Here is a 57,671-nt window from a genome sequence, read left to right as displayed (position 1 = left end):
CAGGCAGGTCTATTTTATCATCACAAAATCGATAAACATCTATTAGACCAAAAATTAACGGGAATATACGTTCATGATGTGTTGGCCCCGACTTGGAGTATTTTAAAAGGGTTTGACGATGTATTTTTCGCACCTCATTCCCGATATACAGGTATTGAAAGAAAAGATATTGATGCGACAGAGGAGCTAGAAGTTTTAGTTGAGTCCAAGGAAGCAGGTCTTTTTTTAGTTGGAAATAAAAATAACCGTGCATTTTATGCGATGGGACATTTAGAGTATGATAGAGAAACCTTGCAACAAGAGTTTAAACGTGATCAAATAAAAGGGCTACATCCTAAAATACCTCAAAACTATTTCCCTAATAATAATGTCGATGAATCTCCACAATTACTTTGGCATATGGCAGCATCGTTGTTATTTTCTAATTGGATAAACTATGCAGTGTATCAAAATACCCCTTATAATTTATCAGACTTGTTGAAAATGAATAAATAGTAAATCTAAATAAGCTAAAGCAAACGTAAACTTCGTTTTGTTTTAGCTTATTTTTTACAAATACCTTGGATATTGAAATGCAAGCGCGAACAATCTTTTTATTTTTACAAATAAAAAGATGCTTTCTTGTTCCTTTTTTTGAAAAATAAACGTATTATAAGGAGAAGAAAGGAGAACAGTTAACGTTTAACTAATTCAAACGCATTGATTAGGATCAATAGTAGTTTGATATTATTCGTAAATAGGGTGGTTATTTATTAAAAACAATTAAGTCAATTATAATTGGAGGAATAATTATGAAAATACCTAAAAGGTTTTTGAGTGGGCTGTTGCTGTCAATTCTATTTCTGTTTTCATTTGTACCTGCTTTTGCACAAGAAATCGATGCAATTACGGCACCTACAGGAATAAAAGCGATCATTGTGATCATCCCGTTGATTTTAGTTTTAGTGTTGTTATTTATGAAGGTTGATATGATTATCGCTGGATTTGTCGGTGGGGTATTAGCGATGATCATCGGTGGGATTGGATTAGAGCAAGCGAATAAACAATTATTAGAAACAATTCCAATGATGCTTGGTATTACTGTACCGATCATCAATTCAGCTGTTGCAATGGCTGTTTTTAAATCAGGTGGGTACTCGGCAGCGTTAACGTTAGCCAAAAGAGGAACAAAGGGTAAAGTCGAATATGTTTCAGCATTTATTGTTATTTTGCTAGCCGCAGCAACATATATGTCTGGCATCGGCGGTGGAAGCGCAATGGTTATTGCTCCTTTGGCATTTGTAGCTGTTGGTGCGGTTCCTGAGCTGATTGCAGCGATGTCACTTGCTGCAGCAGTTTCATTTACAACATCACCAGCCTCATTAGAGTCTAGTATTGTTTCTAAATTGGGTGACTTTAGTGTAGCTAAATACGTTTCAGACATGCGTCCGATTTGGTTACTTTTTTGTGCATTAGCAATTATTTTAGCTTTTTGGGGAACCAAACGAAGAAATCTCGGTTTTAAAGAAAATAGTGACGATGAATATGCATCAATGAGTAATAAAGCATTATTTAAATTAACTTTACCTGCCATTTTTTTACTGTTTGCAGTAATATTTGGTCCAGTGGTAAATGATTTGGTTGGATTCCCATTGTTGACGCCTTTAGTCTATATGGTTTTGACATTAGCGTTGATTTTTATTTGTTCAGATTTTACTTTAAATCAATCAGTCGAAGCGATGGTGGATGGGTCAACTTATATTTTAACTCGATTATTCCAGGTTGGTATATTTCTTGCGTTTATTAATATCATCGCTCAAACAGGTACATTCGCTGTGATTGCTGGTATTGCTAGTTCCGCACCAATTATGATCATGGTTCCAGTTGCGATTTTGACAGGAATTTTGATTGGAGTTCCAGCAGGAGCTTATGTAGGTTCTGTGTTAACCTTGGTATTGCCTGTTGCTGTATCATTAGGCTTTTCTTCGATCGAGCTTGGATTAGTAGCGGTTGGAGTGGGATTAGGTAGTCAAATGAGTTTTGTTAACATTACCATGCAAGCGTTATCTTCAGGGTTCCAAATTCCAATTTTGGAGGTCGTAAAAGGGAATGTAAAATGGATCAGTCTAGCTTCTGTTGTATTGATTGCAATTGGATTCTTTATTTAAATAAAATAGATGGGGTGTTTAAAGAATGGATATTTTAATTAAAAAGGCAAGATTAAGTGATAGTGAAGATTTACAAGATGTAGGAATCAAAGATGGGAAAATCATCGCAATTTCAGAAAATTTAACTGATAATGCAGTGACGGTGATTGAAGCGAATGGGCGCGTGTTGATTCCTGGATTAGTGGAAAGCCATATACATTTGGATAAAGCATTAATTGCTGATAGAAAACCAAATAAATCTGGTACTTTGCAAGAAGCAATTAAAGTTACAGCTGAATTGAAACCAACATTTACAGAGGAGGATATTTATCAACGTGCAAAAAAAGCACTAGAAATGATTATTTCTCATGGTGTTACAGCGGTTAGAACGCATGCAGAATTTGACCCAGCTCAAGGTTTTTCTGGATTTAAAACGATTATGAAACTGAAAGATGAGTATCGAGATTTGATCGATATGCAAGTTGTAGCTTTTCCACAAGAAGGAATCTTTAAAGCGCCTGGCACCGAAAAAATGATGTATGAAGCAATGGAAATGGGCGCAGATATTGTTGGAGGCATTCCTTATAACGATGCACCTGCAGACAAACATATCGATCTAGTCTTTGAAATTGCTAAAAAGTTTAATAAAGATATCGATCTACATCAAGATTTCAGCGATGAAGCTACCGATATTTCAATAGAATACTTATGTAAAAAGACGATTGCTGAAAATTATCAGGGAAGAGTTTCTGTTGGACATTTAACAGCACTTCATGCGCTTGAACCTGAGCGCCTAAAAAAAATCATAACACTCATGTCAGAAGCTCAAATCAGTGTTATGGCATTACCGGCAACTGATTTACATTTAGGAGCCAGAAATGATAAATACAATGTAAGAAGAGCGGTAACGCCTATTAGAAAACTGCGTGATGCAGGGGTCAATGTATGTTTAGCGACCAATAATATCCGTAACGCATTTACCCCATACGGAAATGGAGATTTGATGCAAATTGCGATGCTGGCAATTCCTGTTGGTCACCTTGGCGGAGCGGATGATTTACCAACGGTTTTACCGATGATCACCGATAACCCTGCAAAAGCATTAGGTCTTTCAGATTATGGGCTACAAGTCGGGAATAAAGCTGACTTAGTATTATTAGACACAAAAGTTAAAGCAGATGCGATCATTGATATACCTGAAAGAAATTATGTTATTAAAAATGGAAAAATTACCGTTGAAGTAAAAAAAGAAGTAAAAATATTTAAATAATCTATCTAATAACCATCTATAAACAATTTTTATTGTCGTTTATAGATGGTTATTTTAGTTTGGATAGAAAAATAGTATTAGTTACTATAATAATATTATGTAAACTTATTGAAGTGATTAATTATTGTTTGAAGGAATAGAATGAATGAGAAAATATTTTCAACACTTAATTGAGAACACATAATGTAAGGATTACATATGGCAATAAATGACGATATTCTCAATTAAAATAATTAATTGAGAATAAAAAGCTTAAACACTTGTTATTGTATGCGATTATATGATACTCTTTATTATATAATAAATAATATTGGAGGTACATGAAATGAAAGTTATTGTTTTAGGTTCATCGCACGGAGGCTACGAAGCAGTTGAGGAATTATTAAATCTTCATCCGGATGCAGAAATCCAATGGTACGAAAAAGGCGATTTTATTTCTTTTCTATCCTGCGGTATGCAGCTTTATTTAGAAGGAAAAGTAAAAGACGTTAACTCAGTTCGGTATATGACTGGCGAAAAAATGGAGAGCAGAGGAGTCAATGTCTTTTCAAATACAGAAATCACTGCAATCAAACCTGAAGATCATCAAGTAGTTGTGAAAGATCTGTTATCTGGAGATGAACGTGTTGAAGAGTACGATAAATTAATCATCAGCCCAGGAGCGGTTCCGTTTGAATTGAATGTTCCAGGAAAAGAATTAGAAAATATCTATTTGATGCGCGGTAGAAAATGGGCGATCAAATTAAAAGCAAAAACAGTTGATCCAGAAGTGAACAATGTTGTTGTGATTGGCAGCGGATATATTGGTATTGAAGCAGCAGAATCGTTTGCAAAAGCTGGAAAAAATGTGACAGTTATCGATATTTTAGATCGACCTTTAGGCGTTTATTTAGATAAAGAGTTCACTGATGTTTTAACAGAAGAAATGGAAGCTAACAATATTAAGGTCGTAACAAACGAAACGGTTCAAAGCTACAAAGGTGATGGACATGTTCAAAAAGTTGTAACAGACAAATCAGAATACGAAGCTGATCTTGTTGTTGTAGCAGTTGGAGTACGTCCAAATACTGGCTGGTTGAAAGACACATTAGAACTACACCCTAATGGCCTAATCAAAACAGATGAATACATGCAAACAAGTGTTGCTGATGTCTTTGCAGTGGGTGATGCTACATTGATCAAATACAATCCAGGTGAAACAGAAGTCAATATTGCTTTAGCAACTAATGCAAGAAAACAAGGCCGTTTTGCAGTGAAAAACTTAAATGGTCCAGTAAAACCATTTCCTGGTATTCAAGGTTCATCAGGTTTAGCTGTCTTCGATTACAAATTTGCTTCTACAGGTATCAATGAAGAAATGGCTAAGAAATTAAATAAAACAACTAAGTCTGCTTTAGTCGTTGAGGATTATTTAATGGACTTCAACCCTGATAAACAAAAAGCTTGGTTCAAACTTGTATATGATCCTGAAACAACACAAATTTTGGGCGCTCAATTGATGTCAAAAGCTGATTTAACAGCTAATATCAATGCAATCTCTTTAGCAATTAAAGCAAAAATGACGATTGAAGATTTAGCTTATGCTGACTTTTTCTTCCAACCATCGTTTGATAAACCTTGGAATATTATTAATACAGCTGCATTAGCGGCAATGAAAAACGAACAATAATCTTTAATTTAAAAAGACTTCAGAGAAGAAATTTTCTGTCGTCTTTTTTTAATAGGGCAAAAATGGTATTATTTAATTAAATAACTTGAAGTGGTGGAGATTTTGATGACAATTATACTAAAAGAAATGACTGCAACTGATTACGAAAAATATCTATCATTTGCAATTAAAGATTATGCGCAAGATAAAATTACAGCGGGAACTTGGAATCCAGAAGAGGCAATCAGCTTAGCGACGAAGAGCTTTAACGAACTTTTGCCTGAGGGGAAAGAAACTAGAAATGAATTTCTTTATGCTATAGAAGAGGATTCAATTGATCAAAAGGTTGGATTTCTTTGGGTGCATTTAAATAAAACTCCTTATGATTCCAAACTATTTATTTATGATTTTATCGTGTTTGAAGAATTTAGAAAACTAGGTTATGGAAAACGAACAATCTATGCTCTTGTTGAGAAAGCTAAAGAAATGGATGTATCACAAATTGATTTGCATGTATTTGCTCACAATAAAGGAGCGATTCATTTATATGAACAAACAGGTTTTATAGCGACAGATATTAGCATGTCAAAACAAATAAAGTAAAAAGTCTTAAACTAAAAAGAAGTGCATTATGTGCCAGCATCCAAGTACAGAAATCATGATGGAGTTAATTAGAAAACAATGTCAGATCATTCCATTCACGCTACAATTGTCAATGAAAAATCAGAGATTATTGCTATCGGTAAAACGACAGCTTCTCAAACAAATGACCCTGCAGCACAGGCGGAGATTAATGCAATCAGATCAGCATGTGAACTGTTAGAGACTGTTACGTTGCCAACTGGATATTGGCCTTACTTAACAGTCGAACCTTGCCCGTTGTGTTCATCAGCTATCATTTGGAGTGGCATTGATGGAGTTGTATACGCTAACGATTCCAGCTTTAGGGGTTATTAAGTGTAGAACCATGTTAGAAGAGGCGATGATATCCATCAAGTAGAGTTGATTGAGAATTTTATGTCAGATGAAATAAAAGACTATTTCATTAGATCCGAAAATGACTAGGAAAGCAAAAAGACTTTTAGAGTTGTGTGAGAAAAAACGAGTTTTAAAACGAACAGTTGTAAAGAAGTCACAATATGGAAATACAGATAACAAAAACTAATGTGTTGCTAACTGAAGTTGCCAAGGGTGAAAAAGACTTTTTGGTAAAGCGGGGTTATTGAAAGTTGAGAATTAGTCTTTATTAGACAACGCAAATTTGTGTTAGCGTCAAATATTTGATTGATTATTTGAAGTCCGCATGTCTCATGTCTATAATTCATAAAAAAATGCTAAAAAGTTCAAAGAAAATTAAGAGTATATGCGCGAAGAAGTGCGTTTCATGATTAAAAAACTAAAATAGGAAAATCCTGACGCTCTGGATAATGACTTACTGAATGATTTCTGGTATAGTCACGAGATTAAAAAAAGTCTACAACAAACAGGTATTCCTAAACGTAAACGAAAATACGAATTAAGGTCGAGGTTCAATTAAGGTTCATAACTACTTTGTATAATGTATATTATGTTAACTAGTATAAAATTATTTTTTTCATAACTGATTCTCCCTAATTATGACTCTTCCCTTATCTTCAAAAAAACTCAACCACGCGTCAATTCGCTTTGCGGTTGAGTTTTTTTAGATCCGTTAAACATAGAAATAAATACATAAACCATTAACACTATAATAAGAATCAATGCTATCAATAAAGGCTTAACATTCGCACCTTTTTTCTTTTCCCAGCTATAGGTAGCTTTTTTAGATTTGTTGCCGAAAATAGCAATGAATACTAAAATTAAAACACTGATTAACAGAATCTCCATTATAAGACCTTGCTGGATTCTTATATCATTAATAAATGTAAATCCTAAAACTTCCATTAAACGATCGCTCTCCTTAACCTTTTCTTTCATTTTAGCATATATAGATGTCAGAAAGAAGGATTAAAAGACATGTTATAGTATTGGAGATAATAAACGTGAAAAGTTTTGTTTAAAACGTAACCAATGGGACTGTTCTTGAACCATTTTATCAGTCAATAATTGACTCTCTGTCATGTCATTTTCAAAGATTTGTGTTAATTTCCAAGCAATACGTGTGTCGTAGATAAAAGTACTTACTTCAAAATTCAATGCGTAGCTTCTTATATCTTGATTTGTAGTGCCGACCATGCAAATCTCGTTATCGATGATCATTGTTTTCGCATGTAAAAAACCATTTTGATACATATAGATCTTAACGCCTCGTTTGTGCAGGTAGTTCGCATAATACTGAGTTGCACGATAGATAAATGGATGATCCGGCATGCATGGAATCATAATACGTACATCGATCCCTGAACGTACAGCAATCAATAAAGCGTTGATCATACTATCATCAGGAATTAAATAAGGAGTTTGGATCCAGACTGATTTTTCAGCAGAAAGGATCATTTTGATAAACCCGCTTTTCAAAATTTCCTCTTCAGAATCGGGTCCGTCAGAAACAACTTGTAACGCTAAGTTTCCGAGTTCACTGTCATCAGCAATTTGGAAATAGTTTTCTAAATAATCCATTTTATGTGAGTCGTGTTGTACAGAAGCGTTCCAGTCCATGATAAAAATCTCTTGTAGTGAGAAAACAGATGTTCCAACTAAACGGATATGCGTATCTCTCCAGTAACCGAATTTCTTACTTTCGCCTAAATATTGATCTCCTACGTTGAATCCACCAGTCCACCCTATTTTCCCATCGATCACGACAATTTTACGATGCAAATGATAATTTAAGCGTGTTTTACTGATCATATTTTTAGAAGTAATAAACGGCGCTACTTTTCCACCTAAGGCAACAAATTTGGCAAAAAACTTTTTGTTTGCTCCAGGAGAACCCCAAGGGTCATAAATCAAATGAACGGCTACACCCTCTTTGACTTTTTCTCCTAATAAATCTAAAAACTGATTCCCTATACGATCGTTAAAAAAAGAATAATATTCGACATGAACTGTTTCTTTAGCCTGTCGGATATCTTCGAATAAGGCATCAAACTTTTCTTTTCCATCAGTATAAATTTTTAGACTGTTCCTCTTGCTTAATGGTGAAGAATCCATATTTCTAAAGTATCTGTTTAACACACGTGCATCGGTTAGCAAATTAATATCTAATTTACCGTCTGATTTTAGATTATCTTCATCAACCTTTTTTTTGAGTTCGGTAATTTTTTCTTTATCATAAGACGTCAAATTAAAGACTTTTTGTCCATTGATGCCACGTCCGCAAAAAAGATAAATGATAAATCCGATACCTGGTAAAAATAGTAATGTCATGATCCATGCTAAAACACTCGAAATACTTCTTGGTTTTCTAAAAACAGTAATCAATGCTGCTGTCGTATTTAATAACAATAACCCCAAAAGTATGATGATAAAAATTCTCATCTGATTTCATTTCTCCCTTAAACTACATAATATACTGATTATAGCAAAAACTATTGGTTCATCCAACAAATAACAATTTATATCATAAAAAAACTGAAATATCGACCAGATTTTTGTTTTTAATTTAACATAAGACTTTGCTTTTCATTCCTTATAACTAAAATTCTATTTTATTTTATCTTTCGCTATTTTAATTCTCATAATGTTGTACTATAATATGCTGAACTGTTTAATGAAAAGAGGAATTATTAAAAATGGATATTAAAATGCTTGTCACAATTTTTGTGGTCAATTTTTCTTATATCACACTGAACACGATCCGCTTTATGCTTACAATGAAAGGTTATCGACTCATTGCTCCTCTAGTTAGCATGGCAGAGATCACGATTTATGTCTTAGGTTTGAGTATGGTGCTTAATCGTTTGGATAATCCGTTGAATCTGGTCGTTTATGCACTTGGTTATGCTGTAGGTATCAGTGTTGGAATCAAGATCGAAGATTATTTAGCTTTAGGCTATATTATGGTTACAGCCATTCTTCCTTCTTCTACAGAACAGCTGAATTTGCCTGAAATACTAAGAGAACATGGTTACGGAGTTACTCAGAGTTTTGGTGTAGGTCGCGAAGGTGAACGGATGATTTTAGAGATTCTTTCTCCTCGGAAAAATGAGCGTAGTTTATATAAACTAATCAACGAAAAAGAACCTAGAGCCTTTATCATATCTTATGAACCTAAGTTTATTTCTGGAGGATTTTGGACAAAAAAAGTGCGGAAAAGAAATAATTGATTAAACAACACTACTTGATTCATAAGCTTCAAGTAGCGTTGTTTTTAATTGCATAAATTAGTTAACATAATAAAATTATAGACAACCGATTAACGTTTGAAATAACTAAATGAGTTTATTTGTGTTAAACAATCATCAAATAAACTACAGTATAATTGCTTTTTGAAAAATAGACGTTGATTTCTATTTTCAATTGTTGCCCATAATGCACATAACTCTACTTTAAGTTGCTCTAATATTTCTTGAATAGCTTCTGATGGAGCATCTTTTTCGATCATTGGAACCGCAAGAATCAGCTTCCCCTCTTCACTTTTCTTTAAATCTTGGGTCAATAACAATGCTTCTTGGAAAATATTTATTTTCTTTGATACAGACTTGTTTCGTTTAACTGAGCGAAGCAATTTTTGAACTTGTGGGATAAAGTAATTGAGATCCACGTCGCCAATCAGCTTTTGTAAGGGTTCAAACTGTTTCGGTATCGCCTGACCTTTTGAAAGTAAACTAAAGTAGTTTGCTAAATCGAATGGCATTTGATTTTCTCGGAAAATTGAAACAAAGTGCAGTGTGCTGTCCCCTACTTCTACTTTATTTAAAAAGTTAGGTGAGTTGTTCAAAGAATGATCTACACCAAAAAAATAGTCTTCAGTTTCTTCATCGAAAAGCACTGCCCACAACCACTCGCCAAATATAAAATAACTTAGGTTAGCGTCTTCTTCTATGATTCTATGGATTGATGTTGTTATTGAATTAGGAACAGTTATTTGGAACGTACGTTCAGAATAGATTGGAAATGTTAACGTGTATCTTCTGTTTTTTCGTTCAAGTAGATTGTTCTTAATCAACTTGTCTAGATATAGCTCTATATTGCTATCTGTTGGAATATCTGTCTTTATTTGACGCAACATTACTTCTTGTTCTTTTCGTTCAAAAAAGTAAGTCACTAGTTGCTTAAGCAATGGATCAGAGACAAGCTTATTTAAGGGTTCTTGATGGCTAGTTGATCCAAAATAATAAGTTACATTTTCCAAAGTTCAGTCACTCTTTCTTGTTATAAATAATAGTAAAAACCACGGATGGCCTCTTAATTGCTCACCTGTGGTTTTTACTTAAAGATGTGTAATTAGCTGAACGCTTCAGTTAATTGAGGTACAACTTGTTTTTTACGAGAAACAACACCATTTAAGAATGCTCGGTTATTTTCTAAAGTCACATTAAATGCAGCTTCTACTTTATCTAATGAGTCTCCGATAACTAATAGTTCAGAATCGCTATTTAAAATATTAGTGACGATTAAAACGAATAAATCATAACCGTTCGTTGCGTTTTCAACCTTCATTGCAGCTTCTAATTCTGATTGACGGCTTAGGACTTCATTTAGATCTACTGTGTTTACTTGTGCGATGCGTACATTTTTTGTTCCCATTGGGAAGCTTTTAGCATCTAAATCTAATAATACTTCAGCAGATTTATCACTTAAATTTGTACCAGCTTTTAACATATCTAAACCATAGCCATCTAAATTGATTTCTGCGATATCCGCTAATTCATTTGCTGCATCAATGTCTTCTTGGGTACAAGTTGGTGATTTGAATAGTAACGTATCAGAAATAATTGCTGATACCATCATTCCTGCGATGGGCTTAGGAACTGTGACATTGCTTTCTTTAAATAGTTTTAAAACGATCGTGCTTGTGCAACCTACAGGTTCTGCTCGGTAATACAACGGATCAGCTGTTTCAAAGTTAGCGATGCGGTGATGATCAACAACCGCTAAAATATTTAATTCGGCGATATCAGAAATACTTTGTTGAAATTCATTGTGATCGACCAGCATTACTTGGTTCGTTTCTCCTGCTGCGCTTTCAACTACTCTTGGCGCATCTACGTTGAAATAATCTAATGCGTACTGAGTTTCCTCACTTGGCGTACCTAAAGCAACTGCTTCGGTATCTTTACCTAGTTCCTTTTGTAAATAGGCGAAGCTAATTGCTGCTCCTATTGCATCTGTATCTGGATTTTGGTGTCCAAAAACAAGAATTTTTGACATAATCATGATTCACTCCTTCTTTTTCTTCATTATTAATAATAACAAAAAATAGAAAAGAAACAACAATAATTGCCGCTCTTTTCTATTTTTATAAACTATCTTGTTGCATACCCTTGATAATCTTCAACATGAAGCAGTTTCTTAGCGTTTGTTACACGATCATCTTTTGGTGGTTCGATCCCTTCAAGTGGATAGTCTAATCCTAATTCGTCCCATTTATATTTACCCATTACATGGTATGGTAAAACTTCGACTTTATCGACGTTTTTTAATGTTTTAATAAATGTATCTAATCGAATCAAGTATTCATCGTAGTCACTGCGTTCAGGTACCAAAACATGACGAATCCAAACGGGTTTTCCGATTTCAGAAAGATATTGCGCCATTTCTAGAATGTTTTCATTTCCTAATGAGGTTAATAATTTATGTTGTTCATTGTCGATATGTTTAATATCAAATAACAACAAATCAGTGTAATTCATCAGCTCTTGAAATTGACTGAAAAATGGTTCTTCTCTTGTGAATGGTTTACCACAAGTATCAATGGTTGTATGTATTCCTTTTTCTTTTGCCTTTTTAAATAAGTCTGTTAAAAATTCTAATTGTAGTAAAGGTTCGCCTCCGCTGACTGTGATTCCACCTTTTTCACCCCAATAAGAGCGATATTTAATGGCTTCTTCTAATACTTCATCCGTTGTGACTTCTCGCCCGCCAGAACCGATCTTCCAAGTATCAGGATTATGACAAAATTGGCAGCGCATGCGACAACCTTGTGTAAATACGATGAAACGAACGCCGGGTCCGTCAACGGTTCCGAAATTTTCTGTAGAGTGAATTCTACCGATAACAGGAGTTGTCATTGTTTGTTCCCCTTTTCTTTTAAAAAAAGGGCTGACACGAAGTCAACCCTTCAGTTGTTTGTTTATTATAGTCTGTCGTGTGAAGTTCTTGAGATAACGTCTGCTTGTTGCTCAGGAGTTAAATCACGGAATTTCACGGCATATCCAGATACACGGATTGTTAAGTTAGGGTATTTTTCTGGATGAGCTTGTGCATCTAATAATAATTCGTTTGTGAACACGTTAACGTTCAAGTGATAACCACCTTTATCAAAGTAGCCATCCATTACGTTACGTAAGTTGTCGATTCTTGTATCATCATCTTTACCTAAACCATTAGGGTTGATTGTTTGTGTATTAGAGATTCCATCTAATGCACTTGTATATTCTAATCTAGCTGTTGAGTTAAGTGATGCTAAAAGACCATTTTTCTCACCTAAGAATTTACCATCTTGATAACTTGGGTTAGCACCAGGTGCTAATGGTTTACCCGCACGACGTCCGTCTGGTGTATTACCAGTTGCTTTACCATAAACAACGTTTGAAGTGATTGTTAATAATGATGTTGTAGGTTTCGCATTACGGTATGTGTGTTGACGTCTGATTTGAGTCATGAAGTACTCAAGGATCCAGTTAGCCATTGCATCTGCTTCTTCATTGTCGTTACCATAAGTTGGGAACTCATTTTGAGGAACATAGTCAATTGCTAAACCGTCTTCGTCACGGATTACTTGTACATTACCATGTTTGATAGCCATTACTGAGTCAGCAGCATGTGAAATTCCTGCAATACCAGTAGCAAATGTACGTTGTAAGTTACTTTCCATGAAGGCTAATTGAGCTGCTTCATAAGAATATTTATCGTGCATGTAGTGGATAACATTTAAAGTATTTACATACAATTCAGCTAACCAATCCATAATATCTTTGTAACGATCGATAAATTCGTTGTAGTCTAAAGTATCGCCAGTCATTGGACGGAACTTAGGAGCTACTTGCATTTTCGTTTTTTCGTCTACCCCACCATTGATTGCATAAAGGACAGCTTTTGCTAAGTTCGCACGAGCACCGAAGAATTGCATATCTTTACCCATAACTGTTGCAGATACACAACATGCGATTGCACAGTCATCTGATCCCCAGTTAGCGCGTAATAAGTCATCATTTTCAAATTGGATTGATGAACTTTGTTTCGCAATTTTAGAAGCGAATGTTCTAAATCCAACTGGTAAATGTGAAGAGTATAACACAGTTAAGTTAGGTTCAGGAGATGGACCCATGTTTGTTAATGTGTGTAAGATACGGAAATCACTCTTAGTTACTAATGAACGTCCGTCTAATCCCATACCAGCGATTGATAATGTTGCCCAGATTGGGTAACCAGAGAATAATTGGTTGTATTCAGGCGTACGAGCAAATTTAACCATACGTAATTTCATGATCAAGTGGTCGATCATTTCTTGTGCTTCAAATTCAGTGATCAATCCTGCTTCCAAATCACGTTGAATATAGATATCTAAGAATGCTGAAATACGTCCGATAGACATTGCTGCACCATTTTGTGATTTGATAGCACCTAAGTAACCAAAGTATAACCATTGGATTGCTTCTTGAGCATTTGCTGCTGGTTTAGAAATATCGAATCCGTAAGTTGAAGCCATTTCTTTAAGATCAGCCATTGCTCTGATTTGTTCAGAAATTTCTTCTCTTAAACGAATAACATCATCTGTCATTACTTTGTTACCTGTATTGCTTAAATCTTTTTTCTTTTCAGCGATTAAGAAGTCCATACCATATAATGCGATACGACGATAGTCACCGATGATACGGCCACGACCATAAGCATCAGGAAGGCCTGTAATGATTTTATTTTTACGTGCTGATCTCATTTCAGGTGTGTAAGCATCGAAAACACCTTGGTTGTGAGTTTTTCTCCACTCTGTGAAAATTTTAGACATCTCAGCGTCTACTTCGTAACCATTTGAAGTTAAAGAATTATTCGCCATGTTGATTCCGCCAAATGGCATAAATGCTTGTTTCAACGGTACGTCTGTTTGTAAACCAACGATTGTTTCTTCTTCTTTGATTAAATATCCTGGTTCATGTGAAGTTACTGTTGCAGGAATATTTGTGTCCATATCGTACACACCATTTTTTTCATGTTGTACTTCAAATAATTCCTGTAATTTAGTCCATAATTTGTCAGTGCTTGGCGCGATTGGCTCTAGGAAAGAGTCATCACCTGTATATTCAGTGTAGTTTCTTTGAATAAAGTCACGTGTGTCTACTGATTTTTGCCATTTTTCGCCTTTAAAGCCTTTCCATTGCTCCATTTTGGGGCCTCCTTAGTATGCTGAAATCTATTGTAACAGCTTTATGTGATTAGTATAACACAACACGACTTTTATGCAAGTGTTTCCTTACTATATTTTGAGCGAATTACTTGTTTTTTGAATAAAAAATCGTACGAACGCCTATTTAAAAGCGTTTATTCTTTGTGATTAGTTGTACTAAGTTATTTTCAAACGAAGTTGAAAGTAAGAAATCTGTTATACAAAAAGAGGTATCTGTACTAGTACAGATACCTCTTTTTGTTAATTCTATAGAACAGGAGGAACGATCAATTCGATTCCACATCAGTTTTTGCTTCTAATTCCGCTGTATGCATTTCATGAACTTCTAGAATTTCACCATCTTGTTTTTCATCAAGCATAAATGATCCATTTGATGTCCGGTCGTTTATTGGGTACTTCTCTGAATCAATGGTGTATTGTTTTCCATTTTGAGTAGTAACTAGTAATTCTAAAGGACTACTCTCGGACATAAAGGTGACACGATGAGGATTCTTTTTCAACTCGCGTAGAATCATTAAGCCACGTTTTGCTCTACCAAGTTGAGTTAATTCTTGTGCTAACATCCGTTTGATACTTCCACGTTGGGTCAATATCACAATAGGTGTATCTCCATCTTCATGGACAAGCAAGCCATTAACTACATAATCTTGATCTTTCAAGTTCATCGCTTTTACTCCAGCGGCTTTTGCCCCAACAACTGGGACTTCTTCTAGCGGATAACGTAAACCAAAGCCACGATGACTTACTAAGAAGACATCTAAAACTTTTTGCTCATTTGTTAAATAAACATTTACGATTTCATCTGAATCAGATTTTAGCTTCATACAATTTGTTGGTCGGCTCTTATAAGTTCTCCAAGGTTCAAAGTCGGTCATTTTGCTTTGTTTGATCATACCTTCTTTTGTCATGAAGACAAAAGTTTTTGTTGGAGACAGTTCTTTATAGGTGTACACAGCGATGATCGATTCATCGATTGATAGATTTAGAATAGTTTGTGAAATATGTTCACCTATTTCCTTCCATCTTAAATCAGGAAGTTCATGAACGGGTCGATAAATCACATTTGCCTTGTTCGTAATCAATAGAATATGGTCTAGCGTGTTGACTTCACCTGTATAGAGTAAGAAGTCCCCTTCTTTCATGCCAACCTCTTCAGGTTTAGAAGCACTATATGAACGCAAACTGCTGCGTTTAATGTAGCCTTCGTGTGTCACTGTCACAACCACGTCCTCTTGAGCAACTAAAACTTTCGTGTCGATCTTGATTTCTTGGATTTCATCTTCGATCTTTGTTAGTCGCGGATTCCCGTATTGTTTTTTGACTTCACGCAATTCTTTTTTCATTACATTGAATAGCTCTTTTTCGTCACTTAGAATTCTTGTCAACTCAGTAACCAGTTGATTTAATTCTTCTGCTTCTTTTTCAAGCTGAGTAATATCAGTATTCGTTAAACGATATAACTGTAAAGTAACGATCGCTTCGGCTTGTTCTTCGGTAAATGCGTAGGCTTTGACTAAATTCATCTTAGCATCTTTTTTATCTTTACTACCACGAATTGTTTCGATTACTTTGTCTAAAATCGATAAGGCCTTGATCAATCCAGCAACGATATGCTGACGTCTTTTAGCTTTATTCAATTCAAATTGGCTACGGTTAGTGATTACTTGCTTGCGATGAGCAATATAGCTATCTAAAATCCGTTTTAGACCCACTTGTTGTGGTGTCATATTATCAATAGCAACCATGTTGAAGTTGTAATTGATCTGTAATTCAGTATTTTTGAAAAGATAGTTTAAAATCCCTTCAGCATTTGTATCTTTTTTCAATTCGATTGCAATCTGTAATCCAGTACGATCACTTTCATCGCGGACTTCAGCGATACCGTCAATTTTTTTGTTTAAACGAACTTCATCCATTTTTTTAACTAAAGTTGCTTTGTTGACTTCATATGGAATTTCAGTCACAACGATTTGTTGCTTACCGCCTTTTAAAGGTTCGATTCTTGTTTTTGAACGAAGAATGACTTTTCCTCGACCGGTTTCATAAGCTTTTTTAATTTCTTCTTTCCCTTGTAAAATTCCACCTGTTGGGAAATCTGGTCCTGGAATAAACTCCATCAATTTATCTAATGTCGCATTTGGGTGGTCGATCAAGTAAATCGTACCATCAATAATCTCTGATAAATTATGTGTAGGAATTTCTGTTGCATAACCTGCTGAGATCCCTGTTGAACCATTCACGAGTAAATTAGGGTATTTAGCAGGTAGAACAGTTGGTTCTTTTTCAGTATCATCGAAGTTCCAAACGAAATCGACTGTTTCTTTTTCGATATCTTTTAATAGTTCTCCGCTTAACTCAGATAAACGAGCTTCCGTATAACGCATTGCAGCTGGCGGATCGCCATCCATACTTCCGTTATTTCCGTGCATTTCAATCAATACTTGGCGAAGTTTCCAATCCTGACTTAAACGAACCATCGCTTCGTAAATACTGCTGTCACCATGGGGATGGTAATTCCCCATGATATTTCCGACAGATTTTGCGGATTTTCTAAAACTTTTTTCAAAAGTATTTCCATCTTTATTCATGGAAAATAGAATTCTACGTTGTACAGGTTTTAACCCATCACGAATATCAGGTAGGGCCCGTTCTTGAATGATATATTTGGAATATCTTCCAAAACGATCGCCCATTACTTCTTCAAGCGTTAACTCTTGAATATCTTGGCGTTTTTCCAAATTCGTCACTCCCTACTCTAAATCGAATAAACTGATTTCTGCCGCTTCTTCTGCTGCATTTTTACGTTCAGTTTCTTCTTTTTTTTCTTCATCTAGTACTTCATTTGAAATGGATGGGGAAATCTCTGTTTCGCCATCTTTTCGATCTAAAATACTGCCATCTTCTTCCAAGGTGAATTGGACGTGGCGTTCAATCCATTTTCTTCTAGGTTCTACTTTATCACCCATCAGTGTCGTTACACGGCGTTCTGCTTGTGCCGCGTCATCTATTCTAACTCGGATCAATGTACGTGTCTCAGGGTCCATTGTGGTCTCCCACAGCTGATCTGCATTCATCTCACCCAAACCTTTATAACGTTGAAGCATATAGCCTTTGCCGACTTGTTCTGTAACATTAGATAATTCTTCATCGGTCCAAGCATATTCTGTTACGGCTTTTTTACCAAGTCCTTTTGATACTTTATAAAGAGGTGGTAATGCAATGTAAATTTTGCCTGCTTCGATCAAAGGTTTCATGTAACGATAAAAGAATGTTAACAGCAAGACTTGGATGTGTGCACCATCGGTATCCGCATCGGTCATGATAATGACTTTATCGTAATTACAGTCTTCAATTGAAAATTCTGGTCCAACACCTGCACCTATTGTATAGATCATCGTGTTGATTTCTTCATTTTTCAAAATATCCTGCATCTTCGCTTTTTCAGTATTTAAAACTTTCCCTCGCAAAGGTAAGATCGCTTGGAATTTTCTGTCGCGTCCTTGTTTTGCTGAACCGCCGGCAGAATCTCCTTCGACTAAGTATAATTCATTTCTTTTAGGATTACGTGATTGTGCCGGGGTTAGTTTACCAGATAAAAGTGATTCGCCTTTTTTCCGCTTTTTACCATTTCGGCTTTCTTCACGAGCTTTGCGGGCTGCTTCACGAGCTTCACGAGCTTTGATTGCCTTACGGATCAATTGTTGGCTCATTTCGCTATTTTCTTGTAGATAAAAGCCCATTTGTTCACCGACAACGTTGTCAACTGCATTACGTGCCATTGGCGTTCCAAGTTTTTCTTTTGTTTGACCTTCGAATTGCAATAAGTTTTCCGGAACACGGATCGATAATACTGCTGCTAGTCCTTCACGGAAGTCACTACCTTCGAGATTTTTATCTTTTTCTTTTAACAAACCGACTTTTCTTGCGTATTCATTGTAGGCTTTTGTCATTGAAGATTTCATGCCCACTTCATGAGTACCACCATCTTTTGTTCGTACGTTATTTACGAATGAAAGGACATTTTCTGAATAGCCGTCATTATATTGATAAGCAAGTTCTACTTCAATTCCGTCTTTTTCTCCTGAAAAATAAACAACGGGTGTTAAAGTATCTTTTTCCTCATTAAGGTAGGCGACAAATTCTTTGATTCCTTCATCATAATGAAAGATTTCTTCTTTTGGTTCTTCCCCTCTATGGTCTGTTAGAGAGATTTTAACACCTTTTAATAAGAATGCAGATTCTCTTAGGCGTTCTGCTAATGTGTCATATGAAAAATGTATAGTAGAAAAAATAGTCTCATCCGGAAGGAAAATTACAGATGTTCCATTCTTTTTATTCGTTTTTCCGACTTTTTTTAAGGTTCCGACAGGTCTTCCACCGTTTTCAAAGCGCTCCATATATTCGACACCGTCACGGACGATTCGAACTTCTAACCAACTAGATAGTGCATTAACGACGCTGGCACCTACACCATGCAGTCCTCCAGATGTTTTATATCCACCTTGTCCAAATTTACCACCAGCATGAAGAACTGTGAAAATAACTTCTACAGTGGGGATTCCAGATGCGTGCATACCGACTGGCATTCCTCGGCCAGAATCGGTGATTTTGATGCTATTATCTTTTTGGATCGTCACGCTAATCTCATTTCCGTAGCCAGACAATGCTTCATCGACTGCGTTATCAACGATTTCATAGACTAAATGATGTAATCCGCGGCTGTCTGTGGAGCCGATGTACATTCCTGGTCTTTTTCTTACAGCTTCCAATCCTTCTAAAACCTGGATGGAGGCGTCATTGTATTCATTGTTTACTTTTTTCGCCAAAGAAAAAACTCCTTATACTTGAATTATAGGGCTTTTCGCCACATCATTACAATAATACTCTAAAAGCTCTCAAAAAAAAAGAGCTTTCCTATTCGGTAACTCTTTCTTAAGATCATTTGCATCTATTTAGGCATTTCAGCTAATTCAATTTTAATGCAACGATTCATTATAATAGCATTTCTGCCCGCTTTTTTCAACATTTCAGCAGCTTCTTCACTTTCTAAACCTAATTGTGCCCAGAAAACTTTCGCATCTGTTTCTAAAAAATCTTGTGCAACTTCGGGTAAAAACTCACTTCGTCGGAAAATGTCGACAATATCAATTGGACCAGGGACATCTTGCAATTTTTCGTACACTTTTTCGCCAAGAATTTCTTGTCCAGCCAATAAAGGATTCACGGGAATGATCTCATAACCGTATTCTTGTAGTAATTTTGCTATTTTATAACTTGTTCGGTCTTCTTTGGCGCTTAAACCAACGACCGCAATTCGTTTTGCTTGTTTTAAATAATCAAATATTTGTTCTTGTGATGGGTTTTCTACAGACATTTTAGTCATCCTTTCTCATTTCTCTTCTAATTCATTATACAACGAATATTTAATTATTGTTAGCTGTTTCTATTCATGATAAAATAAATGCTAGTTTGAACAGAAAGAGGTCGCTCAATGAAATTTTTGGTGCTATTGGTTATAGCCTATTTATTAGGTTCCATTCCTTCTGGTGTTTGGGTTGGAAAATTCTTTTTTAAAAAAGATCTTCGACAATTTGGTAGCGGGAATACAGGAACGACAAATACGTTTAGAGTTCTAGGGAAAAAAGCAGGAATCGCTGTTTTATTCATGGATATTTTAAAGGGAACATTAGCAACTAGTTTACCTGTATTGTTTTCTTTAGATGTTAATCCATTGATTTTTGGTGTGGCTGCTGTATTAGGTCATACGTTTCCAGTTTTTGCAAATTTCAAAGGAGGAAAAGCTGTTGCAACAAGTGCAGGAATGCTTTTGGCCTATAGTCCAGCATTTTTTGTTTATTCCGCATTAATATTTATTATTATGTTATACATTACCAGTATGGTGAGTTTATCTAGCATGATCAGCGCTGTATTGATCACACTTTCGACGGTCATCTTGCCATTCGCTATTCCAGCGATTTTACCAAGATTTGACTGGCTACTTACGACAATTGCTGTAGCATTGACAGTCTTCATCTTTCTTCGTCATAAAGAAAATATAAAAAGAATTAAAGACGGAACTGAAAGTCGGGTACCTTTTGGTTTGGGAATGAAGAAGAATAAGTGAACAAATAATAAAAAAAGCTAAGACATGAAGGATTTTACGCTTCATGCCTTAGCTTTTTAGTTATCTTAGTTAGTTGTAAGTGTGTATTGGGTTTTAAATATTTCTGAGCTTGCTAATTTGTTGATCCCTTTTTTATCAACAAGATTTCCCGTTGTACTTACCTCGTCTGCAATGCCACACCACGGCTCGATACAAACGAATGGCGCTTCTTTCTGATAAGGAGACCAAATGCCAACGTAAGGCATGTCTGTATAGCTTAAACTAATACTGTGTGGACTTTCATCTGTTTCTATTGTGAAAGTATTTGCACCTTTAGTTTCAAAAATGATTGCATCGTTTTCGAATAACTTACGGCGTAAATCAAGACTAGTATTCGTTTGACCTAATGTTTTATGTTCAAAATCAGCGAAAGGACCAACTAAAGGAATTTGTGTTCTCGATTTTTTAGGAGCAAAACTTAAGTAGTAATCATCAAAGGTTAAGTTCTGTTCTAATGGAACATTAAATGCTGGATGGCCGCCGATTGAAAAATACATGTCATCGTTGCCGGTATTTTCAACTTGGTAATGAACAACAAGGTTATTTTCCTCTAAAGTATAAGAAATAATCAATTCAAAATCAAAAGGATACACTTTTTTCGTTTCTTTGTTACTTTTTAACGATAACGAAACTAATTCTGGTCCATGTTCGACCACTTCAAAAAGGCTGTCCCTAGCGAAACCATGTTGCCCCATTGGGTAAGTTTGGTTTTCGTAGGTATACTTATCATCTTTTAAACGTCCTACAAAAGGAAATAATACAGGTGCATGACGTCCCCAAAAGGCTGGATCTCCTTGCCAAATATACTCAATCTCATTCTTTTTAGATTTTAAGCTAACTAGTTCGGCTCCATCTTCAGCGAATGTTGCAATCAGAAATTCATTTTCAATCTGTACCGTCATTTTAAAAGCCTCCTACTTATTATCTTTTTCCAATTCTTTGATAAATTGTTTATTTAGGACTTTCAGGTATGTTCCTTTCATTCCTAATGATCTTGATTCGATAATACCAGCTGATTCTAATTTTCTTAAGGCATTTACAATAACAGAACGAGTAATCCCGATTTCATCTGCAATACTTGAAGCAGTCAATCTTCCCTCTTCGCCATCTAAAGCCTTAAATATTGCTTGAACAGCTTTTAGTTCGCTATAAGATAATGTGTTGATTGCCATTTGTACAGCAGTTGCGCTACGAACATCGGCTTCGATGTTTCTTGATTGTTGATACAAAATTTGCATACCAACAACTGTGGCACTATATTCTGCTAAGACAAGATCTTCATCATCAAATGATTGCTCTACCCTGGCTAAAATAATCGTTCCTAAACGTTTGCCTGCACCAAACATCGGTACGATCGTTGTTAGACCAAAAGGATATTTTTCACGTAATTCAACAGGAAAGGCTGTTAAATCACTAGTAATCGAAATGTTGGCTTCTGTTTTATTTAAATTGTCAGCAGCATCTGTGTAGCTTTGCGGGAATCTTTTTTCCTCAAACATGTGTTTGACACGAGCATTATTAACATCTAATTTTTCGTTATACCCTAACAAAACTCCGTTGTTGCTAATAATGTAGGCATTACTGTCCAAGACATCACCCAAAATCATTGCCATTTTATCATAAGGTAAATCGGCTTTTTGATCAAAAGTATTTTTTTGCTGTAAAAGCTTATTGATTTGGCGGGTTTTTTCTAATAGTGTAGTCATTTTTACTCCTCCTAGTTTAAAAGCTGAAAGAGCTTGTTCAGCCTTGAAAGGAAATTAGGACAAAAGATCTGAGACGTTTTTTGTCTCATTTATTGTTTATCTATTTCCAAAAAGACTAGCTCTTGAAGCTGGATAATACATGTAACACCTTGTCCCTTTGCACTTTTAGCTTTTCTTAACTATAGTTCAAAGGAACAGTTGAACAAACTCCTATAACCATAAGTCCAAGTGATCCTAAAGAATGTAGCGACTTAAATCTTCATTTTGAACAATACTATTAAGCTTTTCATTCACGTAGGCTTCTGTGATTGTAATCTCACCCATTTGCATGTCTGGTGCTTCAAATAATAAATCTTCCAACAAACGTTCTAAAATCGTGTGTAAACGACGAGCGCCGATGTTATCTGTGTCACGATTGACATTAAAAGCAATATTGGCAATTCGTTCGATAGCTTCTTTTGTAAAGATGACTGTGACGTTTTCTGTACCGATCAAAGCGATATATTGTTTGATCAATGCGTTATTTGGCTCTGTTAAAATCCGAACAAAGTCTTCAGCTGTCAGATCATCCAATTCGACACGAATCGGGAAACGTCCTTGCAGTTCAGGAATCAAGTCGCTTGGTTTAGATAAATGGAACGCGCCTGATGCAATAAATAAAATGTGATCCGTTTGGATAGGACCGTATTTTGTATTGACTTGTGAGCCTTCAACGATTGGTAAAATATCACGTTGTACGCCTTCACGAGAAACTTCACCAGAATTTTGTTGACTTTTAGAGGTGATTTTATCAAATTCATCAATAAAAATAATACCGCTATTTTCAGCTAAACGAATGGCTTCGCTATGGATATCCGCATCTTTGACGATTTTTGCAGATTCTTCTTTAACTAATAGTTCTTGCGCTTCTTTGACTGTTACTGTTCGTTCAACCTTTTTCTTAGGCGATAAAGCTCCTAATGTTTCATTCAAATCAATGCCCATCTGTTCCATTCCGTTATTCATTGCAGGCATCGTTTTTTTAGGTTCTTCTATTTCAATCGTTACTTCACGATTATTTAATAAGCCTTTTTCCAGTTGATCAAGGATGTTCTTGCGGTTGACCTTGATTTCATCTGTAACTTCTTCTTGTGTTTCTTGCGGTTGTTGTGTACTATTGAACATTTGCATCATTTGTTCGAACTGGTTGTTGGATGTTTGTTTTTGTTCTTTTTTGATTCCTGGTACAAGAACTTTTACTAAACGATTATTGGCTTTTTTTAAAGCTTGCGAATAAACGCGGCTGTATTGTTGTTTTTCGACGATTTGAATCGCATTTTCAACTAAGTCACGAACCATTGATTCTACATCACGACCAACATAGCCGACTTCTGTAAACTTAGTTGCTTCAACTTTGATGAAAGGAGCGTTGACGATTTTTGCTAAACGTCTGGCAATTTCTGTTTTACCGACACCTGTAGGTCCGATCATCAGCATATTTTTAGGTGTGACATCTTGCTGCATTTTTTCTTCCAGTTGTAAGCGACGGTATCTATTTCTTAATGCTACCGCAACTGATTTTTTTGCTGTTTCTTGTCCAATAATATATTCATCTAATTCTTTGACGATTTCTCTTGGTGTTTTATTTAGTTCGTTCATGGTCATTTGTCCCCCATTTATAATTCTTCTACAATAATATTATGATTTGTAAACACACAGATATCTGCTGCAATATTCAAGGCGTTTTTAGCGATGTCTTTAGCCGACATTTCTTTGTCTCCAAAGTGTTTCATGGCACGAGCGGCAGATAAAGCAAAATTTCCTCCTGAACCAATTGCTAAGATACCATCATCTGGTGTGATTACTTCTCCTGTTCCTGAAACAAGTAACATCTCTTTTTTATTCATAACGATCAACATGGCTTCTAATTTTTGCATCGACTGCTGAGTGCGCCATTCTTGTGCTAGTTCAACGGCAGCTCGAGTTAAGTTGCCATTATATTCATTTAATTTTCCTTCAAATTTTTCTTCAAGTGTAAAAGCATCGGCTACACTTCCAGCAAAACCGACAACAACTTCGTCATTATAAATTCTACGAACCTTTTTTGCAGTTCCTTTCATAACGACTGATTCGCCCATTGTTACCTGACCGTCACCAGCCATCGCGAATTTTCCGTCTTTTTCAACTGCACAAATTGTTGTTGAATGAAATTGTGATTCAACCATTATAATTCCTCCTAATTTTAAAAGCTATACAGGCTCGTTTAGCTCTGATAAGAAAATAGGAAAAAATGACCGTGACGTTCTTTGTCACATTCGATTTTAACTTTTTCCCAAAGAACAGACCTGTGAAGCTAATCAAAACATCACTCATTATGCACGAGGATGAAATGTTCGATAATTTTTTTGTAAGCTTTCTTTCGTAACATGCGCATAAATCTGCGTCGTAGATAAATCTGAATGTCCTAATAATTCTTGAACAGTCCGCATATCAGCGCCATTATTTAATAAATGAGTAGCAAATGTATGTCGAAGCATATGTGGATGAATATCGCTGTTCAACGTACTTTTTTTGATCAGCTTATTTAATACATACTCAATTCCTGTTGGGGTTATCTGTTCACCGTGATGATTCACAAAAACAAATGCATGTTCTTTATGATATTTTTCCATCAAAACAGCCCGACCATTTTCTAGATATTCTTTAAGGGCATCTTGTGCGAAGGAGCCAAAAGGCACGTAACGATCCTTGTTTCCTTTTCCATGAATAAGTAATACATTTGCAGAAAAATCGATCGATTGTAGAGTTAAGTTTGCACATTCACTCACACGAATTCCAGTACCATATAGAATTTCTAATAATGCTTGATTTCTCAAATCTAAAGGGCTAGAGCCTTTAGTACTGTCAAATAAAGCATCCATCTCCTTTTCGTAGAAAAAACGAGGGAGCCGCAATTGCTTTTTCTTCATGTGTACATAGGAAAAAGGATTTTCTTTGATCACTTCATTTTTAAGTAAAAATTGGTAGAAAGACCGTAAACTAGCGATTTTTCTGCTAATAGAATTTCGGCTATATTTTTCATCATAAAGATAACTTAGGTACGTGCGGATGTCTAAATGATCAACACCTAAATAGTCAGCATTTCCAGTTTTTTTCAAAAATTTAAAGTAGTTAAGAATATCTTCTTTATATGCAATCTTAGTCTTTTCAGAATAACCACGCTCAACGATCAGATATTGTAAGAATAGCTCTGGCCAGTTTTTCTCCTGCATATTAGATCCCTCCGTTAATTTACAAAGTAACTTTAGCATAACCATTTTGAAAAAACAAACGAATTGTCAGAATTTAATCAATATTTTCAAATTTGGTAACAATTTATTCATATTTACCTTTAAAGATGTCCAAATTATAAGCGAAATTTAATCTATTTACTTTTTTTGTGAATGCAAAAAAATGATTGAGACACAACTTTATAAGTCATATCTCAATCACAGACGGGTTCCATTATTATTTATTTGGTAAAAGATTCAATTCTTGCGTCGCTTTTGCTAATGTTGTTAATGCTCTATCAGCAATCGCTTCGTAACGCTCTTTTTTGTCACGAATTCTTTCAGGCATTTCAGGGAATAAACCAAAATTAGCATTCATTGGTTGGAAATGTTTGCCCTCTGCATGGGTAATATAATACGCCATGCTACCTAGTGCTGTTTCTCTTGGTAAAACGACTGGTTCTTCTCCTTTTGCTAAACGGGCGGCGTTCATACCAGCTAACAAGCCGCTTGCTGCGCTTTCTACATAGCCTTCAACACCTGTCATTTGACCAGCGAAGAATAAATTTTCTCTTTTTTGTGACTGATATGTTGGCTTTAATAATTCTGGAGAATTCATAAAGCTATTTCTATGCATAACGCCATAACGGACAAATTCAGCATTTTCTAGTCCAGGGATCATCTGGAATACTCGTTTTTGTTCACCCCATTTTAAATGCGTTTGGAATCCAACTAAATTGTATAATGAAGCGGCCGCATTATCTTGGCGTAACTGAATTACTGCATACGGGCGTTTACCTGTTTTAGGATCTTCTAAACCAACTGGCTTCAATGGTCCAAATAACATAGTTTTGATTCCACGTTTTGCCATCACTTCGATTGGCATGCAACCTTCAAAGAATTTTTCTTTTTCAAAAGATTTTAAAGGTGCAACTTCTGCAGAAATCAATGCTTCATAAAAAGCTTTGAACTCTTCTTCTGTCATTGGACAATTTAGATAGGCTGCTTCACCTTTATTATAACGTGATTTTAAGTAAACTTTATCCATATCGATTGTTGCTTTATCGACGATCGGCGCTGCTGCATCGTAGAAATAAAAGCCATCTGAACCATTGAATTCTTTGATTTGTTCGGCTAAAGATTCTGAGGTCAAAGGTCCTGTTGCAATTATGACGATTCCTTCAGGGATTGCAGTGATTTCTTCATTTTTTACCGTAATTAATGGATGGTTTTTAATTCTGTCAGTGATTTCTTGTGAAAATGTATCACGGTCGACTGCTAAAGCACCACCAGCTGGTACAGCCGTTTTGTCAGCACTGCTAATAATGATCGAATCTAGGCGTCGCATTTCTTCTTTAAGCACACCAACCGCATTAGTTAAGTTGTTGCCTCTTAATGAATTTGAACACACTAACTCAGCAAAATTTTCTGTTTGATGTGCAGGTGTGTTTTTTACAGGGCGCATTTCATAAAGTGTCACGGGAACTCCCGCTTGTGCGACTTGCCAAGCAGCCTCACTGCCGGCTAAACCAGCGCCGATAACTGTTACAGAAGTAGTCATATATTTCCTCTTTTCTTCAAAAAACCAACGGGATTTTCCGCTGGTTTTTAAATTTCTTCTTTTGATCAATAGTTATTTTTGAACGTTTTCTTCGTAGTCTCCATTAATACAGACCACCTGTTTACCACCCTTGACTTTTTTCTCAACGAGGTATTGTCCACATTTTGGACAAGGACGCCCGATTGGTTTGTCCCAAGAAGTAAACTCACATTCTGGATAACGGCTACATCCGTAGAATAAGCGATTTTTTTTCGATTTACGTTCAATAACTTGCCCTTCTTTACAGACTGGACATGTTACCCCTATTTCTTTGACGATTGCTTTAGTATTGCGACATTCAGGAAAGTTGCTACAAGCGTAAAATTTGCCGTATCGTCCCAATTTGATCACCATAGGATGACCGCAAAGATCACAGTCAAAACCAGCTGGTTCATCTTTGATCTGGATTTTTTCGATTTTTTCTTCTGCATTAGTCAGTTCTTTTTCGAATGGTCGGTAGAAACGGTCAACAACTTCAACCCATTTTTCTTTACCAACACCAATCTTATCCAAATCCCCTTCCATAGATGCAGTAAAATGAACATCTACAATTTGAGGGAAGAATTCGACGATCAACGAATTGACGATTTCGCCTAATTCAGTTGGTTCAAAACGTTTATTTGTTAATTTAACATAGTAACGTCGCTGAATTGTTTCTAAAGTTGGAGCATAAGTTGAAGGGCGTCCTACACCATTTTCCTCTAATGCACGAATCAATGTTGCTTCACTGAACCTTGCTGGTGGTTGAGTAAAGTGTTGTTTTGGTTCAATATCAAGTGCGTTGACTTTGTCGCCTTCAACTAAATCAGGCAAGATGTTTTCTTTATCTTCTTTACCATCGTCACGACCTTCAACATACACTTGCATGAAGCCTTTAAATTTAACTTTAGCACCATTTGCGATGAAAATCACACCATTTTGCTCTAAAGTTACTTTCATTGTATCTAAGACAGCTGGTGTCATTTGACTGGCAACTAAACGTGACCAAATCAATGTATAAAGTTTTAATTGATCTTTATCCAAGTATTGTTTGATTTCGTTTGGTGCGCGCAATACGCTGGACGGACGAATCGCTTCATGGGCATCTTGAGCGCCTTGCGCATTTTTGACTTTGCGACCGCCATGAGCAGAAAATTCACTGCCATATGTTTTTTCAATATATTCTGCTACTTCTGCTTTAGCTGAATCTGCTATTCTGGTAGAATCTGTACGCATATAGGTAATTAAACCCACCGTACCTTGTTTACCTAAAGCAATTCCTTCATATAGCTGTTGAGCGACCATCATGGTCTTTCGTGTTCTGAAATTTAATTTTCTAGCAGCTTCTTGTTGTAAACTACTTGTCGTAAAAGGTAATGCAGGATTTCGTTTGCGTTCTTTTTTCTCGACTTTTGTTACATCATATTCTTTTCCATTGATGCGTGTGGTAACTTCTTTTACAGCCTCAGCATTCGGTAATTTTTTCTTTTTACCGTCTAAGCCCCAGAAGTTAGCTTTAAATTTTTTCTTAGCTTTCTGAAAATTACCATCAATGCTCCAGTATTCTTCAGGAATAAATTTTCGAATATCATTTTCACGGTCGATAATAATTTTAAGTGCCACAGATTGTACTCGACCTGCACTCAATCCTTTTTTGACTTTTCTCCATAGAATTGGACTTAGCGAATAACCAACTAAGCGGTCTAAAATACGACGAGCTTGTTGCGCGTCAACTAAATCTAGGTTGATAGTACGCGGCTCTTTGAAAGCAGCTTTTACTGCATCCTTTGTAATCTCATTAAATACAACACGATTTTTATCATTTAAATCCAAGCCAAGAAGGAAAGACAAATGCCAAGCAATGGCCTCTCCTTCTCGGTCCGGATCGGCTGCGAGATAAACTTTTTCAGCTTTTTTGGCAGCTGTTTTTAAACTTTTGATAACGTCACCCTTACCTCGAATAGAGATATAGTGAGGCTCGTAATTATTTTCAGTATCGACACCCATTTTACTTTTGGGTAAATCGCGAATGTGCCCAACGCTGGCAACAACCTTGTAGTTTTTTCCTAAATATTTTTCAATCGTTTTGGCTTTAGCAGGTGATTCCACAATAACTAGATATTTATACGCCATTCAACGTGTGGCTCCTTTCGGTTTTTGTGTTTCTTCTATTATATATATCAAAATGTAGAGAACTCACAAATCGTACTTCATCATATCTATTCATCACAGGTTTGTCAAGGATTGATGTAATTAATTCGAAAAAAACTGAATTTCTTCTAAAATATCTTGAGGGCAAGTTATACATTTTGCCCCTTCTTGAATAAGTCCGTGACACCCATCAGATTTAGCATCAAATAGATTTCCTGGCACAGCAAAAATTTCACGACCGTACTCTAAAGCAGCTTGTGCAGTAATCAAAGAACCACTCTTTTTTCGTGCTTCAATAACACAAGTTCCTAATGACATCCCAGCAATAATTCGATTTCTCATTGGAAAATGAAATTTTCTAGGCCCGATACCGTTAGGATACTCGCTGATAACAAGCTGTTCTTCCATCATCTTCCGCTGAATATGTGCTGTTTCTTTAGGGTAACAAATATCCAGACCTGTGCCGATCACGCCAATAGTATTTCCAAAATGTTGCATCGTTACTTGGTGACTAATGCTATCAATTCCTTTGGCCAAGCCACTAACAATAGTAAAATCATTACATACTATTTCAGGAATTAGCTCCCGCACAACATTTATCCCATAGACAGAAGCAGCTCTCGCTCCTATAAAAGCTAAACAGTTATTTTTAAGAAGATCGACATTTCCTTTATAAAATAATAGCACCGGACAATTGTAAATTTGTTTTAAATAGTGGGGATAAACCTGGTCTAAAATTGTAATGAATTGATGTGCGCTTTGATATTCTTTTAATTCTTCTGAATCATTAGTCCAGCGATCCCATGATTCAGAAAATAATTTTTGATATGTTGTAATTCCAGCTATGTGGATAATTTCTTCTTTTGAAAAATCTGTGCTGTTACTGTACTTCATTGAAAAATCTAGCACCTTCAAAATCCCTAAATTTCCTATACCGTTACATACAACTAATTTAAATAATAATGCTCTTTGTTCTTCTTCCATAAAAAAACCTTCCTTCACAAATACTTGTTATAGTAAGTATCCGCAAAAAAAAGGGCTTTTTATTTTTTAACACATATCTTTAATAGGAGCGAATGTTTTTCTGTGAATCGCACATATCCCTTGTTTCTCTAAACCTTGTAAATGCTCTTTTGTACCATAACCAGCATTGTTTTCAAAGCCGTAACCTGGATACATTTTAGCGTAGTCTTCCATTAATCGGTCACGAACAACTTTAGCGATGATACTTGCAGCAGCGATCGAGATAGACCGAGCATCCCCTTTGATAATACTTTCTTGAGGGATATTAACATCTAACTTCATTGCATCGATCAATAAATAATCAGGCACAAAACAAAGATCTTCTAATGCTATTCCCATAGCTAGTTTTGACGCTTGGTAAATATTTATTTTGTCGATCATATTGTGGTCGACCATCCCAATGCCAATCGAGATTGCTTGATTTTGAATCTCATCGTAAAGCTCATCTCTTTTTTTAGCAGATAATTTTTTAGAATCATTTACTCCTAAAAGTTGAAAATTTTCTGGCAAAATCACTGCTGCAGCAACAACAGGTCCTGCAAGTGGACCTCGCCCTACTTCATCGATACCTACAATTAACCGATGTCCGTTGCTCCGTGCATTTTTTTCGAATTCTTGCATTTCTTCAAACAAGGCTAACTCTTTTTCATGACGCTGAAGTCTCCTATCCCATTGGGCAAGAGCTTGCTGCACGCCGCTACGTTTATCTGTTTGCCATTGTTTGATTCGCTCGTCATCTCGATTATTGACAGTTGCTAGTGCTGCTTTGATTTGCTGGATTGATTCAGTTTTCATCTTTCGTAGCTCCTAATTCTTCCCAACGATCTAATGTATATGGTCCTAATTTGCTACTGCGGATTTCTTGGATAATCATTTCGCTTGCACGATCATAATCATCACGAAATCCTCGTTTTTGACTGATTAGCATCAAAAGTTCGGCGGCAGGTAAACCTGTCTCTTCCTCTGTTAAATTATAGCGTTCAACCAGACGCTGAGGATAGAAATGTGAAAAGAATGATAAGCCATAAATAGCTAAATCATCCAAATGCAATAATTGATCTTTGATTGCGCCAGTTAGCGCTAATTTTTTACCGATTTCCTGATCTTCAAATTTAGGCCATAAAATCCCTGGTGTGTCCAGTAATTCTAAATCTGTACCTGAACGCAACCATTGCTGCCCTTTAGTCACGCCAGGTTTGTTCCCTGTTTGCGCTATTTTTTTTCCGACTAAACGGTTCATCAATGTTGATTTACCTACGTTCGGAATACCGATACACATTGCTCGTATAGCACGAGGTTTCAGTCCTTTTGAACGTTCACGTTCAAGCTTTTCTGCTAATGCTTTTTTCGCTTCAGGGACAATTTTATTAATGCCTTTGTTTTGCTGCGCATTGATCACTAAAGTGTGATAGCCTTTTTGCTGAAAGTAGCTTTGCCATTTTTGGTTTTGATCTTTATCAGCTAAGTCCCCTTTATTTAATAAAATCAAACGTGGTTTTTGTTGTACAATTTGGTCCATCATCGGATTTCTAGATGAAAGCGGTAATCTAGCATCTATCAATTCAAAAACGATGTCAACATATTTTATTTTTTCTGATACTTCTCTTCTGGCTTTCGCCATGTGTCCTGGAAACCATTGTATTGTCATCTTATCACCTATCTTGGTATAAATTTCATATGAGTTATTGGGTAGTATACAAATTGTGCTTTTCCTAATATATATTTGCTTTCAACAGCGCCAAAAGAACGGCTGTCTTTAGACATTCGCCGATTATCCCCCAACACAAAGTAACTATCTTTGGGCAATACATCTAGTGTAGTAAGATCGGTCAAATTAAAATTAGTTGTGTAAGGAGCTGTTTCGTGGTCTTTCTTTAAATTTTTCTCTAAGAATGGTTCTTCGATGGGTTTTTCATTGATATAAAGCTGGTCATTTTCGTATCTAACCGCTTCTCCTGGTAGACCAATTACACGTTTAATATAAATCGCGCCATTAGGCAACTTAAAAACAACCACATCAAACCGCTTGATCGATGAAAATTTTTCCATCATGATCATATCACCTTGACTCAACGTTTTTTCCATTGAATTTCCGTCTACAGGGACAGGGATCAGAATAAAACCTCTTAGTATGAACAATAACACTAAAGAAGGAACGAGTAATTTCATGAAAAAAATAAAATACCCAATATATGATTTCTGTTTTTCCACTCTTTTTCTCTCCCTTTCTCTTATTGGTTCTATTATAAAGGAAAAACACTAGAAAAAGCGACTAATTTAAAGGAAAAGTTGAACTGTTTAAATTATAATAAAAAATGAGTTTTAGATAACATTCTTTATTTTTTCTCTTCTTTTTGAAGTTCTTTAATACCAGAATCATACGCTTGATCATTATCTTTGATTTTTTTACCTATTTCAGCCTCTATTGCTGAAGCTGTCTCGTTATCCACTTCTCCAGTAACTGGTAATTTGTTGTCTGTTTGTACAGCACTGACAGCGGATTTTGTTTGCTCTGAAAAATCAGAGCTCTCTGTGTCAACTTCATAGCCTAAGGCACTCAGTAATGCATTGATATTTTTAATGACAGCTGAAGAATCGCCTGTTTTTAGTGTTTTGTCTCTAGAAATCGGAGATAAGTATGCATAATCAGGGTAATCCGCTTTGATTGTTGGTTCTAGGCCTTTTTCATGAATCCATTGGCCTTTAGGTGTCAACCATTTTAGCACAGTTAACTTGATTTCACTTTTATCATTTAGATTTTTGACTGTTTGAACGGTTCCTTTGCCAAAAGTTTTGGTTCCAATAATTTTTTTGTTTCCCGATTCCTTCAAAGCTGCAGCGAAAATTTCAGATGCACTAGCACTACCTTCGTCGACTAAAACAACGGTAGGTTCAGTGACTTTAAAACCGCCATCTAAGTTGCTTGATGCCGTTTCTTCGCTTATATTGCCCTTTTTATCTTCGAATTTAATGATCGTTTTTCCATCTTTCAGGAACATGCTGGCCATTTGTTCGACTTGATTTAGTAATCCACCTGGATTTTGGCGTAAATCAATCACAAAAGAAGTAGCTCCGTCTTTTCTAAGATTTTTGATTGTATCTTGGAGTTCTTTGTATGTATTTGCTCCAAAAGAAGTAATTTTGATTGATCCAATCGAAGAATCCTTTTTATCTAATTCACCTTTTACTGTTTCAATTGGTATTGTGTCACGAGTAAGTTTCAGCTCAAATGTTTCGTTACCACGTACGATCGTCAAACGAACTTCGGTTCCTTTTTTTCCACGGATTTTGCTAACTACCTCAGAAAGTGTTTTCCCTTGTGTTTCTTCATCATCTACTTTTATGATGGTATCATTGGTTTTCATACCCGCTTTAGCTGCTGGAGAGCCGTCAATTGGAGCTTGAGCAACAGTTGGAAGATCCTCTTTCATCGTCATAGTTGCACCAATTCCTTCAAAGCTGCCAGCCAGACTTTGATCTAATTCATCTGCTTCTGGTTCGTTCAAGTAACTGGAATAAGGATCATCCAGTGCTTCGGTCATACCTTTTAGCGCGCCGTCAACTAGTTTTTTTTCATCGACTTTCCCTACATAATTAGTAACAATTTCATTATATAGATTATCAACTTTTTTTAAATCGCTATTTTGAGTTGAACTGTTTGCAAGGTGATTTTTATATAATTGGTTAAAATAAATATAACAGCTGCCGCCTGCCAGAAAAGCAACACAAATGATAGAAATAATGTATTGATAAAAAGGCACTTGTCGTTTATTTTTCATATAGTCATCTCTTTCTGTAAAATTATCATTGCATGTTTTCCAGTTTACCATGAAAAAAAAAGAAGGAAAAGCTTTCTTTGCTTTTCCCTCTTTTTATTTATTGTTTTCTACATATTTTTCCCATAATTCGTCAAAAATATGCATATTAGTTATATAGTCCACATTCATTTCTAAATAACTTGATAGTTCATGATAATCTTCCGCCTGTTTGGGAAATTGAATGTCTTTTGCTGCATCATTCGCGAATTGACTTTCATCTGTTTTTTTAGGCGATCTCAGCGTCATTAAATAGTGATAAAAACTTCTTCTCATATACTCACCAATTCTCTTCTATAAAATTTGCCCGTTTTGTGTGTGCATTTTCAAAGCGTTCTGGCTCTTTTTGATAAAAGTTTTGATGGTAGTCTTCTGCTGGGTAAAATACAACTGCTGGCTCAATCGTTGTGACAATCGGTTCTGTAAATCGTCCACTTTCTTGTAATGCTTGGCGGCTTTTTTCAGCAGTAATTTTTTGTTGTTCGTTCGTATAAAAGATGACCGGGCGATAGTTATCGCCACGATCCTCAAATTGACCTAATGCATCAGTAGGATCTGTCTGCTGCCAGTATATTTCTACTAATTTCTCATAAGACATTATTGTTGGATCAAATTCGATCTCAACTGCTTCTGTATGACCTGTAGTATGACTTAAAACTTGTTCATACGTAGGATTAGCAACATGTCCGCCTGTATAGCCTGATGTAACTGAAACAATACCGGGTTGTGTATCAAATGGCTGTATCATACACCAAAAACAGCCGCCGGCAAAAATTGCTTTTTCACTCAAATGTTTTCCTCCTTTTTATTAGTCAGTGCTATCTTTTGGTAAGTATATATTCATACGGATATCATCGTCAACTAAATTTATCTTTTCAGCACGGATAAATAGCCCATTTTGCATTCTAAATTGATCCAAGCGTAATAAAACAGTGCTATCTTCTGGATTTACTTCTACCCAGCTAGGCAATTTGTAATCTCGTTGAACAAATTTTAAAATCTCTTTCATTGGCAAACCTAATGTGCCTACAGATAAACTTTTGGCTTTTAACTGTACATTTCCGTTGTCCATTACGTAAGGATCAAAATAAAGATAAAACTGAATTGGATGCCCAAGTACTTCGAACGTACCATTTAGCATCGCTTCATTTTCTAAGTAAAATTTATAAGTGATATCTGAGCCTTTTTGGAAATCACTAAGATAAAAATCGATCAAGGCATTTACTTGTTTTTTGTTTGACTGAATGGCTATAACTGGAGTACCCTCTTTTTCAACTAATTCAGGAACTGGTTTATAGTTGGGTTCACGCACTTGAGTAACTCTTACAAAAATAAAGGCGAAACTACCAATTATAAGACCAATCAAAATGAGTAACGCGATTTTCCAGGGATTGCTTGGCTTTTTAACTTCAGGCGTTTTTTTTCTTCGTTGCTTTGTTTTGTTCACTTCTTTTTTTTCTTCTGATTCATTTGACATTGGTATCACTCACTTCCTTTTTTTAACCACTTATCTTGGGTTTTTGCCATCTCATCACGGACTGTGCTTGCCATGATTTGATAACCTAAATTATTAGGGTGAAAATGATCTTCTTCATACAGGGCATTATTTTTAATACTACGGTCTTCGCTTGAGGATGTACTGGACGCCTCACTGCTGACAATCCCGACCTCATCTCCAGCTCCTTTATAAAGTAAATCATTGATTGGTATAAAATACGCGTTATTTTCAGCTTTTACTATTTCTTCTGTTCCATCATTCCAACTATCTACTATATCTTGCATTTCGGTGATGTCAGGGAAGTAAAGGTAAAATGGGTTATATATCCCTAAAACATAAATAGGAGCCTTAGGGTTATATTTACGGATTTCTGTAAGCAACTTTTCGACTTCTTTTTGATAGTTTTTCAAAGGTTTATCAAATGATTTTTTTGTCAGACGAAACACGTCCCCTTTGATCACTTTCATTAAATCGTTGCCGCCCACGGTTAGTGTAATCACATCAGCGGAAGCCAACCCTTCTTGAATGTCTTCATTTTTTTTAAGTCGTTTTAGAATCTGGTCGCTGCGGTCGCCATTTTTACCAAAATTTTCTGTTTGGACGCCATTTAAATGGTACTGTTCTTGTAAATCTTTGGCAACTAACGGAACAAATCCCCCAGAATTAGTTAAGTCACCGATTCCTTCTGTTAATGAGTCCCCTATTGCGACGTAGTGGATCACTTCTTTTATTTCGCTTTTTACAGCTTGTTTGGTTCCCAGACCTAAAATTGGTTTGGCTTTAGGAATTGCGATCAGCAACAGTGAAAAAACGCCGATGATCGTAATTAATAAAAGCGCAAAGCTTGACCAATTTTTTTGGAAAAATAGTTTCATTGTATCCCTTCCTTTGCTATAACTCTCAAAAAGCACAGAGCAATATGCTTAATTAACACATTATCCCTCTTATCCTTTAGATGTCAATCTTCTAATAATTAAAATTATCTCTATTTTAAGTGCTTTTGTACAGTAAAATTTTGCAAAAACTTTTTTTTAGAAAAAAAAGAGAGTGGAACATAACTCTTTGAGTCACGTCCCGCTCACTTGTAATCCGAATAAACAGTGGGAGCAGAAGCAATTCCTTCCGTCCCAACCTCTCAAAACTCAGTCTGTATAATACATAATAGCGAAAGCGCCTTTTCCTGTGTGAGTTGCTATTACAGGATTGGTATGCAATACAGGAATATCCATATCTGGGAATAATACTTGTAAAGCTTCTTTAAAACTGTTCGCTAACTCTAGTCCATCAGCATGAGAAATCCCGATTTGTCGTACATTTGACAAATTACTTAATTCATTTTTCAGCTCATCAAACCATTTATTGAAGGTTTTCATTCCACGGCCTTTAGCGACTGGAATCAATTCTGTATGATCGAAATCCATGACGACTTTCATATTAAAAATATTGGACAACAATCCTGTTGCACGGCTAATACGGCCGCCTTTTACTAGATTATCCAATGTAGATATTCCGATAAATAGTTTTGTATTTTCTTTGACGTGATTGATTTCAGCCAAAATCTCTGGAACACTTGCACCATTTTTCGCAAGTTTAGCTGCCTGAATCACTTGAAATGACAAGCCTTGATCAGTAAAATCACTATCGATTACTGTAACATTGCTTGAACTAAGATTACTTGCTTGTCGAGCTGCTTCAACTGTTCCGCTCAAGCCTTTGGTCATATGAATTGAAATAACCTCACTACCATCTGCACCTAAGCGATCATAAAGTTCAACGAACTCTCCAATTGGTGGTTGGCTTGTTTTTGGCAAAGCTTTTGCCGTACTCATCAATTCCATGAAATGCTCACCTTCTAAATGATCATCATCAGCATAAACAACACCGTCGATCATTACAGATAATGGTATCATCTGAATATCTAATTCATCGCGTACACTTTTAAGCATTGTGCAAGAAGAATCGGTCACAATTTTAACATTTGTCATAATTTTATCACTCTTTCTTTAAAAACAACCTCAATTCGTGGTAAAATACTTTTGAGGCCTAATGTCTGCTTATAGTATAACAGACAAAGAATTATTTTTCACCAAATTAAAATGAAGGAAGTTGATTTCTTGGAAAAAGTTAAATTCTCCAAAAAATATATGATTTTAAATGAAGTACTCAATGCAGTTACCCACGGGATTGGCGCTGGATTAAGCATCGCAGGTTTAGTCGTTTTACTGGTAAAAGGAGCACGTCTTGGTTCTTCGGTCCATGTAGTTTCTTATGCTATTTACGGAACAACATTGATTCTTTTATTTTTATCATCTACTTTATTTCACAGTCTGATTTTTACTAGAGCAAAAAAAGTCTTTCAAGTTTTTGATCATAGTTCGATCTTCTTATTGATTGCGGGAAGCTATACACCCTTTTGTCTATTAAGTATTGATGGCTGGCTTGGCTGGTTATTGTTCGTGCTTATCTGGCTGATGGCAATCTGCGGTGTTGTGTATAAATCATTGACTTTGCATAAGCAAGAAACAGTTAAGAATGTTTCTACTGTGATTTATATCATCATGGGGTGGTTATGTGTGATCGCTGCCAAACCGTTATATGATTCTTTAGGACCTACAGGCATAGCTTTGTTAGTTGCTGGTGGTGTTTCTTATACATTAGGAGCCGCTTTTTATAGCTTGAAAAGTGTTCGATTTATGCATGTTGTTTGGCATTTATTCGTCATGCTAGGTGCAGGTTTCATGTTCTTTTCGATTTTACTTTATACGTAAATAACAAAAAAATCTATTTACAAAACCTTATAATAGTACTTCTTTTTTGATTAATTAAAAAAGAAGTACTTTTTTTGTATTTATCTCTTTACAAACCGAACAAACATTCGTATAATAACTATACAAACGTTTGTTCGATAAAAATTATGAGGTGATTAAGAATGAAAGCAGTTCGTCGTGGCGGTTTATTATTTTTTGTATTGATTATTGGTATTTTCTTAGGAACATTAGGGCTACGATCAGCTTTACTTATTGTTAGTCCTCTATTTATTATATGGTTTATGCTATGGGATGAAAAAAGATATACCCAAACAAGAAAGAAAAATGAACATCAACACTATGTCTATCGTAAATACCCATAGAAAAAAGATCTTTACTCTATTTACTTCAGAGTAAAGATCTTTTTTTAATATTCCATCAACGTAACGATTTCATAATCAGCAATTTTATCTCGTCCGTGTAAGTCCATCAATTCAATCAGGAATGCACAGCCTACAACGATACCGCCTAGTGATTCGATTAATTCTATTGTTGCTTTGATCGTACCACCTGTTGCTAATAAATCATCGCAAATAAGTACTCGTTGACCAGGTTGGATAGCATCTTTATGAAGTGTTAGTGTATCAGATCCATATTCTAAGTCATAAGTGACTTCGATTGTTTCACGAGGTAGTTTGCCTTTTTTACGAACTGGGGCAAAACCAACGCCTAATTCATACGCAACTGGACAGCCTACGATAAACCCACGAGCTTCAGGTCCAACGACCATATCAATTCTTTTTTCTTTTGCATAATCAACAATTTGTTTTGTCGCTTCACGATACGCGTCTCCATTTGCCATCAATGGTGAAATATCTCTAAAGATAACGCCTTTTTCTGGATAATCTGGAATACTAGCAATATAATCTTTTAAATTCATTTTCTATACTTCCTCCTCATTCCACAGCCATTGTTGTAATGTCTCACGATCGCTGTATAACAAAAACTCTTCTGTTTTGATTCTTTTTAAGCGAGTTTGATAAACCTTACTTTCCGTCAATGGATGATTTTCAGGGCTCTCAACTTTTCTTAAAACACCGTTTTCTATTGTAACAAATCCTAAGTCAAAAAACACCTGAATCATAAAAATTAATAGTTTTTCTTGGATTTTTAGATGTTGAGCAACTACATTTAACTTATAACGAACATCTACTTGCTCTTGTTGCCTTACAAATTTATAAAGCTGCGCATATTGTTCTCTAGTTCCAGTTCCATTCAAATAAGCTTCTTCTTGAGAAATTCCCATCATGTAAACACGCTCTATTTCTCCAAGCTGTGTGATTTGTTTCAACAAATCAATGTCATCTGGACAATCTACAAAGACTAACTGCTGGATATTTGCTCCTTGGATCTGTTCAACAACCTCAGTTACATTGCTAAACAGAAGCTGTTGACTCGTTTGATCATCGATCAGTTTTTGGCTATCAGCATTAAAGAAAACATACAGCGTATTTGAAGCTGGAATTTCTTTTTGACGACCGTTTTTGCCACGTAAATCAAATAATTGCACACCATCTACTGAAAAATCATTAACCATAAGTTGTGGCTTTTTGTTACCATTCCACTCATTGATCGACAATTGACCAGAGACATTGGTTGTTCCTTGCCCGAATTCATCGGCTTGATTGCCCATTTGAAAAGCAATAGCATCTAATTTCGCACCATTCTGACTTAACTGAAACTTAAGATGGCTTTTATCTGCCCCGATTTGACGACTTTGCTCGATTAAAACATCTTCGAATAAAAAATTAGGAACTGGATTGTCTGTTCCAAAAGGCGCAAGGATTTTTAACTGCTGAATAAACGGAATCGTGGCTTCTTCTACACGTAAAGATTCATCAATCAACAACTCTTGTCCTTGGGAAAGGTCGATTTGATTGATTTCAAGATAGCTAATGAGATGAGCTTTGACTTTTTCGATATTTGTAACAGGCAATGTCATGCCTGCAGCCATATGGTGACCGCCAAAATGAGTGAAATCTTCTCGTATCTCGCTTAATGCACCAAATAAATTCAATGCTGATACACTACGTCCAGAACCTTTAGCTGTGTCGTTGTTTTCATCAATCGTTAAAACGATTGTGGGCTTTCCTGTTTCCTGCATGATTCTGCCCGCAACGATACCAAGAACGCCTTCGTGCCATCCTTGTTTAGCAACAATATGAATTGGATCAGCTGGATTGATAGATTCAAATGCTTCTTTTGTGATCGATGCAACGATTTCTTTTCGTTCATCATTTTGAGTATTGATATAGGCTGCAATTTTTTCAGCTTCTTCTTCGTCAAAAGTAGTCATCAATTCAACCCCAGGAGTAGCGTCCCCTAATCTACCTAACGCATTTAAACGTGGAGCGATCGTAAAGCCGATATTCTCTTCACTAATTGACTCTTTTTTGACCTCTGCCAAATGGATCAACGTATCTAAACCAATTCTTTCACCTGTTTGAATCATTTCCAGACCCATTTTTACCAGTACTCTGTTTTCGTCTGTCAGAGAAACCAAATCGGCAATCGTTCCGATTGCAACTAAATCCAGAAACTCAACTGGCAGTTCGCCTAATAATGCAGTGGCAACTTTGAAGGCGACGCCAACACCTGCTAATTCGCCAAAGGGATAATGACCTTTGGGATGTTTTGGATGAATAATCGAAAAAGCATTCGGTAGCTCTGGCGGCAGTTCATGGTGATCCGTTACGATCACATCAATCCCTTGCTCAGTTGCATAATTGATTGCTTCGTGACCCGCAACACCATTATCTACAGTAATAATCAATTGGACGCCAGCTTCAATTTGTTCTTTAAAGACAGACATATTTGGACCATATCCGTGAATAAATCGGTTTGGTAAAAAGTAATTGACTTCCCCACCGATTAATTCGATGGCTTCTTTCATAACCGTTGTACTTGTGATCCCATCCGCGTCATAGTCTCCGTAAACAAGAATTTTCTCACCTTGTGCTACAGCATCCTGAATTCTTGTGATAGTTTTTTCCATATCATACATCAAAAAAGGATCATAAAGATTTTCTATTGTTGGACGCAAAAATTTTTCTAATGCGTCATGTGATTGGATGCCACGATGCCACAAGATTTGTCCCAATAATGGATTGATTTTTTCATTTGTTAGTATTTCTGAAAATTCTTCCGGCAATTCTGTCTTTTCCCGTAATTGCCATGTGTATTTTGCTTTTTTCACGACGTCACTCCTAACCAGATAATTATAACAAATCCCAGAAGAAAACTAAAGAAAGTATCTTAACATTCGATTCCTTTAGTTTAGAGTAGCAACTAAAAGAGTGTCTGGGATAAAGTCAGATTCTTCGGCAATTTCCCAAAAACCGCACAATGCATAAAACGCATTGTGCGGTTTTTAGTCCAATTGTTCGAACCTAAACGACTTTTGCTATATCGTCAGCCTCTTTTTAAAGCTTATATTTCTTCATTATTACTTCTTGGCTTAGTGAAATGATCAACACGACTGCCCACAGGTTCCGTATCCGTAACCACAGTTGCAGAGCTTGTTGCTGCATCGTATTTAGCTTGTAATTCAGCTAATTGATTTTCATAGGTCCGTTTAACTTTTTCAACTTCTTCTTGCGTTAATTTATCTGCATCATTTTTATAGATTTCTATCGATTTTTCTAATTCTTTCACTTGTTTTTTCTGCTTCCACATTGTCGTTGTTGAAGTAAGTAAGCCAATCAAAGCGCCTAGAATTGCTGAACCTAGAATAATCAAGATCAACGGACCTGATATTTCAACAAAACCAAAGCTGACTGGGACTGTTTGGTTATTTAATACGGCAAAAATGACAACAATAAGAACTAAAACAAGACCGCTAACTACACGCCACTGATTTTTCATCGTTTATTTCCTCCTTATTTTTTGTTTAATATACCGCCAGCTAACAAATCTCCTATATGAGGGAACAAAGTATACAAGCGATATGCGCCTTCCATGATTCGTGGACGATTGATCTCACGCTTACATGTCCCCATAGCCTGTACAATTTCTTTTGCTAATTTATTGGGTTCTAATACAAATAAATCGACGGAAGCTAAATAGTCCCCTGATGGATCTGCTTTATCGAAAAATTCAGTTTGAATAGGACCTGGATTGACCGTTGTTACCGAAACACCTAAAGGTTTCAACTCTAATCTTAAGGCATTAGAAAAGCCTAAAACTGCAAATTTGGTTGCAGAGTAAATGGTTGATTTAGCTGTAGCCATTTTTCCAGCCATAGAAGCTACATTGATAATATGTCCTGTGCCTCTTTCAGCCATTCGGATTGCTGCTTTTTGTGTAAAGACCATCATCCCTAGAACGTTGACTTCAAACATGTTTCGAGCGACCGCTAAATCAGTATCTATAAAGTTATCAAAGATACCGAATCCAGCATTATTGACTAATATATCGATGGGCCCAACTTCTAATTTAATTTTTTCGAAAACTGTTTCAACATTTTCAGGATCAGCAATATCTAATTGAAAAGAGAAGGCTTGTTTTCCACTTAACTCTTCGCATGTTTCTTTTACTTTTCCGATCAAATTGATTCGTCTGGCACATACAACAACTATTGCGCCTTTCTTTGCTGCTTCATAACAAATTTGTTCGCCTAGGCCAGCTGAACCACCTGTTACAACGACTACTTTGTTTGTTAAATCCTGTCCACTATACATCATCTTTCCCCCTTACTCTTCTTTAAAAGGTATTTCTACGATTTCCATATCTTTAACAATTTTTGTTCTTGGAAATAGTTCTTTCGCTTCATTTTCTAGTTGAATAATATCCCCAGTCAAATAACGAGCACTAATATGGGTCAACACAAGTTTGGTCACGTTTGCTTCTAAAGCGACTTGTGCTGCGTGGTGGCTTGTTGAATGATAATAGGCTTTGGCCATTTTTTCTTCATCTTTGTTAAACGTACTTTCGTGAACAAGAATGTCAGCATTTTGGGCAAGTAAGACACTATTTTTAGTTTTTCTTGTATCGCCTAAAATCGTTACGGTTCTTCCAGATTTTTTTTCACCAACAAAGTCTTTTCCATTGATTGTTTGACCATCTGGTAATACTACCGTCTCGCCACGTTTAATCTTTCCATAGATCGGACCAGATGGAATATTTAATGCTGCTAATTTCTCTACTTGCAATTCTCCTTCATGATCAGCTTCAACAATTCGATAGCCGAAACTAGCGATTCCATGATCTAACGGTAGACAGGAAACAGTGAATTGTTTATCTGAAAACACCGTTTCTTCTCCTGATATTTCAATAAATTTCAGCTCATATGAAAGGCGTGTTTGAGAAACTTTTAACGCCGTTCGGACAAATTCAGCAACGCCGCGCGGACCGTAAATCTCAAGTCGTTCATTGCCTCCTTGAAAAGAGCGACTGCTCAATAAACCAGGTAGACCAAAAATATGATCTCCATGCAAATGAGTAATAAAGATTTTTTCGATTTTTCTTGGGCGAATGTTACTTTTTAAAATTTGTAACTGAGTGCCTTCTCCGCAGTCGAATAACCAAACTGCATTTCGTTCGTCTAATAATTTTAGAGCAATACTGCTTACGTTGCGATGTTTTGCTGGAACCCCAGCTCCTGTACCTAAAAATTGTAATTCCATTGGCTACCTAACTTTCTTTAAACTTCTTCTTTATTTTAGAAGAAAGTCGCCGCTTTAGCAAATAATATTTATTTTATGGGGAAACGTAAAATAACAGTCGTCCCTTTGGGTGAGGTATCGGTTAATTCGATTTTCCCTTGATGCTCATCTACGATCCATTTTGCAATGGCAAGGCCTATGCCATATCCCCCTGTTTTACGATTTCTAGACACTTCTCCTCGATAAAATCGTTCAAAGACTGCTTTTTTCTTCTCATCAACGATTCCAATGCCTGTATCGCTGACTTTTATTATCCATTCATTGTTTTTAACCGTGGAAAAAACGGCGATTCTTTCACTAGGTGCAGTGTATTTGAGCGCATTATCTAATAAAATAATCAACAATTGATGGATTCTTTGTTTATCAAAAACGATTTGCTGCTCTTTCCCTAAATCAATGATAAATTCTTTTTCTTCAGCGACAGCTAATTCTTGGTAAGGAAAAAGAATATTTTCTAAAAAGGCATTGATTTTCACTGGTTCTTTTTCCAAGGTCAACGCATTTGAATCTGAACGAGCAAGCAATAACAAATCACTTGTTAATTGACTTAAACGTTGAACTTCTTCTAAAGATAAAGCGATTGTTTCTGACTCTTCTAAAATCGTATGATTTGGTTTGGTAAATAATTTTTCTAATTTTGCTTGGATAATTGTCAGTGGTGTTCTTAATTCGTGTGAGGCATTTTCTACAAATTCTTGCTGCTTTTTCCAAGATATCAAGATCGGCTTCATAAACCATTTTGAAAGAAAATAGCTTAGGGCAATCGATAATAAGCCGAAAATAATCATACAAATAATCAAAATTTGTTTAAACTGTTCGACTGTTCCTTTGATTGGATCGGTATTGACCAACAATTGAAGATAGGCTATATTCGATTGGTTTTCAACTGGTAATATAATGGAACGAAACTGTAGAGAACGATCATTGCTATCTTTTGTCTGAATGCTAGTAACTTTGTTTAGGTTGTCAGTTGCTAATTTAAGATTTTGAAAATCATAAAAACGAGAACCTAACTCTGCTTCATTTACTATTTTCCCATCTGCTGACCAAAGAATTACTTGTTGCTGAAAATTATTTGGTGGCGGTGTGTCAAATTTGCCAAGCGGTGTTTTTTGATCTTGTAACCGTTCCGTTTTCGTTAATTGATGTTGCAAAAATTTTTCATCCTCAGCAAGCCGTTGTAAATCATGATCGACCGATTGATAAATCGATGTTTGGACTAACTGGAAAACAATTAAACCTAAGATTAGAAAAATACTTGCAAAAGAGATCAGGTTCATCATAAAATAATTGATTCTTTGTTTTTTACTTAATTGTTTATTCATCATTTTTTTCCTCAATTACTTCGAATAAATAGCCAACATTACGCAATGTTTTGATCCAACGCTCGATTCCGAATGGTTTTAAATTTTTTCTAAGATTGCTCATATAAACTTCAACGACTGTTAAAGTCGTATCAGATTGGAATCCCCAAATTCGATCGAATAATTGATCTTTCGTAATGATTCTTCCTTGATTTTGCATAAGATAATGTAATAAATCAAACTCTTTTCCTTGAAGAACCAAGTCATTTCCATTGAAACTGGCTTGACGATTATCAAGATCTAAAACTAAATCATTCACGACTAATTCATTTTTATTGTTCAATCCTAACGAACGACGTGCCAATGCCTGCACACGAAGTAATAACTCCTCTCTATGAAAGGGTTTAGTCAAATAATCATCTCCGCCATTTTTAAACCCGTTGACCTTATCTTCTAGACCGTCTTTAGCTGTTAAAATCAAAACAGGTGTATAGATATTTTTTTTCCTTAAAGCCGTTAAAACCTGCTCACCAGTCATTAATGGTAACATCAAATCTAATACGATCAAATCATAAATTCCACGTTCGCCTTCGTATAAAGCTTCTTCTCCATCATAAACTTGAACTATTTCTCCTACTTCTGATAAAATCTCTAAAATGCTATCTGATAAAACTTCGTCATCTTCCACTAAGAGTATTTTCAACATTTGTTTCCACATCCTTTTTAATCAAAAAGAAGACGAGCAGAAATAGATTCTTCGTCACGTCTTCTAGCTTATTATTTAATTTTTAGAATGAATGATAAAAAGTGCAGACTTGTCACTCTTTATCATTACTCTATCAACAATTAACTTTTAGACTCTTCATCAGGGTCCTGTTTTTTATTTTTCCAAGATTTTTCTGCGGAATCTTTTGTTTCTTTTTCTACATCTTTGGCATCAGTGATTTCTTTTTCTACATCCTCAAAATCTAGACGAGTAATCTCGCCGCCTAATTCGTGCATAATCAACTGATTCAACGGGCGATTGTCATCTTCTTCAGCAATCAAAATCAATCCTGTTTCGCCTTCGCCTATTTGTTTCGTCACATGTTCAAATACAGTTTGAGCACCTTGAATTTCTTTTGCATCTTGAGAGGCTCCAAATAAACTTCCTGCAAACCAGCCTAGTAAAATCCCTAAGGGTCCTCCTAATATGCCGATCAGCATTCCGATCATACTATTTTTTGCAGTATGGTTATTGCCTGTAAAGTCAATAAAATCATCAATTTTAAACTGGTGAACACCATCGTTTACATGAGTGACAACAGCCATTTGTTCGCCTGTGATTTTCTTTTCAACATACAATTTTTTTATTTCTGAAAATGCTTGGTAAGCTTGACTCTCTACTTCAAAATGCATAATAATAACACGTTTAGACATGCAACCACCTCAATCTATTTGATATCCTTATTCTATCAATAAACTAGCTAGTAACGCAATGAAAATCAATTATCTTGGTGGTTGACCGCCCGGACCTCCACCCATTTGACTACCGTCAACTTGTGTACCAGACTGATCAACGGATGTCAGTACATCATCGATCGCGATTTTTGCCAGTTCTGTTCCGTTGGAATAGTTGCTGTCGCTATACAGTCCGTTTTTCGCAGTACTAGAATCATTTCCTCCGCTAGATAAAGTTATCGTTTCCCCAACCTTTAAATCAGGAGAACTGATTGCAATATGAGAAAAATCTTTTGTAGGCGCAACGGATAGGATCGTTTTTCCAGAAGCATTCTTTAAGTTGATCAGTGTTTCTGCTTTTTGGGTTTCATCAAAATAAAGACTTAATGCGGCTTGGGAAGATGAGTCACTGGCACTCATTGCCATACCCGAACTACCGCTTGCGACAAATATACCTCCGCTGATCGTAAATGTTCCGTCATAATCTAACGCAGCGTTTCCGTCATCTGTTGGTCCATTTACAATCAGCGTGCCTGCAGCCATTCGAATATCACCATTGCTATCGATCCCATCCCCGTCAGCATTGACATAGGTGGTACCACCATTTATTTCGATAAATTTAGTGCTGTCTCCGCCTCCTCCTGGTTGTCCACCGCCAGGTTCACCAAATGAATCGGCACCAAATTGTCCTTCGTGCTCTGATTCACCAGAACTTCCTCCAGCTGCGTTAATACCATCATCTGTTGCATACACTGAAATATCTCCGTCGTTGATCGTTACGGTTGCTCCTTCCAAGCCTTCATAAGAATTATTGACTGTTATTGTGCCATTATTAATCAACAAATCTGAATCTGCATGAATCCCGTCATCGCCACTTGCTATTGAAAAAGCACCTTTGTTGATCGTAACTGCAGCATTTGAATGGATCGCATCATCAGCTGTATTTAAATCAAATGTTCCATCATCTATGACAATATTTCCAGAGGCTTTTAATCCTTTGTAACTAGCTGTGGTATCAAGTGTTTGATCCTTGTAGCCGTCAGCAGTCTGTAATTTGATCTTAGCTTTTGCAATCGACAGATTTGTTTCAGCTTGAATGCCATCATTTCCTGATTGAATGGTAAAGGTTCCACCATCAATAGCTATCCAGCCTTTGTCTGGGTCCGTACTGTTATTTGCTTGGATGCCGTCACCAGCTGTTGTGTTCAGATTAAAGGTTCCATCTGCAATTGATACAGAATCTTTCCCTTTGATCCCATTATTCTTGGTGGTAACATTGATGATTCCGTTAGTAATGACTAAATCATCTTTGCTGCGAATACCATTACTATATTTCCCAGTTACATCTAAAGTACCGGTGCCATTGATCGTTAAGTCATCTTTACTGAAAAAAACTGCATCTGGTTCTGTTTCGTCAGCAGAACCAAAAACATATTCTGCTCCATCTGTTAAACTATTTTTTGATCCTTCTGCTAGTGTTGTGATCACTTTTTTGGCTTGCTCAACATAAATTGCTGAAGAAGAAGTATTAGTTATTGAAGTGTTATTTAAGATCAAATGAACTGTTTCGTTAGCTGCACTGACTTTGATTTGACCATTATAGCTTCCAGATAGGATGTATGTCCCACCAGTAGTAATTGAAATCACATTATCTTTTTCGGATGCGCCAGACCCTTCGATTTTACTGCTGGAGTCATTTAATTCAATTTTTGTAGCTGTTTTTTCATCATAACTTTCATCAAAATCTTCTTCATCATAGGTACCATATTTAGTTTCTGTTGTTTTCTTTGCGGTTTGAGTGGCGACAATAGTTTCTGTGCTTTTGTTTGTCGTCGCCGTATTTTCTGTCGTCTCTTTTGTGCAGCCAGTAAATAAGATGAGAACTATTGTTAATGCGGACAAACCTAATTTAACTTTTTTCATTATACTCACCTACAGTTCTTCTCTATTTGTTGAAACTTTACCAGAAACGATTGTTAAATTACCGTTTCTGACGCGCATAGCATCCATTAATTCTTTTTCTTTCTGATTATCTTTCAATGTAATACGGTAGCGTAGCTCGTAAAGACTGCCCATATTCGTTGTTTTTACTGAATCTAAATTCGCTGAGTAAGCATATTGTTGGAATAGGTCATCAAATAATCCTGGATAGTCTAAATCTTCTGGAATTGTAATCTTTATTTCACGTTCAGCAACTTTTTGTTTCTCCCCAAAATGAATTGTATTCAACAGGAGCAAGAATACTGAAATAATTAGAGAAAATAATACAATATAACTCACATACCCCATTCCAGTTGCCAAACCGATACCCATTGACCAGAAAATACTAGTAATTTCTCTAGCGCCACCAGCCACAGAACGAAAGCGAATCAAACTAAATGCTCCTAATACAGCGACTCCTGTTCCTAAATTGCCATTCACCAGCATAATAACTAATTGAACTAAAACGGGTAAAACAGCTAAAGTAATCACAAAGTTTTTACTATAAATGTTTCTATACATATGGACACAAGCTACTAAAAGACCTAATAAAACAGAGGTTACGATACAAACTAAAAGCTGTTTGAATGACAAATCAACTGAGCTTTCTACTAATAAACTAGACAACATAACGGAAATCCTCCTTGGAATATAAATAACGCTGATAGGTTTGAGCATACTTTGAAAATGAGGTTGGGTATATTCCGATTTCTGCTAAAAGTTCTGAAAACCATAGTGGATATGCCCCCAATGCTTTCACTTCCATTAAAACATCGATTTCTGGCGCTACTCGCTTGCCATCGTCATCTAACGTCTGAGTAAGTTGTTCTTTACGGTAGCGAATATTAAAATCAAATGTAATCCGAAAATCTTCATTATCTATATCAAACAATGCTTGTCGGTCATAAGCAATCATGACTTTAGGTTCAAGCTTTTTTCGTGCTAACAGCCAGTCAATTTCTTGTTTGATTTGCTGGTCTTTAGCTGTGCTTAGGTGAAATGTGGATGGATGCTGAATGTATTCTTTTGCCACTTGATAAGTTAAAGCCACTCTCCTTTTGTAAACCACTCCGTTGACTTTCTTTTTTATTTCCATAAACACGTTAGATCCTTCTCTAGGTATTCCATAACTCCGCATTCGGAATTTCTCCTTATATGCTGGTTTAGCTATCGAGTGACGAATCATCTCGTAATCTTCCGTATCGAAATACACTGAAATAATTGTATGTAAACCATATTCATCTTCTTGCATGCAGGGTTGTAATTTTTCCCTCAATTGTTGATACATATCGTTTGTCAGTACATATTTTTTTTTTTTTCTTTGAAAACTGTTTTTTAATTTTACCATGCGTGTTTCCCCCTTTGACTAAATTCATTCTATAAAAGGAAACATAAATGAAGCTTAAAGCAAAAAAGATCTCATCTCCAAATGGTGTGTCATTAGAGATAAGATCTTTTTAATAGTGCGTCAGATTATTTTAGCAATTCACAAACAGCTGTAAATTCTTTAGAATGGATAATATCAATTATCCTAACAATACTGAAATTTTTCTTTTATAGAAATACGTATAATATTCACTTCACTGAGTTATTTTAAACAACTAAAGTTCGTTCGTTACTAAATCGTTCATATTTTTTATTTATGGCAATTTCTTCCAAAGTTTCAACTAATGTGTAAACTTCTTCATAGGTGTTATATAAAGCAATTGGTGCTAATCGAATCACATTAGGTTCTCTAAAATCTGGAATGATCTTCGCTTCTTTTAATGCTTTACAAATTCTATACGCTTCTTCATGTTCTAAGCAAACATGACCACCACGTCTACTATCTTCGCGAGGATTTCCAACGGCATACCCATATTTTGCAAGTTTTTCGTCAATCAAATACATTAGATAGGCTGTGATCATTAATGATTTTTCACGAATTTTATCCATTCCTACTTCATTAAAAATAGTTAAAGTCCCTTCCAAAGGCGCCATTGCCAAGAAACTTGGAGAACCAATTTGCCAGCCGCTTGCATCTCGTTGATGCTCAAATTCGTGCTTCAATTCAAATTGGGTGTCATCTTTATTTCCCCACCAACCAGCTAAACCAGGCGTTTCTTTGAAATGTTTTTGATTCATATAAAGCCCTGCAATCGATCCTGGACCTGCAGATAAATATTTATACGTACACCAAATAGCAAAATCCGGATCAACCTCTTTAAAATCCATTGGGATAGCACCGATTGCATGACACAAGTCCCAACCAATTAGAATCCCTCGTTGGTGGGCTGCATCTGTCAAACGTTTCATATCCAAGACTTGCGAACTCCGATACAAAACGGTGGGAAGAAGAATAATTGCTACATCATCGGTCATCGCTTCAATAACTGCAGATTCGTCAATCAGTCGACCATCTGCACTTTTTACCACTTTTACAGCATCTTTTGGGTCATAACCTTTTAAACGAACTTGACTATCAATGGCATAACGATCCGTAGGAAAATTCAAATCATCGACTAAAATTTTGTACCGTTCTTTTGCTGGTTTGTATAATGTGCTGATACATTGATGAATATTGATTGTTGTACTACCTGTAATCACGACTTCATCTGGATGAGCATTGATCAATGGTGCAGACATTTCTCCTAATTTACTAGCATAATAAAATAACCCATCCCATAATTTAATCCCTTGTGTTTTCCAGATATCCATCATATTGAGCAGTGCTTGCTCAGCGTCTTTAGACGCTAACCCTAAAGAATTACCATCCATGTAAATTTCCCCGGGCTGGACATAAAACCGCTCTCTAATTTTTCTAAGTGGATCTTGACTATCCATTTCTTTTGCAAATGCACGATCTGTTTGAAATACTCTTTTCATCATTTGTCACCTTCCAAGTTTTTTTATTTAAATAAGTACTTTTACACATAAAAATACTTTTGTCCGAACAAAGTAAACTTAAGATATCTCACGCGCTTTATTCAATCGAATAAAGCCAAATACTGCTAACAATGCAAGAATTCCTATACCACCAAGTAAATATATAGCAGGCAACCAAGATTGACTTATTTCACTAACTTTTGTCACTAACGGCGTTCCAATAAAAATACCAATATAATAAAATAAATTGATAAATGAAATACTTGCACCAATCAGTCGTTTATCCTCCACCACTTTTGGTGCTAAAATCATTACACAAGAGGAAGATAAACTAGCACCCGCAGACAGAATAAAAAGCTGAGCAATAAATGTAAAGCTACTTGATAAATGCCCCATCCAAAAAGTTGCTGCCAGCATCAATACAAAAGAGCAAAAAATAATCAGTTTTCCCTTTCGTGTCTTATCGATCAAGTAACCTGCTAATGCACCAAATGGAATACCAAATAGACCAAAGTATCCTGTATAATTATTTGCTAATGATTCAGATAATCCATAATATTGAGCATAAATCAGCGGATAGAGGTTAATAAAAGCAAATAATATAAATGCCATGCACCCTTGAGCCAATGCCAACAGCCAAATTGATTTATTTTCTATTGCTTTTTTGATTGAGCCTGCTTCTTTTTTTTCATTAGCAATAGAGCGACTGGTTGGTTCATCTAATATAAATAAATACAAACATAAAATAAACAACGATAAGCCTGCAATGATCCACCAAAGCGAGCGCAGACCATAGGTTTGAGATAGAGGTTTAAATAAATTCATCGCCAACATCGAACCTAAAGCCGAAAAGGTGCCCCAAAGACCTGTGGCAATTCCACTACCGCCCGCATTAAACCAAAAATTGATCAAAACGATGCCCACCATAATAATCATTGAAAATGAAATTCCTTCAATCGCTCTTGAAATAAATAGCGACCAAAAACCTTTTGATAATGCACCCCAAATATTTCCAATAGCTAAACAGCCCATTAAAGCAACTAATAGTTTTTTAGGACCAAACTGAGTGACCAACGCACCTCCGGGAATAGCCAGAAAAGTTCCTGAAACTGTAAAAATCGCCATCAGCCACGAAACCATTGAAAGACTTACACCTAAATCTTGCCCTAATTCATTTTGGATCGGCACCAACTTCAACTGACTCAAAGAAACAATTACGCCCCCAACATACAACAACAAAAATTTTATCCATCTGTTTCTCACCATCAAGATCGCTCCTTTTTGGTCTACCTTTTAGATCGAAAAATAATACATTTACCACTAAACAACCTAGTCATCTTAAGATAAGATAATCATAGCCAATTATACTGTCTTGTGTATATAAAAAAACGAACGAAATGTAAACGTTCGCTTTACAATCTAGTAAATACCTATCCATTATTTTTACAATATGAAACCTCGCTTCATTTTATACCATTTGTTTTTTAAGTCTTGTACATTTTATAAAACAAAAATCCTATAGAAAATCCCAAAATTATCCTCTATAATTAAATTACCTATTGATTCTTAGTAGAATAATAAAGGAGGTAGACCATTGGATAAAACAGACCACAAACTTTTACAACTTCTTCACGAAAACTCACGTATATCGATTGTTGAACTGTCAAAAAAAGTAAATTTAAGCCGTCCTAGCGTTAAGGAACGCATCAATAAACTAGTTGACCAAGGAATCATCACAAATTTTACAATTCAAGTTTCACTGGATAAAATCAAACAAACTATTACTTTTTTCAGTGAATTGAGTCAAGTTACGCTTTCTGTTGATGCAGCATTAAAATTATTAAAAGAAAATCCATATGTAAATGAAGTTCATATTGTTAGCGGTGACGTAAATTATTTAGTGAAAGCCACAGTAACTAGCACAACTGAAATGAAAGAATTGCTAGCAAAATGGATGCAATTTGCAACGGTCAAAAGTTCGATCATTTTGGAGACTGCTGTTGAAAATCAACTGAATTTAGATACATAGCAATAGACACATTATTCTTTTAAATCCACCTCTTCCCTTTGTATTTCAGAAAATTACTTAAGTACGCAAAAAAAAGAGCTAATAAAATAATCAGCTCTCTTCTTGTAATTATATTTTTAATCTACGAATTCAAATTCATATTCATCGATTCGAACAATGTCGCCATCTTTCGCTCCACGAGCTCGTAAGGCTTCATCGATCCCCATACCACGTAGTTGACGGGCAAAACGCATGACACTTTCATCGTGTTCGAAGTTTGTCATTTGGAAGAGTTTTTCTAGTGACTCTCCAGACAAAATCCATGTGGCATCTGAATCACGATCAATCGTGAATTCTGGACCTTCTGGTTGGAAACCGTAATGAACAGTATCTTCTACGATTTCTTCTTCGTATAATGGGAATTCCGGCGTTACATCGATCAAATCAGCTGTTGCATTAAGCAATGGCTCGATCCCTTTGCGTGAAACACCAGATATCGGGAAAATCGGTAGATGATCGGCGTACTCATCTGTCCGTTCTTTTTCGATTTGTTCTTTGAATTTCTTTAAATTTTCTTCTGCTTCGGGCATATCCATTTTATTGGCTACGATAATTTGTGGACGTTCCAACAAACGCATATTATGAGAAGCCAGCTCTTTATTGATTGCTAGATAATCTTCATAAGGATCGCGGCCTTCCATACCACTCATATCAATTACGTGTAAAATAACTCTTGTCCGCTCGATATGACGCAAGAATTGTGTTCCAAGTCCAACACCTTGAGAAGCGCCTTCGATTAGACCAGGCAAGTCTGCTGCAGCAAAGCTTCGTCCATCACTTGTTGATACCATTCCAAGGTTAGGAACTAGTGTCGTAAAGTGATACGCACCGATTTTAGGTCGCGCAGATGAAATAACAGAAAGCAATGTAGATTTTCCAACAGATGGGAAACCAACTAGACCAACATCCGCTAAAACTTTCAATTCTAATTCGATTTTTCTTTCTTGACCAGGTTCACCATTTTCAGCAATTTCTGGTGCTGGATTTTTAGCAGAAGCAAAACGAATATTGCCTCGTCCACCTCGTCCACCTTTAGCTACTGTCAATGTTTGGCCATTTTCAATTAAATCTCCGATCAATACGCCTGTATCGGCGTCACGTACAGTTGTACCTGGGGGAACTTTGACAAAGGTATTTTCTGAGCCGCGTCCGTGCATTCCTTTACTCATCCCATTTTCACCGGGTTGTGCTTTAAAATGACGATTGAAACGGAAATCCATCAACGTACGTAATCCTTCTTCTACGACAAGGATCACATCGCCTCCTTGACCGCCATCACCTCCGGCAGGTCCGCCATCTGGTACATATTTTTCTCTACGAAAGGCAACCATTCCGTCTCCGCCTTTACCGGCTTTGACATCAATTGTTACCTGATCTAAAAACATGGACATATTTTGTCCTCCTATCTTAAAAAGGTTGAGACCAAGTATTCAACTCTTGAAATTAAAAAGAGCGGTTTGGGTCTCACCATTTATTCTATACTGAATAAGAAATGCTCTTTGAAAGCCTTTCTTATTGTAAAGGTTAAACCCGGATTTGTCTAGCCAAATTCGTTTTCATGAACTGGAATTTGAAGCACTGACCGATGCCGCTATTGCTACAGCTGCTGCAGCCTGTTCTTGTGCCATCATCAGGGTGATTGTTAAAGCTGATATATTAAGGTTATCAGCAGACAACATGCTCATTTCCTCGCTGATTAACAAGCCTAAAGCTAAAGTCTGACGAAAATCCTTATAAAAACGAAGCGCGGTTTTTTCTTCAATAAGAGCTAAATAATCTTCTAATACTGAGAAATCAATAGCTTTTATAGAATCTAAAAAAGCTAATGTAATAATACTATTATAAAATTCTGGTCTAAATCGAATACCAATATGTTTTAGCTCATTAATCAAATCGTCTAAGCGCTCAATCATACGCTGAGAAAAAGAGCCCGTCAACATTGCCGCAGTCGCTGCAGCAAATTGCAGTTGATTTGTTTTTACGAAAACCATAAGCATTTAGCGCTTGATAATACGTTTCTACTAAATTTCCAATTTGTTTTGGCGTTAAGGTTTCTAATTTATCATGTTGTGCCAAAGAAATAGCGATTGCTCCATCTTCTGCTCCTGTTAGAAAATAATGATTTGCTTTTAATTCAGCATAAATCTCTTGCCCTCTACGAACAATAAATTCTTTTTCAGCCGTTTCAATAAATTGAAGTAAATAAGCTGTAAAATAAGAAAATGAAGATGAATGGAAGCCTGCATCACGTAAACGTTGGTAATCTGTGATCAAAATATGGATATCTAAATCCTTTGATTTTCCATTTGCCAATAACATTCCTAACAACATTCCTCTTACAGGTTGTCCTAAGGCATTAAATAGTTTCAACTCACCTTGAAGCGTTTTTTCCATCTGACGATAATCTTTATCCGAAAATTGATGTTCTTCGGAAACAAAAGATCTCGCTATCGTATAAGCTACTCGTTTATCAAACCATTTCCCTTTACCGTCTTTGATTCTTTGATAATTCATTTGTAGTAAATCAACAACCTCGTTTCTCTTCATTTCTCCCAACTCCTTTGCTTTAATTTAAAGACAAGATTTTTGACAAAAACATATCAAGCGTCCATGCTTATAGTATAGCCTATGTAACGATTATTTTAAATAAATGATTGTACAAAGCTAGTTTTTTCTATGTTGTCGAGCGCTGCGAACTTATTTGTTGATCGTGGTTTTTACGTAACTAAAAACAAGTTTGTTCTCTTGCTCTAAATTATCAAAGGAGGAAGTTTAGTATGACAGTAAAAGTAGGTATTAATGGATTTGGACGTATTGGTCGATTAGCTTTTCGCCGCATCAAAGAAGTTTCCGATGATATTGAAGTTGTAGCAATCAATGATTTGACAAGTCCAACAATGTTAGCACAATTACTACAGTTTGACTCTACTCATGGAACTTATCCTGGAAAAGTAACTGCAACTGATAATTCAATCGTAGTTGATGGGGAAGAAACGAAGGTTTATGCAGAAGCCGATGCCAGCAAATTAAAATGGGTCGAAGAAAATGGCGTAGATATTGTTTTAGAATGTACAGGTTTTTATACATCTGACGCGAAAGCTCAAGCTCATCTGGACGCTGGTGCCAAACGTGTCGTAATATCAGCTCCTGCCGGTGACATGAAAACAATCGTTTATAATGTCAATGATGATACGCTGACTTCTACTGACAAAATCATTTCAGCCGGATCATGTACAACCAACTGTTTGGCTCCTATGGCGTATTTCTTAAATAATGAATTCGGGATTGAAGTTGGAACAATGACAACAGTCCATGCTTATACCTCTACTCAAATGTTATTAGATGGACCCGTTAAAGGTGGCAATTTGAGAGCTGCTCGTTCAGCTGCAGATAACACAATTCCTCATTCGACTGGCGCTGCTAAAGCAATTGGTTTAGTTATCCCAGAATTGAATGGAAAACTGCAAGGACATGCGCAACGTGTGCCAGTTGTTGATGGTTCATTAACTGAATTGGTTTCAATATTAAAAACAAAAGTAACTGCGGATCAAGTAAATGAAGCAATCAAAAAACATACAATCGATAATCCTTCCTTCGGTTTTGATGATCGTGAAATCGTATCTGGTGATGTGATTGGAACAACAGAAGGTTCTATCTTTGATCCAACTCAAACAGAAGTTACAACTTCTGGGGATTTCCAATTAGTTAAAACTGTGGCTTGGTATGATAATGAATATGGCTTTACCTGCCAAATGATTCGTTTATTAGAAAAATTTGCTAATTTGTAAAAACTGATCCATTCCCATAGACAAAAACGATCGTTGCATGAA

General features: G+C 36.0%; 54 protein-coding genes (1 of these 54 running past the window's edge). 12 read left to right on the top strand and 42 right to left on the bottom strand.

Features of this window, described 5'->3' with window-relative positions; genetic code table 11:
• The 6 genes from metA to JZO69_RS13270 all read left to right on the top strand — a co-directional run.
• Nucleotides 1-495, top strand: the 3' portion of a protein-coding gene (gene metA, locus JZO69_RS13295; protein WP_207113350.1) for a homoserine O-acetyltransferase MetA. It extends 435 nt beyond the left edge of the window; 495 of the gene's 930 nt are visible here — the last part of the coding sequence; its start codon lies beyond the left edge, outside the window; it ends in the stop codon at nucleotides 493-495.
• Between the two features lie 296 nt (nucleotides 496-791).
• Nucleotides 792-2,147 (top strand): citrate transporter, encoded by a 1,356-nt coding sequence (locus tag JZO69_RS13290; RefSeq protein WP_207113349.1) that lies wholly within the window; start codon nucleotides 792-794, stop codon nucleotides 2,145-2,147.
• A 25-nt stretch (nucleotides 2,148-2,172) separates the two neighbouring features.
• Nucleotides 2,173-3,396, top strand: coding sequence for an amidohydrolase family protein (locus JZO69_RS13285; RefSeq protein WP_207113348.1), 1,224 nt, complete (start codon nucleotides 2,173-2,175; stop codon nucleotides 3,394-3,396).
• 325 nt (nucleotides 3,397-3,721) lie between these two features.
• Nucleotides 3,722-5,065, top strand: a complete 1,344-nt coding sequence (locus JZO69_RS13280) for an FAD-dependent oxidoreductase (protein WP_207113347.1) — start codon at nucleotides 3,722-3,724, stop codon at nucleotides 5,063-5,065.
• 105 nt (nucleotides 5,066-5,170) lie between these two features.
• Nucleotides 5,171-5,647 (top strand): GNAT family N-acetyltransferase, encoded by a 477-nt coding sequence (locus JZO69_RS13275; protein WP_207113346.1) that lies wholly within the window; start codon nucleotides 5,171-5,173, stop codon nucleotides 5,645-5,647.
• Nucleotides 5,648-5,725: 78 nt separating this feature from the next.
• Nucleotides 5,726-6,001: a nucleoside deaminase gene (locus JZO69_RS13270; RefSeq protein ID WP_242586832.1), complete on the top strand. Its 276-nt coding sequence runs from the start codon at nucleotides 5,726-5,728 to the stop codon at nucleotides 5,999-6,001.
• Between the two features lie 687 nt (nucleotides 6,002-6,688).
• Here the strand turns inward: JZO69_RS13270 and JZO69_RS13265 are convergent.
• Nucleotides 6,689-6,967: a hypothetical protein gene (locus JZO69_RS13265; protein ID WP_207113345.1), complete on the bottom strand. Its 279-nt coding sequence runs from the start codon at nucleotides 6,965-6,967 to the stop codon at nucleotides 6,689-6,691.
• A 75-nt stretch (nucleotides 6,968-7,042) separates the two neighbouring features.
• Nucleotides 7,043-8,503 carry a cardiolipin synthase gene (gene cls, locus JZO69_RS13260; RefSeq protein ID WP_207113344.1) on the bottom strand — a complete coding sequence of 487 codons (1,461 nt, stop codon included), beginning with the start codon at nucleotides 8,501-8,503 and terminating at the stop codon, nucleotides 7,043-7,045.
• A gap of 254 nt (nucleotides 8,504-8,757) precedes the next feature.
• On the opposite strand from cls, the gene JZO69_RS13255 reads away from it, so the two are divergent.
• Nucleotides 8,758-9,291 carry a DUF2179 domain-containing protein gene (locus tag JZO69_RS13255; RefSeq protein ID WP_207113343.1) on the top strand — a complete coding sequence of 178 codons (534 nt, stop codon included), beginning with the start codon at nucleotides 8,758-8,760 and terminating at the stop codon, nucleotides 9,289-9,291.
• Between the two features lie 89 nt (nucleotides 9,292-9,380).
• Here JZO69_RS13255 and JZO69_RS13250 read toward each other — a convergent pair whose 3' ends face one another.
• The 7 genes from JZO69_RS13250 to JZO69_RS13220 all read right to left on the bottom strand — a co-directional run bounded on the left by JZO69_RS13250 (nucleotide 9,381) and on the right by JZO69_RS13220 (nucleotide 19,905).
• Complete coding sequence (locus JZO69_RS13250) at nucleotides 9,381-10,319, bottom strand: DUF1803 domain-containing protein (protein ID WP_207113342.1); 939 nt, start codon at nucleotides 10,317-10,319, stop codon at nucleotides 9,381-9,383.
• Nucleotides 10,320-10,411: 92 nt separating this feature from the next.
• Nucleotides 10,412-11,338, bottom strand: coding sequence for a manganese-dependent inorganic pyrophosphatase (locus JZO69_RS13245; RefSeq protein ID WP_207113356.1), 927 nt, complete (start codon nucleotides 11,336-11,338; stop codon nucleotides 10,412-10,414).
• Nucleotides 11,339-11,433: 95 nt separating this feature from the next.
• Complete coding sequence (gene pflA / locus JZO69_RS13240; RefSeq protein WP_207113341.1) at nucleotides 11,434-12,198, bottom strand: pyruvate formate-lyase-activating protein; 765 nt, start codon at nucleotides 12,196-12,198, stop codon at nucleotides 11,434-11,436.
• 65 nt (nucleotides 12,199-12,263) lie between these two features.
• Nucleotides 12,264-14,510 carry a formate C-acetyltransferase gene (gene pflB / locus JZO69_RS13235; protein ID WP_207113340.1) on the bottom strand — a complete coding sequence of 749 codons (2,247 nt, stop codon included), beginning with the start codon at nucleotides 14,508-14,510 and terminating at the stop codon, nucleotides 12,264-12,266.
• A gap of 287 nt (nucleotides 14,511-14,797) precedes the next feature.
• Entirely contained in the window at nucleotides 14,798-17,269 is a 2,472-nt protein-coding gene (parC, locus tag JZO69_RS13230; RefSeq protein WP_207113339.1) for a DNA topoisomerase IV subunit A, read from the bottom strand.
• 12 nt (nucleotides 17,270-17,281) lie between these two features.
• Complete coding sequence (parE, locus tag JZO69_RS13225) at nucleotides 17,282-19,357, bottom strand: DNA topoisomerase IV subunit B (protein WP_207113338.1); 2,076 nt, start codon at nucleotides 19,355-19,357, stop codon at nucleotides 17,282-17,284.
• Between the two features lie 122 nt (nucleotides 19,358-19,479).
• The gene (locus JZO69_RS13220; protein WP_207113337.1) at nucleotides 19,480-19,905 is read right to left on the bottom strand and encodes a CoA-binding protein; all 426 of its coding nucleotides are present in this window, start codon (nucleotides 19,903-19,905) and stop codon (nucleotides 19,480-19,482) included.
• A gap of 117 nt (nucleotides 19,906-20,022) precedes the next feature.
• Between JZO69_RS13220 and plsY the strand changes: the two genes are divergently transcribed.
• A complete protein-coding gene (gene plsY, locus JZO69_RS13215; RefSeq protein ID WP_207113336.1) occupies nucleotides 20,023-20,655 on the top strand; it encodes a glycerol-3-phosphate 1-O-acyltransferase PlsY in 633 nt (210 codons plus the stop codon).
• Between the two features lie 65 nt (nucleotides 20,656-20,720).
• Here plsY and JZO69_RS13210 read toward each other — a convergent pair whose 3' ends face one another.
• From JZO69_RS13210 to JZO69_RS13130, 17 genes are all read right to left on the bottom strand, one after another.
• Nucleotides 20,721-21,596, bottom strand: a complete 876-nt coding sequence (locus JZO69_RS13210; RefSeq protein WP_207113335.1) for an aldose 1-epimerase family protein — start codon at nucleotides 21,594-21,596, stop codon at nucleotides 20,721-20,723.
• Nucleotides 21,597-21,608: 12 nt separating this feature from the next.
• Nucleotides 21,609-22,400, bottom strand: a complete 792-nt coding sequence (gene codY / locus JZO69_RS13205) for a GTP-sensing pleiotropic transcriptional regulator CodY (protein WP_207113334.1) — start codon at nucleotides 22,398-22,400, stop codon at nucleotides 21,609-21,611.
• A 234-nt stretch (nucleotides 22,401-22,634) separates the two neighbouring features.
• Nucleotides 22,635-24,038: an ATP-dependent protease ATPase subunit HslU gene (gene hslU, locus JZO69_RS13200; protein ID WP_207113333.1), complete on the bottom strand. Its 1,404-nt coding sequence runs from the start codon at nucleotides 24,036-24,038 to the stop codon at nucleotides 22,635-22,637.
• Nucleotides 24,039-24,055: 17 nt separating this feature from the next.
• On the bottom strand, nucleotides 24,056-24,604 hold the full coding sequence (hslV, locus tag JZO69_RS13195) for an HslVU peptidase proteolytic subunit (protein WP_207113332.1): 549 nt from the start codon (nucleotides 24,602-24,604) through the stop codon (nucleotides 24,056-24,058).
• A gap of 147 nt (nucleotides 24,605-24,751) precedes the next feature.
• On the bottom strand, nucleotides 24,752-25,651 hold the full coding sequence (xerC, locus tag JZO69_RS13190; RefSeq protein WP_207113331.1) for a tyrosine recombinase XerC: 900 nt from the start codon (nucleotides 25,649-25,651) through the stop codon (nucleotides 24,752-24,754).
• Between the two features lie 235 nt (nucleotides 25,652-25,886).
• The gene (trmFO, locus tag JZO69_RS13185) at nucleotides 25,887-27,209 is read right to left on the bottom strand and encodes an FADH(2)-oxidizing methylenetetrahydrofolate--tRNA-(uracil(54)-C(5))-methyltransferase TrmFO (protein WP_207113330.1); all 1,323 of its coding nucleotides are present in this window, start codon (nucleotides 27,207-27,209) and stop codon (nucleotides 25,887-25,889) included.
• Between the two features lie 72 nt (nucleotides 27,210-27,281).
• Nucleotides 27,282-29,360, bottom strand: a complete 2,079-nt coding sequence (gene topA, locus JZO69_RS13180; RefSeq protein ID WP_207113329.1) for a type I DNA topoisomerase — start codon at nucleotides 29,358-29,360, stop codon at nucleotides 27,282-27,284.
• A 120-nt stretch (nucleotides 29,361-29,480) separates the two neighbouring features.
• On the bottom strand, nucleotides 29,481-30,362 hold the full coding sequence (dprA, locus tag JZO69_RS13175; RefSeq protein WP_207113328.1) for a DNA-processing protein DprA: 882 nt from the start codon (nucleotides 30,360-30,362) through the stop codon (nucleotides 29,481-29,483).
• 66 nt (nucleotides 30,363-30,428) lie between these two features.
• Entirely contained in the window at nucleotides 30,429-31,196 is a 768-nt protein-coding gene (gene rnhB, locus JZO69_RS13170; RefSeq protein WP_207113327.1) for a ribonuclease HII, read from the bottom strand.
• The gene (gene ylqF, locus JZO69_RS13165; RefSeq protein WP_207113326.1) at nucleotides 31,186-32,049 is read right to left on the bottom strand and encodes a ribosome biogenesis GTPase YlqF; all 864 of its coding nucleotides are present in this window, start codon (nucleotides 32,047-32,049) and stop codon (nucleotides 31,186-31,188) included. Before ylqF ends, rnhB begins: the two co-directional genes overlap by 11 nt.
• 8 nt (nucleotides 32,050-32,057) lie before the next feature.
• A complete protein-coding gene (gene lepB, locus JZO69_RS13160; RefSeq protein WP_430733261.1) occupies nucleotides 32,058-32,612 on the bottom strand; it encodes a signal peptidase I in 555 nt (184 codons plus the stop codon).
• Between the two features lie 125 nt (nucleotides 32,613-32,737).
• Nucleotides 32,738-34,180: a S41 family peptidase gene (locus tag JZO69_RS13155; RefSeq protein WP_207113325.1), complete on the bottom strand. Its 1,443-nt coding sequence runs from the start codon at nucleotides 34,178-34,180 to the stop codon at nucleotides 32,738-32,740.
• Between the two features lie 93 nt (nucleotides 34,181-34,273).
• The gene (locus tag JZO69_RS13150) at nucleotides 34,274-34,492 is read right to left on the bottom strand and encodes a YozE family protein (RefSeq protein WP_207113324.1); all 219 of its coding nucleotides are present in this window, start codon (nucleotides 34,490-34,492) and stop codon (nucleotides 34,274-34,276) included.
• 4 nt (nucleotides 34,493-34,496) lie between these two features.
• A complete protein-coding gene (gene msrA / locus JZO69_RS13145; protein WP_207113323.1) occupies nucleotides 34,497-35,006 on the bottom strand; it encodes a peptide-methionine (S)-S-oxide reductase MsrA in 510 nt (169 codons plus the stop codon).
• A gap of 18 nt (nucleotides 35,007-35,024) precedes the next feature.
• Nucleotides 35,025-35,693 carry a YpmS family protein gene (locus JZO69_RS13140; protein ID WP_207113322.1) on the bottom strand — a complete coding sequence of 223 codons (669 nt, stop codon included), beginning with the start codon at nucleotides 35,691-35,693 and terminating at the stop codon, nucleotides 35,025-35,027.
• Nucleotides 35,694-35,698: 5 nt separating this feature from the next.
• The gene (locus tag JZO69_RS13135; RefSeq protein WP_207113321.1) at nucleotides 35,699-36,589 is read right to left on the bottom strand and encodes an SGNH/GDSL hydrolase family protein; all 891 of its coding nucleotides are present in this window, start codon (nucleotides 36,587-36,589) and stop codon (nucleotides 35,699-35,701) included.
• Nucleotides 36,590-36,856: 267 nt separating this feature from the next.
• Entirely contained in the window at nucleotides 36,857-37,699 is an 843-nt protein-coding gene (locus JZO69_RS13130) for a DegV family protein (protein ID WP_207113320.1), read from the bottom strand.
• Nucleotides 37,700-37,828: 129 nt separating this feature from the next.
• Here JZO69_RS13130 and trhA point away from each other — a divergent pair, with 129 nt between their 5' ends.
• Both trhA and JZO69_RS13120 read left to right on the top strand, forming a co-directional pair.
• A complete protein-coding gene (gene trhA / locus JZO69_RS13125) occupies nucleotides 37,829-38,482 on the top strand; it encodes a PAQR family membrane homeostasis protein TrhA (protein WP_207113319.1) in 654 nt (217 codons plus the stop codon).
• 161 nt (nucleotides 38,483-38,643) lie between these two features.
• The gene (locus JZO69_RS13120) at nucleotides 38,644-38,844 is read left to right on the top strand and encodes a hypothetical protein (RefSeq protein ID WP_207113318.1); all 201 of its coding nucleotides are present in this window, start codon (nucleotides 38,644-38,646) and stop codon (nucleotides 38,842-38,844) included.
• 44 nt (nucleotides 38,845-38,888) lie between these two features.
• Here JZO69_RS13120 and JZO69_RS13115 read toward each other — a convergent pair whose 3' ends face one another.
• The 13 genes from JZO69_RS13115 to JZO69_RS13055 all read right to left on the bottom strand — a co-directional run bounded on the left by JZO69_RS13115 (nucleotide 38,889) and on the right by JZO69_RS13055 (nucleotide 53,039).
• On the bottom strand, nucleotides 38,889-39,401 hold the full coding sequence (locus JZO69_RS13115; RefSeq protein WP_207113317.1) for an adenine phosphoribosyltransferase: 513 nt from the start codon (nucleotides 39,399-39,401) through the stop codon (nucleotides 38,889-38,891).
• A gap of 3 nt (nucleotides 39,402-39,404) precedes the next feature.
• Nucleotides 39,405-41,717, bottom strand: a complete 2,313-nt coding sequence (gene recJ / locus JZO69_RS13110) for a single-stranded-DNA-specific exonuclease RecJ (RefSeq protein ID WP_207113316.1) — start codon at nucleotides 41,715-41,717, stop codon at nucleotides 39,405-39,407.
• A gap of 233 nt (nucleotides 41,718-41,950) precedes the next feature.
• Nucleotides 41,951-42,385: a LapA family protein gene (locus JZO69_RS13105; protein WP_207113315.1), complete on the bottom strand. Its 435-nt coding sequence runs from the start codon at nucleotides 42,383-42,385 to the stop codon at nucleotides 41,951-41,953.
• 14 nt (nucleotides 42,386-42,399) lie between these two features.
• Nucleotides 42,400-43,200: an SDR family NAD(P)-dependent oxidoreductase gene (locus tag JZO69_RS13100; RefSeq protein WP_207113314.1), complete on the bottom strand. Its 801-nt coding sequence runs from the start codon at nucleotides 43,198-43,200 to the stop codon at nucleotides 42,400-42,402.
• 12 nt (nucleotides 43,201-43,212) lie between these two features.
• Entirely contained in the window at nucleotides 43,213-44,145 is a 933-nt protein-coding gene (gene rnz, locus JZO69_RS13095; protein ID WP_207113313.1) for a ribonuclease Z, read from the bottom strand.
• 68 nt (nucleotides 44,146-44,213) lie between these two features.
• Nucleotides 44,214-45,512, bottom strand: coding sequence for a sensor histidine kinase (locus JZO69_RS13090; protein ID WP_242586831.1), 1,299 nt, complete (start codon nucleotides 45,510-45,512; stop codon nucleotides 44,214-44,216).
• Nucleotides 45,502-46,194, bottom strand: a complete 693-nt coding sequence (locus JZO69_RS13085) for a response regulator transcription factor (RefSeq protein WP_207113312.1) — start codon at nucleotides 46,192-46,194, stop codon at nucleotides 45,502-45,504. The genes JZO69_RS13090 and JZO69_RS13085 overlap by 11 nt, the downstream gene beginning before the upstream one ends.
• 140 nt (nucleotides 46,195-46,334) lie before the next feature.
• Nucleotides 46,335-46,907, bottom strand: coding sequence for a DUF1269 domain-containing protein (locus JZO69_RS13080; RefSeq protein ID WP_207113311.1), 573 nt, complete (start codon nucleotides 46,905-46,907; stop codon nucleotides 46,335-46,337).
• A gap of 69 nt (nucleotides 46,908-46,976) precedes the next feature.
• Nucleotides 46,977-48,851, bottom strand: a complete 1,875-nt coding sequence (locus JZO69_RS13075) for a carbohydrate-binding domain-containing protein (protein WP_207113310.1) — start codon at nucleotides 48,849-48,851, stop codon at nucleotides 46,977-46,979.
• Nucleotides 48,852-48,860: 9 nt separating this feature from the next.
• On the bottom strand, nucleotides 48,861-49,538 hold the full coding sequence (locus JZO69_RS13070) for a DUF4956 domain-containing protein (protein ID WP_207113309.1): 678 nt from the start codon (nucleotides 49,536-49,538) through the stop codon (nucleotides 48,861-48,863).
• Nucleotides 49,528-50,256 (bottom strand): polyphosphate polymerase domain-containing protein, encoded by a 729-nt coding sequence (locus tag JZO69_RS13065; protein WP_207113308.1) that lies wholly within the window; start codon nucleotides 50,254-50,256, stop codon nucleotides 49,528-49,530. Before JZO69_RS13065 ends, JZO69_RS13070 begins: the two co-directional genes overlap by 11 nt.
• A gap of 245 nt (nucleotides 50,257-50,501) precedes the next feature.
• A complete protein-coding gene (gene kynU, locus JZO69_RS13060) occupies nucleotides 50,502-51,776 on the bottom strand; it encodes a kynureninase (protein ID WP_242586829.1) in 1,275 nt (424 codons plus the stop codon).
• A gap of 75 nt (nucleotides 51,777-51,851) precedes the next feature.
• Nucleotides 51,852-53,039, bottom strand: a complete 1,188-nt coding sequence (locus JZO69_RS13055; protein WP_207113307.1) for an MFS transporter — start codon at nucleotides 53,037-53,039, stop codon at nucleotides 51,852-51,854.
• 328 nt (nucleotides 53,040-53,367) lie between these two features.
• On the opposite strand from JZO69_RS13055, the gene JZO69_RS13050 reads away from it, so the two are divergent.
• Nucleotides 53,368-53,802: an Lrp/AsnC family transcriptional regulator gene (locus tag JZO69_RS13050; protein WP_207113306.1), complete on the top strand. Its 435-nt coding sequence runs from the start codon at nucleotides 53,368-53,370 to the stop codon at nucleotides 53,800-53,802.
• 116 nt (nucleotides 53,803-53,918) lie between these two features.
• Here the strand turns inward: JZO69_RS13050 and obgE are convergent, their stop codons facing one another.
• The 3 genes from obgE to JZO69_RS16770 all read right to left on the bottom strand — a co-directional run bounded on the left by obgE (nucleotide 53,919) and on the right by JZO69_RS16770 (nucleotide 56,388).
• Nucleotides 53,919-55,232 carry a GTPase ObgE gene (gene obgE, locus JZO69_RS13045; RefSeq protein WP_277989635.1) on the bottom strand — a complete coding sequence of 438 codons (1,314 nt, stop codon included), beginning with the start codon at nucleotides 55,230-55,232 and terminating at the stop codon, nucleotides 53,919-53,921.
• 165 nt (nucleotides 55,233-55,397) lie between these two features.
• A complete protein-coding gene (locus JZO69_RS16775; RefSeq protein WP_277989634.1) occupies nucleotides 55,398-55,781 on the bottom strand; it encodes a DUF4003 family protein in 384 nt (127 codons plus the stop codon).
• Nucleotides 55,747-56,388 (bottom strand): DUF4003 family protein, encoded by a 642-nt coding sequence (locus JZO69_RS16770; protein ID WP_277989633.1) that lies wholly within the window; start codon nucleotides 56,386-56,388, stop codon nucleotides 55,747-55,749. The genes JZO69_RS16775 and JZO69_RS16770 overlap by 35 nt, the downstream gene beginning before the upstream one ends.
• Before the next feature lie 230 nt (nucleotides 56,389-56,618).
• Here JZO69_RS16770 and gap point away from each other — a divergent pair, with 230 nt between their 5' ends.
• Nucleotides 56,619-57,629 (top strand): type I glyceraldehyde-3-phosphate dehydrogenase, encoded by a 1,011-nt coding sequence (gene gap / locus JZO69_RS13035; RefSeq protein ID WP_207113305.1) that lies wholly within the window; start codon nucleotides 56,619-56,621, stop codon nucleotides 57,627-57,629.
• Nucleotides 57,630-57,671: the final 42 nt, after the last annotated feature.

This window comes from Candidatus Enterococcus ikei (assembly GCF_017316105.1).
Classification (GTDB): domain Bacteria; phylum Bacillota; class Bacilli; order Lactobacillales; family Enterococcaceae; genus Enterococcus_L; species Enterococcus_L ikei.
The sequence above is the reverse complement of the archived record's forward strand: the minus strand, read 5'-3'. Positions and strand labels throughout refer to the sequence as shown.

Excerpts from the sequence above, each read along its gene's own strand:
- JZO69_RS16775 (WP_277989634.1), bottom strand. The coding sequence starts at position 55,781 with ATGTTGACGGGCTCTTTTTCTCAGCGTATGATTGAGCGCTTAGACGAT.
- JZO69_RS13255 (WP_207113343.1), top strand. The coding sequence starts at position 8,758 with ATGGATATTAAAATGCTTGTCACAATTTTTGTGGTCAATTTTTCTTAT.
- JZO69_RS13065 (WP_207113308.1), bottom strand. The coding sequence starts at position 50,256 with ATGGTAAAATTAAAAAACAGTTTTCAAAGAAAAAAAAAAAAATATGTA.
- JZO69_RS13285 (WP_207113348.1), top strand. The coding sequence starts at position 2,173 with ATGGATATTTTAATTAAAAAGGCAAGATTAAGTGATAGTGAAGATTTA.
- trmFO (WP_207113330.1), bottom strand. The coding sequence starts at position 27,209 with ATGACTACTTCTGTAACAGTTATCGGCGCTGGTTTAGCCGGCAGTGAG.
- cls (WP_207113344.1), bottom strand. The coding sequence starts at position 8,503 with ATGAGAATTTTTATCATCATACTTTTGGGGTTATTGTTATTAAATACG.
- JZO69_RS13280 (WP_207113347.1), top strand. The coding sequence starts at position 3,722 with ATGAAAGTTATTGTTTTAGGTTCATCGCACGGAGGCTACGAAGCAGTT.
- JZO69_RS13070 (WP_207113309.1), bottom strand. The coding sequence starts at position 49,538 with ATGTTGTCTAGTTTATTAGTAGAAAGCTCAGTTGATTTGTCATTCAAA.
- JZO69_RS13100 (WP_207113314.1), bottom strand. The coding sequence starts at position 43,200 with ATGTATAGTGGACAGGATTTAACAAACAAAGTAGTCGTTGTAACAGGT.
- JZO69_RS13210 (WP_207113335.1), bottom strand. The coding sequence starts at position 21,596 with ATGACGGTACAGATTGAAAATGAATTTCTGATTGCAACATTCGCTGAA.
- kynU (WP_242586829.1), bottom strand. The coding sequence starts at position 51,776 with ATGATGAAAAGAGTATTTCAAACAGATCGTGCATTTGCAAAAGAAATG.
- JZO69_RS13090 (WP_242586831.1), bottom strand. The coding sequence starts at position 45,512 with ATGATGAATAAACAATTAAGTAAAAAACAAAGAATCAATTATTTTATG.
- JZO69_RS13105 (WP_207113315.1), bottom strand. The coding sequence starts at position 42,385 with ATGAAAAATCAGTGGCGTGTAGTTAGCGGTCTTGTTTTAGTTCTTATT.
- hslV (WP_207113332.1), bottom strand. The coding sequence starts at position 24,604 with ATGGTTGAATCACAATTTCATTCAACAACAATTTGTGCAGTTGAAAAA.
- JZO69_RS13220 (WP_207113337.1), bottom strand. The coding sequence starts at position 19,905 with ATGTCTGTAGAAAACCCATCACAAGAACAAATATTTGATTATTTAAAA.
- JZO69_RS13155 (WP_207113325.1), bottom strand. The coding sequence starts at position 34,180 with ATGAAAAATAAACGACAAGTGCCTTTTTATCAATACATTATTTCTATC.
- JZO69_RS13135 (WP_207113321.1), bottom strand. The coding sequence starts at position 36,589 with ATGAAACTATTTTTCCAAAAAAATTGGTCAAGCTTTGCGCTTTTATTA.
- JZO69_RS13140 (WP_207113322.1), bottom strand. The coding sequence starts at position 35,693 with ATGTCAAATGAATCAGAAGAAAAAAAAGAAGTGAACAAAACAAAGCAA.
- xerC (WP_207113331.1), bottom strand. The coding sequence starts at position 25,651 with ATGCAGGAGAAAAACTGGCCAGAGCTATTCTTACAATATCTGATCGTT.
- JZO69_RS16770 (WP_277989633.1), bottom strand. The coding sequence starts at position 56,388 with ATGAAGAGAAACGAGGTTGTTGATTTACTACAAATGAATTATCAAAGA.
- JZO69_RS13055 (WP_207113307.1), bottom strand. The coding sequence starts at position 53,039 with ATGGTGAGAAACAGATGGATAAAATTTTTGTTGTTGTATGTTGGGGGC.
- JZO69_RS13080 (WP_207113311.1), bottom strand. The coding sequence starts at position 46,907 with ATGTCTAAACGTGTTATTATTATGCATTTTGAAGTAGAGAGTCAAGCT.
- JZO69_RS13120 (WP_207113318.1), top strand. The coding sequence starts at position 38,644 with ATGAAAGCAGTTCGTCGTGGCGGTTTATTATTTTTTGTATTGATTATT.
- JZO69_RS13245 (WP_207113356.1), bottom strand. The coding sequence starts at position 11,338 with ATGTCAAAAATTCTTGTTTTTGGACACCAAAATCCAGATACAGATGCA.
- pflB (WP_207113340.1), bottom strand. The coding sequence starts at position 14,510 with ATGGAGCAATGGAAAGGCTTTAAAGGCGAAAAATGGCAAAAATCAGTA.
- JZO69_RS13265 (WP_207113345.1), bottom strand. The coding sequence starts at position 6,967 with ATGGAAGTTTTAGGATTTACATTTATTAATGATATAAGAATCCAGCAA.
- topA (WP_207113329.1), bottom strand. The coding sequence starts at position 29,360 with ATGGCGTATAAATATCTAGTTATTGTGGAATCACCTGCTAAAGCCAAA.
- hslU (WP_207113333.1), bottom strand. The coding sequence starts at position 24,038 with ATGAACGAACTAAATAAAACACCAAGAGAAATCGTCAAAGAATTAGAT.
- rnhB (WP_207113327.1), bottom strand. The coding sequence starts at position 31,196 with ATGAAAACTGAATCAATCCAGCAAATCAAAGCAGCACTAGCAACTGTC.
- JZO69_RS13085 (WP_207113312.1), bottom strand. The coding sequence starts at position 46,194 with ATGTTGAAAATACTCTTAGTGGAAGATGACGAAGTTTTATCAGATAGC.
- obgE (WP_277989635.1), bottom strand. The coding sequence starts at position 55,232 with ATGTCCATGTTTTTAGATCAGGTAACAATTGATGTCAAAGCCGGTAAA.
- gap (WP_207113305.1), top strand. The coding sequence starts at position 56,619 with ATGACAGTAAAAGTAGGTATTAATGGATTTGGACGTATTGGTCGATTA.
- JZO69_RS13150 (WP_207113324.1), bottom strand. The coding sequence starts at position 34,492 with ATGAGAAGAAGTTTTTATCACTATTTAATGACGCTGAGATCGCCTAAA.
- JZO69_RS13290 (WP_207113349.1), top strand. The coding sequence starts at position 792 with ATGAAAATACCTAAAAGGTTTTTGAGTGGGCTGTTGCTGTCAATTCTA.
- codY (WP_207113334.1), bottom strand. The coding sequence starts at position 22,400 with ATGACTACACTATTAGAAAAAACCCGCCAAATCAATAAGCTTTTACAG.
- JZO69_RS13275 (WP_207113346.1), top strand. The coding sequence starts at position 5,171 with ATGACAATTATACTAAAAGAAATGACTGCAACTGATTACGAAAAATAT.
- JZO69_RS13075 (WP_207113310.1), bottom strand. The coding sequence starts at position 48,851 with ATGAAAAAAGTTAAATTAGGTTTGTCCGCATTAACAATAGTTCTCATC.
- JZO69_RS13130 (WP_207113320.1), bottom strand. The coding sequence starts at position 37,699 with ATGACAAATGTTAAAATTGTGACCGATTCTTCTTGCACAATGCTTAAA.
- JZO69_RS13270 (WP_242586832.1), top strand. The coding sequence starts at position 5,726 with ATGTCAGATCATTCCATTCACGCTACAATTGTCAATGAAAAATCAGAG.
- JZO69_RS13115 (WP_207113317.1), bottom strand. The coding sequence starts at position 39,401 with ATGAATTTAAAAGATTATATTGCTAGTATTCCAGATTATCCAGAAAAA.
- pflA (WP_207113341.1), bottom strand. The coding sequence starts at position 12,198 with ATGACAACTCCTGTTATCGGTAGAATTCACTCTACAGAAAATTTCGGA.
- ylqF (WP_207113326.1), bottom strand. The coding sequence starts at position 32,049 with ATGACAATACAATGGTTTCCAGGACACATGGCGAAAGCCAGAAGAGAA.
- plsY (WP_207113336.1), top strand. The coding sequence starts at position 20,023 with ATGAAATTTTTGGTGCTATTGGTTATAGCCTATTTATTAGGTTCCATT.
- rnz (WP_207113313.1), bottom strand. The coding sequence starts at position 44,145 with ATGGAATTACAATTTTTAGGTACAGGAGCTGGGGTTCCAGCAAAACAT.
- dprA (WP_207113328.1), bottom strand. The coding sequence starts at position 30,362 with ATGGAAGAAGAACAAAGAGCATTATTATTTAAATTAGTTGTATGTAAC.